This is a genomic window from Paraburkholderia sp. HP33-1 (assembly GCF_021390595.1).
In the GTDB taxonomy this organism is placed as follows: Bacteria; Pseudomonadota; Gammaproteobacteria; order Burkholderiales; family Burkholderiaceae; genus Paraburkholderia.
In genome coordinates this window covers 2,404,032-2,456,386 of record NZ_JAJEJR010000002.1, presented here as the reverse complement: position 1 = coordinate 2,456,386, position 52,355 = coordinate 2,404,032, and the positions used below count along the sequence as shown (strand labels likewise).

Genomic DNA, 52,355 nt, shown 5'->3' with positions numbered 1-52,355 from the left:
GCGTCGGGTGAGGAGGGGGATTTCGCGAGAGCATACCGACTGTGGTGATACGCGTCTATAGCGTCCATCTCACCGTTGCCGGTGAAGCGAGTTTACGGAGCGTGACTCACCTCGAGCCGCTCCCGAAAACCCTCACCTCGGCTGCATGCCGCCAAGGTTGGGCTCTCCTTGTCGGTCGCGGCGTTGGCGAACCCGGCGAGTTTCGCGGCGCGCGGGAACTGGGAGCATTTGATCCCGAATCTGCTCACCTCAAAAATTTTTGCGGATTTTTTCGAGACCTTGCGTAAACGACGGTGCTCCTGGCGGGTGATGACCTCATCGTATAGTCGGGACCAGTAGCAGAAATGCCTGCATGGCGGCGGTAAAGGGGTAATCCCGCGATGCAAAATTCGACTTCTCGCGACGTCCGAAGCTGCTGCCAGCGGGGAGAACGAGCCACAGGCAAACTCTCACCACTTCAATGCCCCCGAAAAAGCTCACCGTAACGCCGACGAACGGTATAGCACGACACGCGCTCGCCCCCACCAGGACCGCTTTTCCCCGAGTAGACCTCCTGAAAAACCTCACCTTTGAGGTTTCCGGACGCTTCAGCGCATCAGTCCAAAGAACTCCTGAAAACCCTCACCTTTTCCATCTCACGCTAAATAATTCAATGATTTCCGTAACTTACGATAATTCCTGTTCACCCACAAACGACTAATGCCCCCGTAAAACCTCACCTCAAGCCTGTTTTTCGCACGGTCGCACTTTTCATTTCCTCGTCTCAACTCTCCCGAAAATCCTCACCTTTACGGTCAGAAGCCAGGTATACCCGCATACGCAAACCGCCATCAGCCGGGCATTTCCAGCCCACAGCCCCCATCTCGATCCCGAATCTCCTCACCTTAGTGTTCGGAACGCCATTCAAAGCCTCCCGAAAAGCCTCACCTTTGACGGAATCACCAGCCAAACCAGCCTGTTGATCCGGCCCATTCGCCAACTTCCCGAATCCCCTCACCTCTCCAATCGCCACCGGTTCCAGCCGGCCAGTGTTTCGGGCAATCGACGCATCCCAATCCACTTTCGCTCCCGTAAAACCTCACCTTAGCCCGGTGAATGCTCAAAAACACAGCAAAATGGCTGCCCACGCCCCGTAAAATCTCACCTTCGTTTCACGTTTTCTCCTGTCCCGGCTCACCAAAGGGGTTAACCGGCCCAAAACAGCCCCAAGAATCCACGCTCGCAAGCCTCCCGAAAGCGCTCACCTCAGTGCAGGCCTTACCGGCAAAGGACTTTCGAGCGCGGTCGGGCGCTTCACGGCAGCGAGGTCCCGCAAAACCTCACCTTTGCCCAAACGTCACGTATACGGCGTTTCCTGAACCCGCTCACGTTCCGTCCCGGACCCACTCACCGAGCTCCCCGAACCCCATCACCCGAGTTTCCCGCAGACCCTCACCAAGTCTCCCGCAAAGCTTCACCTTGCTGGGCTGAAACCCCCGCCAGATAAGGGTTTGCCGGAGCGTTAACGTCTTTAACAAGGGTTCAAAGGTGTTTACTTTTATTACTCTCTAGCTTTTTACCCCGCGAGCCCCGTGACACACGGGTCCTAAACCCCGCAGCCATTGCGTTTCCCTCGTGAAACAGTGCGCGATCAGAGGAAAACCGAACAAAGTGCTTCTAATACAAAGGCTTATTAGCTATTCTTCGTATTGTTTCACGGAAAAAATCGGTATACGCGTGTTTACGACTGCGATTTCTCTGTCAATACCCGTCTGTATACGCCAATCCGTTCGTCACTCATAAATCGGTAGCAAATACTACGTAAATTGTTATGATCAATCCAATTCGAGCGACATCGAGGTAGACATGAATCTGGATCAGGAGCGGCAGGCCATTCGCGATGAGCTTGAAACGATGCGCGCGCAGGGCGTGCGCCGGCAGGATCTGTCGCTGCATGCCTGCAAGCGGCTCTTTTTCGATCTCGGCATCCGCCCGTCGATGGCGGCCGTGCGCGATCTCACTCAGACCGGTAGCGCAAGCGACATCCCGAAAGACATCGATCATTTCTGGGAGCGTATCCGCAACGTGTCCCGGGTCAAGGTGGGCGCAGGCGCCATTCCGAAGGCACTCGAGGATCGCGCCGGCGAATTGCTGGGCGCGCTATTCGAAGAAGCGGTCGCAGAGGCCAAAACCGCGCTTGATGGCGAACGCGAAGAAATCCGCGCGCAGATCAGCGCCGCCGAGCAGCGCGTGCGTGACGCCGACATTCGTCGTGACGCGGCCGACGACGCGATCAGGCGCAGCGAAGCGCGCGCCGAAGCCGCGTGGGAGCGGGTTCGCGCACTCGAAACCCAGCTATCGAGCGCGACCACACACGGCAACGTTCATCTGGAAGGCTTGCAGGCAACGACGCGACGGCTCGATCAGGAAAACGAGGCGCTCAGGCAGCGGCTCGAAAACGAGCAGACCACCAATGCCGCGTTGCGCGACCGGATTGACGCGTTGCACGTCGAATTGCGCCAAAGCACCGAGCACTATGCACAGCAGATCAAAGATGCGGTGGCCGAAGCGGAGCGGCGCGTCAAGCCGATGCTGGTCGAACTCGATTCGTTGCGCAGCATGGCCGCGACGTATCAGTCCGGCGTGCGAGATGCGAGCCGCAAGGAATTCGAGTTCATTCAGCAGATTGCCGCCGCCAAAGCCCGCGCGGACCGGCTCGACGCGCAACTGCGTGAGCAGTCGGACGAAGTCGATGCGCTGACGAGAGAAGTCGTCATGCTGCGCGCTCAGCAGGGCATCGATCCGGCCATCGCCGCGCTGCTTTGCTCGCTCGTCAGTGACGGGCGGCTCACGAGCGAAGAGTTGGGCACGATCGGCACCGCCGCCGACGGCCACGTGACGCTGCCTGCGCGATGCCCGAAATGCGAGGAAGGTGAACCGGAGCTATCGCAGGTCGGTCATCGTTTCGAGCTGCTGTGCCCGGAATGTGAGCACTCGTCCGGCCCAAGCGAATCCAGGCTCGCGGCGGTGAAACAGTTTCTGTCAAACGGTGCGTCCACCGCGCCGTCGTCCCGCTCCGTCGACACGGTGCGCTGACGACAAACGGGCAATACAACAGAAAAAACGTCAAAGGTGAGGAAATTCGGGACCGGAAAGGTGAGGCTTTTCAGGCTCGCCGGCTCCCGTTTTCCTGATCAAACGCCCGTCGCGTCGGGGCTCGGGCAATGGCGCCGCCGCCGGATCCGGCGTGTGAGCCGCAGGCGGATCCTGCTGATCGATCCAGGTTTGCCACGCTCGATATAGCCGGTTCGCGGACACCGCCTGCGCGAAGCCAAGCCATTGACCGACCTGTTCGGCTTCCACCCCGCTCTCGAAAAGATCCGCCGCGAACGTGTTGCGCAAGGTCTGCGGACTCGCGCGCGACTGGCGCGATGCGGCGATCCCCGCAGCATCGACCAGCGCGTCCACCGCGCGCAGCATCGTGGCCTTGTGCATCGGACGGCCGGAGGGCGACGCGGGAAACACGAGATCGCCGGCCAGCTCCGTCAGCCGCCGTTCTGCGAGCCAGGCGTCGAGAATCGCCGTCGCGAACGGCGCGAGCCGCGTGCGCCGCGTCAGCGTCGGATTCGCGGACTCGATCGTGACCCACGGCGAGCCCGATTTCACGCAACTAACCGTAAGGGCAGCCGCTTCGCCCGTCTTCAGTCCGCCCCCCAGAAATACGGCGATCAACGCGCGATCGCGCCGCTCTCTCCAGCGCTGCGCGGTCGACAACACCGGCAATGGCGCGAACAACCGCGCGATCAATGCAGTGCGTTCCGTATGCGTGAGAAATCCGGTCGGCTCATTGTCGCGAGCATTGCGCCACGCTGCTTCGCCATCCTGAGCAATGAAGCGAGCCGGATTGGTCGACGCCGATTCGATCTCGCGCACGTGATCGAGTACGCGTTCGATGAGGCGCAAATAGCGGATCCGTTGCGTCCTACGGATTTCGAGGCTGGCGACGAATTCGGCGATCGCGGGTGTGTCGACCGTTGCGAGGCTCTGTTGCCGCGTGCCGAGCCAGTCGAGAAACTGGCCCCACTGCGCTTGATAGACCAGCGCGGAGGAGCGACGGAAATGCTGCTTCGCGAGCCAGGCATCGAATGCGATTTGCGGGTCGCGACGCCAGTCTTCGCGTTGCTGATCGAACAGATCGGTAGATGGGGCGGGACGGGGAACGGGGTCGGACAGATGAGGGGGTGACATGCTCGTTCCTTCTGTTAGTTGCACCGTTCGATTCGCGTATTGTAGGCGCTAACCGGTGCCAGGCCGACCCGAAAGAATCGATGAAGATCCGATCCATTGCCACGTGTGGCTCTCATCAGCCGCCCCACGCACGCGCGCGCTTTAACGGCGCATCAATCGCCCGTGGCTGCGCCGCACGACGCGCCGCTTGCCGCGCGGCTTCCTCGTACGCATTGACGGCAAACGCGAAGACGGCCGGCAATGCAGTGGACGCACCGAAATCCACGCCGTCATCGGTTTCGGGATAAGGCAGATCGGACGGGCGCTGGAACAGCCCGAGCATGAGCGCGTCGTGCCGGCTGGCAAAACCGAGGTCGGCCAGCGCCTCGGCTTCGATGGCATGCAGCAGACGCCACGTGAGCGGCACCTGCTGGACGATGTAGCGCGCGGCGATGCTGCGCACGATGCGTTCGAGATCGCGCGCGGCGGTCTGGTAGCGCAGCGCGGCGAGAGTTTGATCGGTAGGGTCGGCTTTCAGGTTGTTCATTCTCGGCTCCAATCGACACCTGATACTGTACAAACATACAGTATCAGGCGCAACCTGGCCGAACGGCCTACCCCTCGCGAACCGCGCCGATAGCGTGCCAATAGCCCCCAGCCGGCGCGCTAGCCGTGAATCACGACCAGTAGCGCTTTTGCCTCACCCTTGCCGACGTTGCGGATCGCGTGCGGCTCGTCCGCGACATAGCGCGCGGTGTCCGCGAGCTTGAGCCGCTTCGTCGCGCCGGCCGCCTCGATTTCGATCGAGCCGTGCAGCACGGTCAGATGCTCGCGCGTGCCAGGCTCGTGCGCGTTCGACACCAGCGCCCCGCCCGGCTGCAGCGTCAACTCGTACCACTCGAATTTGCCGGCCAGCTCGATGGGCCCCCACACACGCAACTGGTATTTCGCGTCATGACCGCTTAGCGTAGGAATATCGTGCGGACCGGAAACGGCAATCGCCTCAGGCGGCTTTGGCGGCGCAAACAGCGAATCGAGGCTCACGCCGAGCGCGTTGGTCAGCCGCCACGCAACCGCGATCGTCGGATTGGCCTTGTCGCGCTCGATTTCCGACAGCATCGATTTCGACACGCCGGCCGCGCGCGACAGATCGTCCAGCGTCATCCGCCGCTCGGCGCGCAGCCGCTGAATCTGTTCGCCGACGCGCGGCGGCGCCACATTCGCCTGCAACGCCGCGGCAGCGGAGGTGGGCGTCGCATTGGCCGCGGCGCGGCGTGTACCCGAACTTGCCATTTCCTGACCCATCGTTTAGAGTTGTTCGATATACCGGATTTTAGTTCGGAAAAACGAAAAAATCCGATAAAGCTGACAGCCGACTATAACAGGCCACCCTCCCCGCGGCCATGCGAACGCGGGGGCCATCACCCACAGGAGTCCCGTTCATGCGAGACCAATACCTTGCCCATCTGCGCGGCACCGTCGAACAGATCCGCGCCGACGGCTTCTACAAGAGCGAGCGCGTGATCGCGAGTCCGCAGTCGGCCGACGTGCGTCTCGCCGACGGCAGCCATGTGCTGAACTTCTGCGCGAACAACTATCTCGGTCTTGCCGACGACGCGCGGCTGATCGAAGCGGCGAAGCAGGGCCTCGACAGCGACGGCTTCGGCATGGCGTCGGTGCGCTTCATCTGCGGCACGCAAACTGTCCACAAGCAACTTGAAGCGGCGCTCGCTACGTTCCTGCAAACCGACGACTGCATCCTCTATTCGAGCTGCTTCGACGCGAACGGCGGCCTGTTCGAAACGCTGCTCGACGAAAACGACGCGATCATCAGCGACGAGCTGAATCACGCGAGCATCATCGACGGCGTGCGGCTCTCGAAGGCGAAGCGCTTTCGCTACCGGAACAACGACCTTGCCGATCTCGAAGCGCGTCTGAAGGAAGCCGATGCGGCTGGTGCGCGCTTCAAGCTGATCGCGACCGACGGCGTGTTCTCGATGGACGGCATCATCGCGAACCTCTCCGGCATCTGCGATCTGGCCGACAGGTATGGCGCACTGGTGATGGTCGACGACTCGCACGCGGTCGGCTTCATCGGCGAACACGGCCGTGGCACGCCGGAGCATTGCGGGGTGATGGCGCGCGTCGACATCATTACCGGCACGCTCGGCAAGGCGCTCGGCGGGGCATCGGGCGGCTACGTCGCTGCGCGCAAGGAAATCGTCGAACTGCTGCGGCAGCGCTCGCGTCCATATCTGTTTTCGAACACGCTGACGCCGAGCATCGCCGCGGCGTCGCTGAAGGTACTCGAATTGCTCGCGAGCGCTGAAGGCGCGCAATTGCGCGCACGCGTGCGCGAAAACGGCGCGCACTTTCGCCGCGCGATGAGCGCTCTCGGCTTCACGCTCGTGCCGGGCGAACATCCGATCATTCCGGTGATGCTCGGCGATGCGCAACTCGCGGGAAAGATGGCCGATGCGCTGCTCAAGGAAGGCGTCTATGTGATCGGTTTCTCGTTCCCGGTCGTGCCGCGCGGCCGCGCGCGCATCCGCACGCAGATGAGCGCCGCGCACACGCCCGAACAGATCGATCGCGCCGTCGAGGCGTTCGCGCGCGTCGGCCGCGAACTCGGCGTAATCCAGGCATAGCCGCCGCGTGATTCGAATGGAGAAGCAGATGAAAGCATTGGCAAAACTCGAACGCGGACCGGGCCTCACGCTGACGGATGTGAAGAAGCCCGAAGTCGGCCATAACGACGTGATGATCCGCATCACGCGCACCGCGATTTGCGGCACCGACATTCATATCTGGAAGTGGGACGACTGGGCGCAAAAGACGATTCCGGTGCCGATGCATGTCGGCCATGAGTACGTCGGCGAAATCGTCGAGATGGGGCAGGAAGTGCGCGGCTTTGCGATCGGCGATCGCGTATCGGGCGAAGGACACATCACCTGCGGTTTCTGCCGCAACTGCCGCGCCGGCCGCCGCCATTTGTGCCGCAACACGATCGGCGTCGGCGTGAATCGCGAAGGCGCGTTCGCCGAATATCTGGTGATTCCGGCCTTCAACGCGTTCAAGATCCCGCCCGAAATTTCCGACGACCTCGCCGCGATCTTCGATCCGTTCGGCAATGCGACCCACACGGCGCTGTCGTTCAACCTCGTCGGCGAGGACGTGCTGATTACCGGCGCGGGGCCGATCGGCATCATGGCGGTCGCGATCGCAAAGCACGTCGGCGCGCGCAACGTCGTGATCACCGACGTCAACGACTATCGCCTCGAACTCGCGCGCAAGATGGGTGCTACGCGCGCGGTGAACGTGTCGCGCGAATCGTTGCACGACGTGATGCACGATCTGCACATGACCGAGGGCTTCGACGTCGGCCTCGAAATGTCGGGCGTGCCAAGCGCATTCACGAGCATGCTCGAAGCGATGAACCATGGCGGCAAGATCGCGCTGCTCGGTATTCCGCCCGCGCAAACCGCGATCGACTGGACCCAGGTGATCTTCAAAGGCCTTGAAATCAAGGGCATTTATGGGCGCGAGATGTTCGAGACCTGGTACAAGATGGTCGCGATGCTGCAAAGTGGCCTCGATCTGTCGCCGATCCTCACGCACCATTTCAAGGTCGACGACTACGAGGAAGCCTTCGCGACGATGCTCTCCGGCGAGAGCGGCAAGGTGATTCTCGACTGGACCGCTGCCTGATTCAGCAAGGCGTAGTTCGATTCGCCAACGCCCGCAGCGCGCTTATGCGCCTGCGGGCGTTTTCACGAATTCGGCCTGGATGCGCACGTGAATATCGTCGCCGACAGCCGGATACCACGTCGCCAGACCGAACTTCGCGCGGCTGAAATGGCCATCGGCGGAAAAGCCGAGCGTGTCCTTCTTCGTCAGCGGATCGAGCGCGAAGCCGTTGAACGTCACCTCGAGTGTGACCGGCTGCGTGACGCCGCGGATCGTCAGATCGCCGCGCAGTGTGCCGCGCGCGTCACCGGTGCGCTCGAAACGCGTGCTCGCGAAGCGGATCTGCGGATAGCGTGCGACATCGAGCATGCTGTCGCTCTTCACCATCTTGTCGAGCAGCGGCACGTTCGTGTCGATGCTCGCGGCGTCGATCGTGACCAACGCCGTGCTGCGCTCGAGCCCGCCGTCGTTCCAGTCGAGCTGTCCCTGCTTGCGATCGAAGCGCATCGTAAAGCGCGTGTATTTCAAGTGATCGATATCGAACGTGATGCTCGTGTGGTCCGGATCGATGTCGTAGCGCCCGGACGGCACGCGCGCTTCGTTCTGACCGACCGAATGTGTAAGCACCTGCACGGGCGTGCAGGCTATCGCGCTCAGCAGCATTGCGCCGAGCAGCGCGCGTACCCACGCGGTGAGAACGGAGGAGGGGTTCATCGAAGCGATTCCGGTTGAGCGATGGTCAAGCGATCTCCATCACGATAGCAGCAAGCATACCCAGAGCGCGCGCTCGATGAAAAACTTGACATGGGAGAATGATCGTTCTACCTTTGGCCCATGACACACGAAACGGTCCCGACCGACCCAACACAACCCGCCACTGCGCGCGAACGCCTGCTCGATGCCGCCGAGGCGCTGATCTACGCCGGTGGCATCCATGCAACCGGCGTCGATGCGATCGTGCGGCAGTCCGGCACCGCGCGCAAAAGCTTCTACACGCATTTCGAATCGAAAGATGCGCTGGTCGCGGCCGTGCTCGAACGGCGCGACGAGCGCTGGATGAACTGGTTTATCGCCAGCACGCAACGGCACGGCAAGAGCGCGCGCCAACGCCTGCTCGGCATGTTCGACGTGCTGCGCGACTGGTTTGCGTCGGCGGATTTTCATGGCTGCGCATTTCTGAACGCTGCCGGTGAAATTGCCTCCGCCGATGATCCGATCCGCGTCGTCGCGCGCAAACACAAGGCGCGGCTGCTCGATTTCGCGCGCGCCGAGTGCGACGCGTTCGTGGCGGAAGCCGCGTTCGATGCGCGTCGCGCGGCGCCGCTCGCGCGTCAATGGCTCGTGCTGCTCGACGGCGCGATCGCTGTGGCGCTCGTGAGCGGCGAAGCCGATGCGGCGCTCGACGCGCAGACGGTTGCGAAGACCTTGCTCGATGCGGCAGCGAGACCCACCACAAACAAACGGCCGCCATCCCGGCGCACCACTACCTGAGCAAGGAGCCATCATGGCCGATACGATCGAAACCCGTCCGCCGCTGCCGCCGTTCACGCGCGACAGCGCGATCCAGAAAGTTCGCGCCGCGGAAGACGCATGGAACACGCGCGAACCCGAGCGCGTATCGATGGCGTATACGCCGGATAGCGTGTGGCGCAACCGCGCCGAATTCGTGCATGGACGCGCGGAGATCGTGGGTTTTCTGCGCCGCAAGTGGGTGAAGGAGCTCGACTATCGGTTGATCAAGGAGCTGTGGGCGTTCACCGACAACCGCATCGCGGTGCGCTTCGCGTACGAATGGCACGACGATTCGAACAACTGGTTCCGCTCGTACGGCAACGAGAACTGGGAGTTCAACGAGCATGGGTTGATGGCACTGCGTCACGCGAGCATCAACGACCTGCCGATCCGTGAAGCCGACCGGCTGTATCGCTGGCCGCTCGGACGGCGGCCCGACGATCACCCTGGCCTGTCCGATCTCGGTCTGTAGACGTTCCCGCCACATTCACCGCCGACGGCGCGCGCGATGCGCGCCGCGAATTTCTTCAGCGCTTGTTCATCACATCGCCATCGGTTCTCCGTTATCGTGGCGGTTCCGGCTGCGGGGGCGCGTCGCGTGACCGGCCGGCCGAGCGAGTCCTCAACATCGACCGCGCGGCTTCAGGTACAGTGCGCGACGGGCGGCACGCGGATCGCCAGAACACGATCACACCGGCGCTCGACCGGTGACGGAGAAGAAATGCACTTTCGGCAGATGAACAAGAATATCCGACGCGCCGCGGTGGCGCTTTTCGCAAGCTTCGCAGCGGTCTCCGCGGCGCACGCGGGCAGTTGGTGTGACGGCGGTGTGTGGGTCGATGCGATGCTCGGCTCGTATCACATCAATCCCGATCCCGATAAGCACTTCGAGCAGTTCAATCCTGGGCTTGGCGTCGAATGCTGGCTGAACAACCAGTGGGCGCTGACCGCCGGCGGCTTTCGCAACTCGCTGCGGCGGCCGTCCTACTACGGCGGCGGCGTGTGGGCGCCTGAGTTCGCGCATTGGGGCATCGTGCGGATCGCCGCGATCGGCGGCATCATCTCCGGCTATAACTACGGCAACTGGGGGCTCGGCCACAATCACACGATCGGCCCGGTGGTCGCGCCAATCGTGATGCTCGACTACAAGCGGGTCGGCGCGAACTTCATCATCATCCCACCGATCCCGTCGGATGATCTGCCCTTTACGATTGGTTTTCAGGTGAAGGTGAAGTTCTGACGGAGTCTTAAGCAATGAGGGCGATGAACCTCAGGTGAGGTTTTTCGGGAGACAACGGCTCGCGCTTCGCCCGGATCGACCGATTACCGCGAGCGTGAGGCCTCGCACGCGGGGATCATCTCCTGGAATTCCTCACCATTGCGCGCCAGCGTCGTTCGCTCGACTCCTGGAAATCCTCACCATCCTGGAAGACCTCACCTCAACAGGCTCGCTTGAGCTTTTAGCCTCGTATTCGCGTGCTGAACGCGCGCACTAGTGTCCAGGCAAATTAGCTGCACTGATACCCGCCCTGCTTTTCGGTTAATTTGACGCCACTATCTGTCGCCTCGACACTGCATATCGTGCGAAGCCTTTTTTAAAGGCCGCAATCCCCCAAAGCAGATGCGAGCAGATATGGCTTCCGTTCAATCTCCGATCACGGCGGGGCGCGCCACGACAGAGTCGGATCGCGCACTCAGGAAAATCATCATCGCGTCGGTGGCCGGCAACGCGATGGAGTGGTACGACTTTTTCGTGTACGGCACCGCGGCCGCGCTCGTGCTTGGGCGACTGTTCTTTCCCGCGCACGCGGACCCGCTGATCGGCACAATCGGCGCGTTTGCCGCGTTCGCGATCGGCTTCGTCGCGCGTCCGCTTGGCGGCATCGTGTTCGGTCATATCGGTGATCGCTACGGACGCCGCGCGTCGCTCGTCTGGACGCTGCTTATCATGGGCTTCGCGACTTTCGGCATCGGGCTGTTGCCGACCTATGAGCATGTCGGTCTTGCCGCCCCCGCGGCGCTCGCCGGATTGCGGTTGCTGCAAGGTATCGCGTCGGGTGGCGAATGGGGTGGCGGCGTGCTGATGATCAGCGAGAACGCCCCGCCCGAAAAACGCGGCTATTTCGCGGCGTGGAGTCAGCTCGGCGTGGGCGGCGGCTTCGTGCTGTCGTCGGGCGCGTTCCTCGCGGCGCAAGCGCTGCCGCACGATCAGTTCATTTCGTGGGGATGGCGTCTGCCGTTTCTCGCGAGCATTCTGATCTTCGCGCTCGGCGTGTACATTCGCCACAACCTGCCGGAGAGCCGCGACTTCGAGAATGCGGAGAAAGCCGGCAAGACCGCACATATGCCGGTGCTCGAAGCGATCAAACGTCACCCGAAAGAGATCCTGATGGCGATGGGTCTGCGGGTCGCCGAAAACGGCGGCGCCTATATCTTTCTCGCGTTCTCGCTCGTCTACGGCAAGTTCGTCGGCATTTCGAATTCGGTGATGCTGACAGGCGTGATGCTCGCGATGGTCGTCGAAATGGGCGCAATGCTCGGGTGGGGCAAGCTGTCGGACCGCATCGGGCGCAAGCCGGTGTATATGATCGGCGCGGTGTCGCTCGCAGTGATGGCGTTTCCGTTCTTCTGGTTGCTCAACACGCAATCCCCGCTGCTGATCTGGCTCGCGCTGGTGCTCGGCACGGCCGTCTGCCACGGCGCGATGATCGGCACGCTGCCCGCGCTCGTCGGCGAACTGTTCAGCACCGAAGTGCGTTATTCCGGCGTGGCGCTCGGTCACGAAGTCGCGTCGATCTTCGCGGGCGGCCTGTCGCCGCTGATCGCCACCGCGCTGCTCGCGCACTACCAGGCCTACTGGCCGGTTGCTGTACTCCTGATCGTGCTCGGTCTCATCACTGTCGTGACGTTGAAGTTCACGCACGAGACGCGTCAGCAGTAACTCCCTTTCTGGCTTGTTCCCAGGGCGTTCGCGCGGCGTCGGCCGCCGCGCGAATGCCTTTTGCTTGTGGCGCGGACGTCCTGGGGCGTCGCAACTTCCTCACTGCCGTCGCGAGGTAACATCAATCAGATTGATGTAAAAGTCGCTTTTTAATCTATTTTGCTTATTTGATGCGGGGCGCTAATCTCGGCATATCGTCCCCACCAGGAACACATCGGAAGGCAATTATGCAAGCGCAAACCCTGAAGGTTCGGGTCGACGCGTTGCGCGAGGAAGCGCACGGCGTCCGCTCGTTCAGCATTTCACGGCTCGATGGGCTGCCGTTCGAGCGCTATGAGCCGGGCGCGCACATCGACGTCACGAGCCCTTCGGGCATCACGCGGCAATACTCGTTGTGCGGCGACCCGGAGTGTCTAGACTCGCAGATTTTCGCGGTGAAGAAGGAAGAGCAATCGCGCGGCGGCTCGCGTTCGCTTCATGAAGAGGTGAGCGTCGGCACCGAGCTGTCGGTCGGCGCGCCGCGCAATCTTTTTCACCTCGAAGAAAGTGCGGGCGAGCACATCCTGATCGGCGCGGGCATCGGCATCACGCCGCTGCTGTCGATGGCTTATCGGCTTGCCGCGCGGCAGGCGCGCTTCACGCTGCACTATTTCGCCCGCAGCGAAGCGCATGCGGCGTTCATGACGCTGCTCACGCGCGAGCCGTTCGCGCGCCATGTGAAGCTGCATTTCGGCGTCCAGCCCGACGAGCTGAAGCCGGCGCTCGATGCGTGTCTGCACGATGCAGGCGCGAACGCGCATGTCTACACGTGCGGTCCTGCGCCGTTCATGGATCTCGTCGTCGCCAGCGCTGAGCAGCGCTTGCCCGCGGAAGCGATTCATCTCGAACGTTTCAAAGCGGAGCCGGCGCAAACGGCCGAAGCGTCGCTCGACGGCTTCGACGTACAGCTCGCGGGCAGCGGCCGGACGGTGCGGGTCGATGCGAACACGTCGATCGTTGCTGCGCTCGCGTCGATCGGCATTGAAGTGGACACGTCGTGCGGCGAAGGCGTGTGCGGCACGTGCATGGTCGATGTGGTCAGCGGCGAGCCCGAGCATCGCGATCACTGCCTGAGCAAGGCCGAGCGTGCGAGCAATAGCGTGATCTGTTGCTGCGTGTCGCGCTCGCGCACTCCCGTACTCGTGCTCGACCTCTGATTCGCTTCGGCGCAATCACATCTTCTCGAAGCCCGCGAGGATCTCGGTCATCAGGCCGCGCATCCACGCGATGCCTTCGTCTTCGTGGAAGTGCTCGTGCCAGTGCATCGTCACGGCCGCCTTCGGCAACGGCACGGGCAATGCGTAGATCCGGAACGCGTCGCCGCGATTGAGAATATGCGCGAGCCGTTCGGGTAGCGTCGCGAACAGATCCGTCGCGGCCAGCACGCCAGGCACCGCGACGAAGTGCGGCAACGCGAACGCGATATTGCGGCCGACGCCTTGTGTGCGGAGCGCATCGTCGAGCGCATGGTGACTATGTTCGAGCGAGCGCACCTGGATGTGCGACGCCGCGAGAAACCGTTCGAGCTTCAGCGTGTTACCGCTCGGCAGGTCGCGGCGCTTGCGCGTCATGCACACATACGATTCCTCGAATAGCAGGCTATGCCGCGTGCGCGGCAGCAGCGACGGCAGATTGCCGATCGCGAAGTCGAGCCGGCTCGAACGCAGCGCCTCCTCGATCTCCTCCACCGGCAACGGCTCGACGACCAGCTTCACGCGCGGCGCCGACTTCTGCAGCGCCGCGCACAGCGCGGGCAGATACGCCATTTCACCGGCATCCGATAGCGAAAGACGAAACGTGCGCGTGCTCGTGGCCGGATCGAAACGTTCCGCGTAACGCAGCGCCTGACGCACGGTGTCGAGCGCGTGGCCGACGATCTCCGCGAGTTCAAGCGCGACGGGCGTGGGCTGCATGCCCGCGCGTGTGCGGATGAACAGCGGGTCGTCGAACATCGTGCGCAGACGGCCGAGCGAATAGCTGACCGCGGGCTGCGACAGCGCGAGGCGTTCGCCCGCTTTCGTCAGGCTGCGCTCCTCGACGATCGCCTGAAACACCCTCAGCAGATTGAGATCGACGTGGTCGATGGAAGTCATGGGGACGCTCTTGTGATATCAGCCGGATTTATCCGACAACCTGTTTTTAATCGATTTGACGCATGATCGTCGCAAAGCGAGACTGATGTCAACGAGAGGATGCGCTGATGTGTGGCACGCGGCTTCGCGCGTCGAAGTGCGTCTTCATTCCAACCCCGCAACTTTCCCCGCATAAGATGAGTACGCCGACCTATCAAACCATCGACACCAGCGCTTTAGTGAGGCGCGCCGAGGCCGATCGCATCGCGCCTTCCCTCTACTACGATCCCGAGCTGTTCGAAGTCGAACTCGAGCGCATTTTCTACAAGACGTGGATCTGGGTCGCGCATGACAGCGAATTGCCGAAGCCAGGCGATTTCATCACGACGACGATCGGCCGACAGCCGGTCATCGTCGTGCGCGACAGGAGCGGCGCGGTCAACGTGCTGCAAAACCGCTGCCGTCATCGCGGCGCGACCGTGTGCGAGGAGCACAAGGGCAATGCGAAGGGCTTCACGTGCCCGTATCACAGCTGGTCCTACGCGCTCGACGGCACGCTGCGCGCGCTGCCTTACGGCGACGGTTACGAAGGCGTCTGCGAGAAGGGCGATCTGCCGCTCAAGAAGCTGCGCGTGGGCGTCTATCAAGGCCTGATCTTCGCGAGCTTCAACGAAACGATCGAACCGCTCGAAGACTTCCTCGGCGGGGCAAAGCCGTGGATCGACCTGTTCATGAAGCAGGGCGCGGGCTATCCGATCAAGGCCAACGGCGAGCACAAGTTCAAGTTCAAGGGCAACTGGAAGATCCAGCTCGAGAATACGACGGACCTGTACCACTTCCCGGTCGTGCACAAGTCGTGGATGAAGTCCATCGACGACGAGACCGCCACCGCGATCACCAGCTTCATGACGAGCGACGACGCGTTCTGCCGCTCGCTCGGCAACGGTCATAGCCTCGCGGTGCTGATGCCCGAGATCGTCGATCTGGACAAGGACGACGGCGCGCCGCTGCCCGAGCGCTTCAGTGAACTCGCTGCGCAGCTCGCGCAAAAGCACACGCCGGCGGAAGTCCGCCGCATCGTGCGCTCGCTGATGGGCGTCGGCTTCAACCTGAACCTGTTCCCGAATCTCGCGCTGTCGATGGCCTTTTTCCGCGTGCTGCGACCGATTTCCGCCGAAGAGACGGAGATTCGTCACGTCGCACTCGCGATGGACGGCGGTCCCGACGAAGCGAATCGCGTGCGCCTGCGCATTCACGAGCACTTCCAGGGTCCGTTCGGCTTTGGCAGTCCCGACGATGCCGAAGCGTGGGAGCGCGTGCAGCGCGGCTCGCATGCGGGGCCGGACGTACCGATCCTCGTCAATCGCGGTCTGAATCGCGAAACGACCGCCGCGAACGGCGAGAAAACCGCACACGCAACCGACGAAACCGGCATGCGCGAAGCCTACAAGCAATGGCGCGCAATGATGGAGCAGGCATGATGGATGACCGAAACGCACTCTTTTCCCACCAGACCTTTGCGCGCGCGATCGAGTTCATCTGGCGCGAGGCCGAATTGCTCGATCGGCGCGACTATCGGGAGTGGCTCGACCTCTGGGACCCGGCGGGCCACTATGTCGTGCCGATCGATCCGAACGCGACCGATTACGCGGCGACGCTGAACTACGCTTACGACGATCAGGACATGCGCGAAAAGCGAGTGCAGCGCATGACGTCCGGCTATTCGGCGTCGGCGTCGGATGCGGCGCGCACGGTGCGCACGGTGTCGCGCTTCACGCTCGCGAGCGATAGCGCGGACATGGTCGAAGTGAAGTCGTCCCAGATCATCATTGCGTACAAGCGCGGTACGTCGACGATTTTCGCGGCCGATCTCACGCACAAGATCAGCATCGCCAGCGGCGAGCCGCGTCTCGTCGAGAAGGTGATCCGTCTGATCGATTCCACCGATGCGCTGAGCGCGATCGGCTTCCTGCTCTAACGGGTCATCATGCCGACACTCGAGTTGACCGATACGACCGTCGAGGCGATCGGCGGCAAGACCGCGCAGGCGCTGGGCCGCTAGCTTCGTGATGCGCTCAGGCTTGCGACAGCAGCGGCAACGCAAAGCGGCAGTCGAGGCCGCCCGTTGCCGCGCGCTGCGCCCAGATGCGCCCATCATGTCGCGCGACGATGTTTTTGCACAAGGACAGGCCGATGCCGTTGCCGGCCGCTTTCGACGAAGAAAAGCCTTCGAACAGGCGGTCGAGGACGTCGTCGGGCACGCCGGGGCCGTTGTCGATCACATGAAGCTCGGCCACGTCTTGGTTTCGCGACGTGGCCAGCGTGACCACGCGGCCGGCCTGTTTGGCTTCGGTCAGCGCTTCGACCGCGTTGAAAGCCAGATTGAGAATCACCTGGCCGATCAGCACGCGTTCGCAACGAATCGGCAACGGTTGCGGCGATTGTTCGATGTTGACGCTCACGCCTTCGTCGCGCGCGCGCAGTTGAATGAAGTACGCGACGTCCGCGAGCACGTCGCGCAGGTCCGCGTCGGTCTCGACGGGCTCGCGCTTGCCGACGAATTCGCGCACGCTCCTGATGATCAGCGCCGCATGCTCTGCTTGCCGGTCCGCGGCGCGCAATCCCCATATCGCGCTCTCGACCGCGTCCGGTTGGTTCAATCGCTGGATCGCGCCCTCGATGAAATTGCGCACTGCCGCGAGCGGCTGACTCAACTCGTGCGCGATCGCGGTCGCCATTTCACCCATCGCGTTATAGCGTCCTGCGTATTCGAGCATGCGCGCTTCGGTTCGGCGCGTTTCTTCCAGCGCGACCTCTTCGCTGACGTCGCGAAAGTGCACGAGCACACCGTTGAGTTCATCGTCGATATCGACACGCCGGCACGTGATGCGCAGCCAGCGTTCGACTCCGTCGCGCCGCTCGATCCGGTAGCGCTGCGCGTCGGTCGAATGCTGACGGGGCGCATCGCGCAACTGGCTCGCGAGGCGGTCGCGGTCTTCGCGCGTGCAATAGTCGAGCGCGGCGCCGAGAGGCGCATCGGATGCAACGCCAAGCACGCGCCGTCCGGACTCGCTCAGATAAGCGACCTTGCCGCGCCGCGTGATCAGCGCGACGCCTTCGTCGAGATCCTGCATGTACTCGCGCAGACGGGTTTCGTAGCTGCGCAGCTTCTGACGCATCGCCTCTTCTTCGCTGATGTCACGAAACTGCACCATGACGACCGGCCGGCCGCTCAGCGGTACGTACGTCGCAATCGCTTCCGACAACATGTCGACGCCCGTGCGCGACCGATAGCACCACTCGTACGCTTGCGGTCCCTGTTCGACCGAGCGGTCCATCGCATCGACGGCGATCTCGCGCCGGTAGCGGGCGTCGTTGCGCGTCATGTCGTGCGCTTTCAGCGGCAGCAGTTCTTCGAGCGTGAAGCCGAGCGCGACGCAGGCGGCGCGATTCGCCCACACGATCGCTTTCGTTTCGGCGTCATGCAGCAGTACGCACTGATTGAGCGCATCGAGCAGCACGCGGAAATCATGTTCGGTGGGCGGGGTCATGGGAAGCCGTTCACTGCGGAAATGCCGACGGCGTCAACCATACCACCGGTTTTGCGTCGCATCGCTAAAGAAATCCTTACCCGCATCGGGAGATTGCCCTAAGCCGCGTCATCTCTTCCCAATTGTTCCTGTTTTTTTGCGTTTCTAGACTGGCTTCACCGTGTGCAAAGCAGTACACGTCCATTCACTAATCAATGTCACAGGATACGGAGACGTCCATGTCGCTCGCCGCCGCTGTCAGCAAGCAGGACTGCATTGCCCCATCCACGGAACAGGCGCTGGATGACGCGATCGCCGAAATCGCGAAGAGACGCGAAGAGTTCGAGCGTCTGTCGCACGTGCCGCGCGATGTGATCGATATGCTCAAGCGCGCGGGCATCTATCGCGCGGCCACGCCGAAGCGCTTCGGCGGCGATGCGCGCGCGCCCGGCGAATTTCTCGCGCTGATCGAACGCATCGCGACAGTAGACGGCTCCGCGGCATGGGTCGCGAGCTTCGGCTCGGCCAATCTCTATCTCGCGGCGCTGCCGCTCGCGACGCAGGCCGAGATTTACGCCAGCGGTCCCGACCAGGTGTTCGCGGGCGGTCTCTTCCCGGTGCAGAACGCGACGCCCGAGGCGAACGGCTTTCGCGTCAACGGTACGTGGAAATTCGCGAGCGGCTGCAAGGGCGCGGACTGGCTCGGCGTCGGCATCGGCACGGGCAAGGCTGGCGAAGCGCCGGGCAAACCGCGCACGGCGGTCTTCAGACCCGAGAAGGTCGAGATCGTCGAGAACTGGAACGTGGTCGGCATGCAAGGCACCGGCAGTCACGATCTGCGCGTCGTTGATCAGTTCGTCGAAGAAGACTGGACGTTCGTGCGCGGCGGCACGCCGAGCGTCGATGAGCCGCTCTACCGCTATCCGACCATCGCGTATGCCGCGCAAGTGCTGGCGGTCGTCAATCTGGGCCTCGCGCGTGCGGCGCTCGATGTTGCCAACACGATGTCCGGTGGCCGCAAGACGACGACCGGCGCGCCGCAACTCGCGGACCGCGCGTATTACCGCATCGAACTCGCGAAGGCCGAGGCGCAACTGCGTTCGGCGCGCGCGTTCTTCTACGAAGCCACTGACAGTGTCTGGCAGTCGATCCTCGCGGGCGACGACGTGACACCCGATCAAGTGAGCCTGCTGCGCCTCTCGGCCACGCAGATCGCGCGCGAAGGTGCCGATGTCGTGAACCGCGCGTATCGCCTGGGCGGCACGATGGCGATCTATCGCAACCATCCGCTGCAACGTCTCGCGCGCGATGCGATGGTCGTCACGCAACACGCCTTCCTCGGCGAAGGCAATTACGACGGAGCCGGCGCCGTGTTCGTCGGCGTGCAGCCGATTCCCGGCTACCTGTGAACTCTCTTCAATCAAACGAACCAAGGAACGTTCCCATGAGCGACAACCGAAACCTGCCTTTGCGTGTGCTGTTCTGCTGCGGCGTCTCGCAGAACTTCTTCGACTTGCCGCGCGAACAGATCGGCGAAGTGTGGCAAGCGTACGGCAAGATGCTGAACGCGATCGAAGCGATGGAAAACGTGCGTGTGCTGGGCGTGATGGACGACGATCGGCTCGTCGTCGGCAATTCCGATGGCGCGCCGTGGACGTTTTACATCATGGCCGACGTCGCCGACTTCGATACCGCGGTGGCCGTGTGCAATCTGTATCGAACGACGCCGGTCGGCGACTACAACCTGTGGCGCTACGGCAAGATCGAAGCGCGCGTGGGCCGTGCGCTGACGGTGCCGCCGGCGGTCGCCAACCATGCGTGACGCGATGACCGATCCGGCTATCGACGCGTTGCTCGCGCGCGTCAAAGCGCTCGAAGCGCAGAACGCGGTCCGCAAGACTATCGCGCGCTACATGGCGCTGTGCGACGTGCCGGTGCGCGCACTCGAAGGCGAAGCGCTCGCCGCGCTGTTCGCCGAAGACGCGATCTGGGAAGGCATCGGGCCGCAGTACGCGAACAAGTTCGGACGCCTCGAAGGGGCCGCGCAGATCGTCGCGATGCTGCAGCGTTATCTGCCGCCGACGCCGCACTTCACGACCAACGCGCACTTTCTCACTTCGGAGCACGTCGAGGTGAACGGCGACACGGCGAAGGGGCGCTGGATCATGTTGCAGGCTTCGGGCTATGTCGATGCCAAAGCCGAACTGGTCGCGGCGCGCCTCGAAGTCGACTTCGTGCCCGCCGCTCACGATGCGGGCACAACATGGCTGATCCGCCATTTCCGTACCGAGCGTCTTTTCGATGCACCGTGGCAAGTCAACCCGGCCCAGGGAGTTTCGGCATGAACGTATTTCTGCAGACATTCAATCTGAGCGCAACCGACCGTGCGGACGCGCCGACGATCGCGATCAAGGACAGCATCGACATCGCCGGCTACGCGACGACGGCGGCAAGCCGCGCGCTCGCCGACGCACCGCCCGCATCTGGGCATGCCGAAGTCGTGCAGCGTTTGCTCGACGCGGGCTGGCGCATCACGGGCAAGACGAACATGCACGAGCTCGCGTTCGGCATGACCGGCATCAACGACTATTGCGGCACGCCGCTCAATCCGCAGGACGCGGCCCGCATTCCGGGCGGATCGTCGAGCGGGTCCGCGTCGGCGGTCGGACAGAAGCTCGTGGACGCCGCGCTCGGCACCGACACCGGCGGCTCGGTCCGCGGCCCCGCCGCGTGCTGCGGCGTGATCGGCCTGAAGCCGACGTTCGGCCGCGTGTCGCGACACGGCGTGGCGCCGCGTGCGACGACACTCGACTGCGTCGGACCCTTCACGCGCGAGATGGATACGCTGATTCGCGTGATGACGGCAATCGATCCTTCGTTTCGCGAGGACGATGCGCGTCGCGACGTTTCGCAGCTGCGTGTCGGAGTGCTCAGCGTTGACGCTGACGAAGACATCGCCACAGCGATCGCGAGCGCCATCAAACAGGCGGGACTCGCCACGCAAACGATCGAACTCGCATTGCTGAAAGACGCATTCACGGCTGGCATTGCGGTGATCAACGCGGAGACGTCGCGCGCGTTCGGCCGTCTGGTGGAAAGCGGCAAACTCGGCGCCGATGTCGAGGCGCGCCTGCGCGCAGCCGCGGCCACGAGCGCCGCCGATCTTGACGCGGCGGAACGCGTGCGACGCGCGTTCACCGACGAAGTGGATCGCGCGCTCGATCAAGTCGACGTGCTCGTGCTGCCGACGTTGCCCTCGCTGCCGATCACGCTCGAAGCGGCGCGCGCCGGCACGCCGGTGATCGCCATGTCGTCGCTGACCCGGCCGTTCAACCTGAGCGGCCACCCGGCGTTGAGCCTGCCCGTGCCGACCGGGTACTCGACGCTGAAGGCGGGCCTGCAGGTCATCGGTCGCAAGAACGACGACGAAACGGTGTGCGCGGTGGCGGCGCATATCGAAGCGCGCCTCGCGCAATCCGTCTGAACGTAATCAAGGAGTCAGCAACATGTCGAACAGAATCGCGCTCGTGACGGGCGCCGCGCGCGGACTTGGCGCAGTGCTCGCGCGTCGTTTTCACGAGGCAGGCTACAAGGTCGCCCTCGCCGATATCGCGATCGAGCCCGCGCAAGCGCTCGCGCATGAACTCAGCGGCGACGGTTCGAGCGCCTGCGCAATCCGGCTCGACGTCACGCGCAAAGCGGACTTTGAGGCCGCGCGCGACGCGCTGCTCGAACGTTGGGGCGGAGTGGATGCGCTCGTCAACAATGCGGGCGCTTCGAAGGTCGTGCCCGTGATGGACATCACGGCCGAGCAGTTCGATCAGGTCATCAACGTCAATCTGCGCAGCGTGCTGTTCGGCTGCCAGGTATTCGGCCAGTACTTCGCGAAGCGTGGCGTGGGCCGCATCGTCAACATCGCGTCGCTGGCGGGACAGAACGGCGGCTCGGCGACGGGCGCGCACTATGCAGCCGCGAAGGGCGGCGTGCTGACGCTGACCAAAGTCTTCGCGCGCGATCTCGCCGCGAGCGGCGTGACGGTCAACGCGATCTCGCCGGGGCCGCTCGATTTGCCGATCGTTCACGAGAGCGTGCCGGCGGACAAGCTGGCAAAAGTGATCGAAGCGATACCGGTCGGCAAGCTCGGAGCTGCGTCGTACGTCGCCGATGTCGCGGTGATGCTCGCTTCCGGCGAGGCCTATTTCGCCAATGGCGCGTGCTGGGACGTCAACGGCGGCCTGTACATGCGCTGACGCGCTCGCATGGGCCGCGGCGGCCGCGTCATTCCGGCCGCTCGTCCGATGGGCTCCATACTTCGAGCACGCCGCGCACGAGCGTCGGAATCGACGAAGCCCCGAGCTTTTCCTTGATGCTCGCGCGATGCACGTCCACGGTTTTCACGCTGATCGACAGATCCGCGGCAATCACCTTGCTCGGCTTGCCCTCGATCAGACCGTGCAGCACTTCCTTCTCGCGCGACGTGAGCGAGTTGATCCGCTCGCGCAGCTCGAGCTGGCGCATGTGTTTCGCGTGACGTTGCGACGCGAGTTTCATCGCGCGTTGAATGCGCTCAAGCATCTGCTGCGAGTTGTAGGGCTTCTCGACGAAGTCGATCGCGCCGTGCTGCAACGCGCGCACCGACATGGGGATATCGCCGTGGCCGCTGACGAAAATGATCGGCAACGTCGCGCCGCGACGGTTCAGTTCTTCCTGCACGTCGAAGCCGCTCGCCTCGGGCATGCGGACGTCGAGCACGAGACAGCCCGGCACGTTGATGTCGAAGGCGCGCAGGAAGTCCGCCGCGCTGACGAAGCCCTGCGACTGGATGCCGACCGATTCGAGCAGCCACGCAAGCGACGTGCGCATGCCGTTGTCGTCATCGACGATGTAGACGATGGGGGCGGCATGGGTGACGGACGGTCGGGCGCTTCGCGGCATGGGAATGGGCAGACGCGTGCTTGGAAATGGCGCGCGGGGAATTATCGTCAGAGGGCTTTCATGATAGCGGGCCGACAAACGGCCGCAAAGCCTCGCTAACACTACCGGTTCATCTTGCGATAACCGGCAACCGAACACAGGAGACATCAACATGTCGAGTCAACCCATACCGGCTCACGCCGGGATCGATGAAAACCGCTCGCAGTTCAGACAGGCGATGGCTCACCTCGGCGCCGCCGTGAACGTGATCACCACAGCGGGTCCGCACGGTTGCTGCGGCATCACGGCGAGCGCCGTTTGCTCGGTCACCGATACGCCGCCGACACTGCTGATCTGCGTGAACCGTTCGAGCGCGATGCACGCGGTGTTCGTCGGCAATCGTCATGTGTGTATCAACGTGCTGCCCGCGAGCCTCGAAAGTATCGCGCGTCATTTTGCGGGCATGACCAGTCTTTCGATGGAGGAGCGCTTCAAGCTGCCCGTGTGGGATCAGGGCGAAAACGACGTGCCGGTGCTCCGCGGCGCGCTCGCGAGCTTGCAGGGGAAGATCGTGGAAGCGAAGGAAGTGGGCTCGCACTCGGTCATGTTCGTGGAGACCACGCAGATTCGTGTGCGCGCCGACGGCGACAGTCTGATCTACTTCGACCGGAATTTTCACCGGGTGCCGCGGGCCTGGAAGGGGCAATGAGTGATTCGAAGCGCTCAGGATATGGCTCCCGAAAACCCTCACCATTGCCCAGACCTCCTGGAACTCCTCACCATTCGCACTACTTCAGCAACGCCATCTGCACGACCTTGACGATCACGAGCGCGATCGCGAGCAGCAGATAGCCGCGCAGAGCGCCCATCCACACGCGCTTGGCGAGCGTCAGGCGCGGCGGCGGAAGTTCGTCGAGCGGTGGCATGCGCCACGTGTTGCGCGCGTCCTTTGCATAGACCGGCGCGGGCTCGGCTGCGGACTCGCCCCGCAGCCTGCGAATCCCGATGGTTGCCACATACCCGACGACCGCGAGCAACGTGCCGGCTGCAAGAACTTCGATGATCGTTTCCGCCGCGATGTCCGGGTAGATCACCGACGCGGTCAGGATGATCGACAGCATCACGAGCACCCAGATCACCGCACCGGTAAACAGATTGAGCTTCTTCGAATTGGCCCACGGACCGAGTACCGCGCGGTCGTTGCACAGCAGCAGCAGGAACACGGTCGCGCTCGGCAGCAGCACGCCGGCAAGCGTCTGCACCGCTTCGGTGATGAGACCGAGCGGGCTGCCCGGAATCAGCACCAAAGCCGCGGCGGCCGCGACGATCGCGAAGTACACGACGTAGAAGCCCTTCGCGTCCGACACGCTACGGTGCAGCGAATGACGGATCTTGAACACGTCGCCGATCGCATAGGCGGTCGATAGCGACACGGCCGCCGCGCCGATCACGCACGCGTCGAACAGCGCGATCGCGAACAGCACCGCCGACGTACGTCCCGCGTATTTCTCCAGACCGGCGATCACGCCGCCCGCGTCCGTGAAGTTGCCGAACTCGGGCCGGCCGTCGAACAGCGCCGCGCTGAACGAGATCATCGCGACCGCGCCGATCAGCACGAACACGATGCCGATCCACAGGTCGGCCTTTTCGTAGTTCATGAAGCGCGGCGTGATGCGTTTGTCGACCACGTAGCTCTGCTGGAAGAATAGCTGCCACGGCGCAACCGTCGTGCCGACGATCCCGATCACGAGCAGCATCACGTCGGACAGCTTCGAATGCGCGGGCCAGTTCGGAATGAAGAAGTCGCGTGCCATCTGGCCGACCGGCGGATGAATCGACACGAGCACCGGCACGAGCAGCAGGCTCAACACACACAGCACCACCGCGAAGCGTTCGAAGCGGCGGAAGTCGCCGGTGCTGACGGCGGCCATCGTCAGCGCCGCGGCGATGCACACGCCCGCGATCTTCGAGACGCCGAAGAAGTCGAGCACGAACGTGATGCCGATGAATTCCGTGACGATCGTCAGCGCGTTCAGCAGGAACAGATCGACGACGCTGAAGGCGCCCCAGAATTTGCCGAAGCGTTCGAAAATCAGCCGCGCGTGGCCGACACCCGTCACCGCGCCCAGCCGCAGCACCATCTCCTGATTGACGAATAGCACCGGCACCAGCAACAGCATCGTCCACAGTAACGAAGTGCCGTAGTTCTGACCGGCCTGCGTGTAGGTGCCGAACGCGCCCGCGTCGTTGTCGCCGACCATCACGATCAGACCGGGGCCGAGGATCGCGAGCAGCGTGCGCAGGCGCGCCCACCAGCTCGTGCGCGGCGCGGTGTCATGGTGAGCGATCGTGCCGAGCGCGCCCTTGATATCGCCGACGTGTGCCGAATCGAGCACGGCGCTGCGCGCGGAGGAAATGTTCGTCGGAGTGGACATGTCGTTCTCTCCTGTTTGTATTTGTCGAAGGACGGATCGTGAAACGCTACGCAACGCGCGACGTCAGAAGCCGCCAGAACGCGGCGAATGGATGCGATTCGCGCACGTGCAACACGAGCAGGGCGTCGTAGAAGGCGCGCGATTCCTGCACGTGCGGGAACTGCGAGAGAAGGAGGCCGAATTGCATGAAGTATCTCCGTGCGTCTGTCTCGACGCGCTGGTGAAAAGCCAGCAGACACGGAGGCCGCGAAAGTCCGGGCGCGGCGTTGAAGGTCTACTCGCTTTCCTCAGTTAATAGAACGGGTAAGCGGCATAAGGGATAACTGTCACTGTCTGGCATGGCGGCTCCTTGTCGGCGTGCAGCGGGCACTGCGTACGGACGCTTGATACGTTTGCTACGCACGTTCGTTACACACGTTCGCTACGCACGTGTTTATTCACGCATTCGCGAGGCTCGCGATACGACGCTGCCGTATCAGCGCAGGGACGCGTTTGAACGCGGCGTTCCTGTCATGCGGATACGACGTTACTTAAGGTGCACGGGAAGAGACTGCGGCGCGCACCGTCTGCCTGCTGGCAAGACGGCGGCTGATGAAGAGAGCTCGGACGTCCTGCCGGTCAGGCAGCGAATGTGTTCGAAAGTCGGCTACTGCAGGTGTCCAAGGCGTAAGCCCCATTGATGAAGATTTTTTCATTCTAGGGGGCGCGTTCCGTCGAGGTCAACCTGTTTCTTAAGCAGAGCAGAAAAAGTGTGCGACGCGCCACGTTGCACACTCTGAATGAAGTGCGGGTTGAGGCCGATACGAAGGGAAGGTCGAACAGGCGACATCGATCCATCCGGCCGATGCCGCCCGCAAGGCTCACTGACCGGCGCGCCGTCGCACCGTCAGCCGGTTCTGCACGCTTCTCACGCCGCGAACCGATCTTGCGGCGTTGCCGGCTCGCGCGATTTGCGATTGCTGCGGCACCGTGCCGGTCAGCGTCACGATCGCGTGGCGGGACGTGACGTGAATGTTCGCTGAATTGAGGCTCGTCGTGCGCGTGAAAGCGCGGCGGACGTCGCGGACAATCGCGCTGTCGGACCGGTTGCTGTTCCGATTCGAAGCCGCGGGCGTCGGCTGGCTTGGCATCGACGCGTCGTTCGGCATGCCGCCCGTCTGCGCGTTCGCATAGGTCGCGCAACTCGCAACCGCCACCGCGAACAACGCTCGAATGATTCTGCTCGCGCCGTTTGTTTTCATTCTTCCTCCTTTGCCGGTTTGTCAGGAACTGCCGTTCGAACTGCTTGATGCCAGCGGGGAAGAGGCGACGCAACGCGCTGCCGCCTCGCGACGAGTGATCGACCGTCGGCTCCGATTATATTCTGCGGTGAACGGGTCGATACCAATAGGTGAGAGGATTCGGGAGGTGCCGAGGTGAGAATATGCGCACCTGTACGCGCACTTCAAATCTGACGGTGAGGGAATTCGGGAGTTGTTCCGGTCGTCGATCGTCGCGGTGCCTGGACTGAAGAGCATGTCCGACGAATGAGCGCAGCGCGCGCCAGGGGCGAAAGGTGAGGACTTTCGGGAGCCGCGTGCGGGCGGTTCTTTCGCAACTAACCGGCCACGCCAGAAACGGAACAAAGCGAGTGGCAAGACGCTCGCGGGAATGCGCATCTTTGCCTGTTCGCCCATAGGTGAGGATATTCGGGAGTCGTGGATGCTGCATGGGTCGGCTGCACGCATTATTGATGTGCAAAGGGCATGTCATGCAGTCGCGAAGTACCGCATCGATCGCGCTCGCCGTGCGCCGACTGTGTGACGTAAGTCGTTGAATGTCCAGGCGATCTGCCGCATGCGCGGCCTGCATCGGCGAAGCAAACCGGACGCGTTCGAGCAAAGGTGAGCGTTTTCGGGAGCGGTGAGCCAGCGCAGCAACGCACCCCGAAAGTACGCTCTTGCCCCCTCATTTCAGCGCAAAGGTGAGGCTTTTCGGGGGCATTGGCGACGGTACCTGACGCCGATCCGCCACTGCTCCGTGCCTGAGGTGAGGTTTTTCGGGAGCGAAGACCCCCGGCAGCAACAGGCCGATCAGGCCGATTTCGCGATTTCGCGAATGTCCGCGACCGGCGTTAGCCCGAACGCATCGCTGAGCGCGTAGTCGATCAGCTGCGCCGCGCTTTGCTCGGGCGTCGACAGTTTGCCGTTGCGCTTCAGGTCTTCGAAGCGCGCGCGCATCGGGAATTGCGCTTCGCCGCTACCGCGAATTTGCGCCTGCATGTCCGTATCGATTACGCCCGGCGCGAGACTGCAGATGCGCAGAGCGCGATTCGCGTCGAGCGCGACGGCGCGCGCGTGATGATCGAGCGCGGCCTTCGTCGCGCAGTAGATGCTCCAGCCCGGATACGCATTGCGCGCCGCGCCGCTCGAAATGTGGACGATGCGCCGGTCGGTCGCATCGACGGCCGCGGCGGCTAGCGCGCTCGCGAGCATCAGCGGCGTCGCGACGTTCAGGCTCACCGCGTCCGCGACGTTCGACGCGTCCTGTCCTTCGATGGGACCGATCGGCTGCACCATGCCCGCGTTGTTGATCAGTAGCACCGTCTGTGCGCCGCGCACGAAGTTGCGCAATGCGTCGGTGGCGATCCACTGCGCGACGCGCGCGGGCTCGGCCAGCGGCAGCTCGATCTCTTCGAGCTGCGCGGCAAAGCGCGCCTTCAGCGCGGCATGCCGCGAGCGCGACAAACCCAGCACCGCGATGTTGCGTGCGAGCAGTTGTTCGGCGAGCGCCGCACCGAGGCCGCGCGTATGGCCGGTGACGATCGCGCGAATCGGAAAAGAGGAGGTCATGTCGTTACCAGGGTCTGTTTACATATAGAACGCTCACGCGTGCCGCTGCCCGCTGCCGCATCCGCGAACGATAGGCCTGCCGCATCAATCACTTGGCGGGCCTGTGCGCAGGTTGTCCACAAGCTTGTTCCCAAATTGTGTGGACAACTGCACTTTGAAGTCGCTGCGGGTGATACGGCATCCTTGCGAAGCAAGGTAGCCACTATCACGGACTCCATAGCGACGCTCACTGCCTATGCGTGCGCCGCACGCAGAAAATTCTCACGCTTCAAGCACTTAAGGTCGCTGTGCGAAGGTTGTCCACAGGCTTGCCAACAATTTAGGTGGACAAGTTTTGTTTGCCGGTGGGCGAGTGGAGCGGGACTCCGCATGAGTTTTCCGCGTCATGCCTTCAACACAGAAGGCGAAGCCACCACTACCTCCTGCGTCTGCACCTGCAAAACCGCATCCCGCTTATCAAGCAGATGCTGCCGCAGAATCGCGCTGAGCTTCTTCCCGTCGCGAGCCTCCAGCGCCTTCAGCATTTCGTCGTGGTCGTGAATCGCGCGGTCCCACTTCGGCGTCTGATAGTTCGAGCGAAAGCGCAGCGCCTGCAGCCGACGGTTGACCGACACATACATCTGCCGCAGCGCCGAATTTCTCGCCGCTTCGTTGATCTTGTCGTGGATCGCTTGGTTGCGGCTGTAGTAGCCCGGCAGATCGTTCTGCGCGCGGCACGCGAGCATCGCGTAATGCAGCGCCTTGATCTCGGCGAGCTCGGCCACGGTGATGCGCTCGGCGGCGAGTTCGCCTGAAAACGCTTCGAGGCCGCTCATCAATTCGAACGTTTCGCGCACTTCCGCTTCCGACATCTTCGATACCGACGCGCCCCGGTTCGGCGAAATCTCGATCAGCCCTTCGGCAGCCAGCACCTTCAGCGCTTCGCGTAGCGGTGTGCGCGAAATGCCGAGCGTTTCGCACAACTCGCGCTCGTTCAGTTTCTTGCCGGGCTCCAGCACCCCCTCGACGATAAAGCGGCGGATGTGCTCCACCACCGTGTCGTGCAGGCGCTGACGCTCGACCTTCGGCATCAGCGGGGCAGCGGCCAGACCCGCATCGAAATCCGAATTTTGCATACAAAAACCTCAGCTTCACATGATGTGGAATTTTATCGGAACGCTATCGATTAGTTAATCACTGCACAAACGAGGGTAAACACGGGGCGTCAACAGCCGAATTTCGTCTTGGGAGCGTCACCGTACCTCTGATATAGTTTTTTGCATGCAAAATTCAATCGGAGAAGCCTGATGCTAAAGCTAGATTTTCATCCCGCTGGCCGTCACTTCCTGCAGATTCCGGGGCCGAGTCCGGTGCCCGATCGCATCCTCCGCGCGATGAGCTATCCGACCATCGATCATCGCGGCCCCGAGTTCGGTGAACTGGGCCTCAAGGTGCTCGACGGCATCAAGAAAATCTTCAAGACGCAGCAGCCGGTCGTGATCTATCCGGCGTCCGGCACGGGCGCGTGGGAAGCGGCGCTGTCCAATACGCTGAGCCCGGGCGATCCCGTGCTGATGTTCGAGACCGGCCACTTCGCGACGCTGTGGAAAAAGATGGCCGAGAAGCTCGGCTTGAAGCCCGAATTCCTGGGGCTGCCAGGCATCGAAGGCTGGCGGCGCGGCGTGCAGCCGCAGATGATCGAAGAGCGTCTGCGCGCCGATGCGCAGCATGCGATCAAGGCGGTCTGCGTCGTGCACAACGAAACCTCGACCGGCGTCACGTCCGACATCGCCGCCGTGCGCCGGGCGATCGACGCCGCGGGCCATCCGGCGCTGCTGCTCGTCGACACGATCTCCGGTCTCGCGTGCGCTGATTATCGCCACGACGAATGGGGTGTCGACGTGACCGTGTCGGGTTCGCAAAAGGGCTTGATGCTGCCGCCAGGCATCAGCTTCAACGCGATCTCGCCGAAGGCGATGGCCGCGAACCAGCACGCGAAGCTGCCGCGCAGCTTCTGGGACTGGCAAGAAATCGTCGAGATGAACAAGTCCGGCTACTGGCCGTACACGCCGAACACGAACCTGCTGTACGGCTTGCACGAAGCGATCGAGATGATTCTCGGCGAAGGGCTCGACAACGTGTTCGCGCGTCACGAGCGGCTCGCCGAAGCGACGCGCCGCGCGGTGCGCGCGTGGGGGCTGGAAATCCAGTGCGCCGATCCCGCCGTCTATAGCCCGGTGCTCACCGGCGTGATGATGCCCGAGGGCGTCGATGCCGACGCGGTTCGCAAGCTGATCTACGAACGCTTCGACATGTCGCTCGGCACGGGCCTCGGCAAGATGAAAGGCCGAATGTTCCGCATCGGCCATCTCGGCGATTGCAACGACCTGATGCTGCTCGCGACCCTGGCCGGCTGCGAAATGGGTCTGCGGCTCGCTGGCGTGCCGGTCAAGGAAAGCGGCATGTCGGCAGCGATGGAGTGGTTGAGCCAGGCGCCGAAAACGCCGGGGTTGAAGGCCGCGGCCTGATTGCCGGGCGGTGTTCGTAGGGGGAGACCAGAACAATCCGCAACACCAGGGAGCGCTTCCCTCATCAAGCCGCGCACAGAACGCGGCCAGATTCACATGCAATGCGTCCGTAGCGGCCGTCGCCGCCGACGGGCGACGACGCAGCGCGCCACCTCAGACGCGCCGTCGACACATGCCATGGAGAGAGTCGATGAAGCGGTTTCGTTTGACCAGTGCGAGCAGTATCGTTCTACTGATGCTCTGCATCATGTACTTCATCACGTACCTCGATCGCGTGAACGTCAGCACCGCGGCCGCGGGTTTCGGCAAGGAATTCAATCTCACGCATACGCAGGTCGGCCTCGTGTTCTCGGCCTTCGCGTATCCGTATCTGCTGTTTCAGGTGATCGGCGGCTGGGTCAGCGATCGCTTCGGCGCGCGACGCACGCTGCTGTTCTGCGGCGCGATCTGGGGTCTCGCGACGGTGTTCACGGGCCTCGCGGGCGGGCTCGCAACGCTCCTCGCCGCGCGGCTCGTGCTCGGTTTCGGTGAAGGCGCGACGTTCCCGGCGGCAACCTCGGCGATGTCGCGCTGGGTCGCGAAAGAAAAGCGCGGCTTCGCGCAGGGCATCACGCACGCGGCGTCGCGAGTCGGCAATGCGGTCGCGCCGGCGCTCATCGTGATCGTCATGACCACCTGGGGCTGGCGCGAATCGTTCTTTATCTGCGGCGCGCTGAGTCTGGTGTGGGTCGTCATTTGGGCGCTGACGTTCACCGAGCACCCGAAAGATCATCCGCGCATCACGCCGGAAGAACTCGCCGTGCTGCCCACGCCGAAGCCGAAAATAGCCGGTCTGCCGTGGGGCAAGCTGTTTCGCCGCATGACGCCGGTCACGATCGTCTACTTCTGCTACGGCTGGACGCTGTGGCTGTTCCTGAGCTGGATTCCGCTGTACTTCCTGCACAACCATCATCTGCAATTGCAGAAGTCGGCGATCTTCGCGTCGGTCGTGTTCTTTGCCGGCGTGATCGGCGATACGCTCGGCGGCATCGTCACCGATGCGATCTTCAAGCGCACCGGCAGCCTCAAACGCGCGCGCAGCTGGATGGTGTCGGTGTGCATGCTGTTCTGCCTGCTGTCGCTGATTCCGTTGATGTTCACGCATGACCTGACGCTGTCGATCGTCTGTCTCGCCTCGGGCTTCTTCTTCGCCGAGATGACGATCGGCCCGATGTGGGCGATCCCGATGGACATCGCGCCGGCATTCTCCGGCACCGCGAGCGGCATGATGAATACGGGCTCGGCGCTCGCCGCGATCATCTCGCCGGTGATGGGCGGTTTTCTGATCGACTACTTCGGCAACTGGGATCTGCCGTTCCTCGGCAGCATGTTGCTGATGGGTGTTGGCGTTGTGCTCGCGTTTCGGATGCAGCCGGAGAGCCGCTTCGAATTCGACGCTGCGGAGAAGGGGCAGGTTTCCACCAGCATGGGCGTGTAAAACATGACGACTTCACTGGGCCAGCTTCTTGCCGATGCGAGTCGCGCTCGTACCACGCTCGATGCGTTGCCGCAGGAGCAGCTTCCTTCCGATGCCGCCGCGGCCTACGCAATCCAGCACGAGATCCTGAGTGCGTGCGGCGCGCGAATCGGTGGCTGGAAGATCGGCGCGAAATCGTCGAGCGGACCGATTCAGGGCGCGCCATTGCCTGACACCGATCTGCACGCTGACGGCGCGCGTCTGTCGCGCGAAGGTTTCGCGCCGCTTGGGCTCGAACTCGAAGTCGCATTCCGTTTCGGCCGACGTTTCGAGCCGTGCGCGACACCTTATGACGAAGACGAAGTGCTCGCGGGCATCGGCTCGATCGGCGCGACCATCGAGATCGTCGCGAGCCGCTATGCCGCGTGGCCCGCCGTCGACAAGCTCGCGCAGCTCGCGGACCTGCAGAATCATGGCGCGCTGATCGTCGGCGAATTCACGCGGTATCGCGAGGATTTTCCGTTTGTCGCACCATCGCTGCGTTTCGAGTTCAATGGACGCGATGTCGTCGAAACGACGCCCGCGAATCCGGCCGGCGATCCGCGGCGCCTGCTCACGTGGCTCGTCAATCACGCGAGTTCACGTGGCGTCGCCGTGACGCCGGAGATGGTAATTACGGCGGGTTCGTACACCGGCATGTTTTTTCCGCGCGAGGTGGGCATCGTGAGCGGGCATATCGAAGGACTCGCGCCGGTCCAATTCACGTTGTACTAGGTAATTCGAGCCGCGCGGTTTCGGCGCACCACTCACAGGCCGACGAAATGACGAATCCCACTGCGGGCTTGCTCGTCAAGCCGATCCATCTGGTCCCCTCCGCCGCGCGTGCGCTGAGTCCGCTCGCGCAGCATCTGCGCAAATCGCTGCGCGGCGACGTGCTGTTCGATCTCGCCAGCCGCGGCCGCTACGCTACCGATGCGTCGATCTATCAGATCATGCCGGTCGGCGTCGTGGTGCCGCGCGATCAGGGCGATCTGCGCATCGCGCTCGAGATCGCGCGCAGCGAGAAAGTGCCGCTGCTCGCGCGCGGCGCGGGCACGAGCCAGTGCGGGCAGACGGTCGGCGAAGCGCTCGTCGTCGACACCAGCAAGTGGCTCAACAACATCGTCGCGTTCGATGCCGACGCGCGCACCGTGACGGTCGAGCCCGGCGTCGTGCTCGATCATCTGAACGCGTGGCTGAAGCCGCATGGGCTGTGGTTTCCGGTCGATGTATCGACAGCCGCGCAGTGCACGATCGGCGGCATGGCCGGCAACAACTCGTGCGGCTCTCGCTCGATCGAATACGGCAACATGGTGCACAACGTCGATGCGATCGACGCGATTCTCGCCGATGGCAGCGAAGCGCGCTTCGCGTCGCTGCGCGACCCGCCGCAAGGCGAGCGTTTGCAGCGGATCGTCGCGGGTGTTACGCGGATCGCGCAACGCGAGCGTGACGAAATCGTCGCGCGTGTGCCGAAGGTGCTGCGTCGCGTCGCGGGCTACAACATCGATCTGTTCGACTGCCAGAATCCGCGCGCTTATACCGACGACGGCAGCGCGAACCTCGCGCATCTGCTGGTCGGCTCGGAAGGCACGTTGGCGTTCAGCCGGCAGATCACGCTGAAGCTCGCGCCGCTGCCCGCGCACAAGGCGCTCGGCGTGGTCAACTTTCCGACCTTCCGGCAGTCGATGGCGCTTACGCAGCACATCGTCAAGCTGAAGCCGGTCGCGGTCGAACTGGTCGATCGCACGATGATCGATCTCGCGTTGAGCAATCCCGCGTTTCGTCCGGTGATCGAGAAGGCGCTGGTCGGCGAGCCGCAGGCAATACTGCTCGTCGAGTTCGCGGGGGAGGATCGCGACGCGCAGCTCGCCTCGCTGAAGCAACTCACCGAATTGATGGGCGAGCTGGGCTTGCCCGATGCGGTCGTCGAGATGCCGGACGCCAATGCGCAGAAAGCGCTGTGGGAAGTGCGCAAGGCCGGGCTCAACATCATGATGAGCATGAAGGGCGACGGCAAGCCGGTGTCCTTTATCGAAGATTGCGCGGTACCGCTCGAACATCTCGCCGACTACACGAGCCGCCTGACCGACGTGTTTCATCGCCACGGCACCGAAGGCACGTGGTACGCGCATGCGAGCGTCGGCACGCTGCACGTGCGGCCGATTCTCGACATGCGCCGCGACGGCGCAACGAAGATGCGCGCGATCGCCGAAGAAGCGGCCGCGCTCGTGCGCGAGTACAAGGGTGCATATTCCGGTGAGCATGGCGATGGACTGTGCCGTGGCGAATGGGTCGCGTGGCAGTACGGGCCGAGGCTCAACGAGGCGTTCAGCGAGATCAAGGCGCTGTTCGATCCGGACAACCGCTTCAATCCCGACAAGATCGTGCGTCCGCCGAAGATGGACGACGCGCGCAATTTCCGCTTCGCGCCGGGCTATCGCGAACAGCGCATCGATACGGCACTCGACTGGTCGGCGTGGAACGTCGAGCGCAATCCGCTGACCGGGAAAGAAAGCGCGCCCGGCAGCGGCGACGATCTGAGCGGCGGCCTCGCGAAAGCGGTCGAGATGTGCAACAACAACGGCCACTGTCGCAAGTTCGACGCAGGCACGATGTGCCCGAGCTATCGCGTGACGAAGGACGAGCAGCATCTGACGCGCGGGCGGGCCAACACGTTGCGGCTCGCGATTTCAGGGCAGCTCGGCGAAAGCGGGCTTGCGAGCGATGACGTGAAGGAAACGCTCGACCTGTGTGTGTCGTGCAAGGGCTGCAAGCGTGATTGCCCGACCGGCGTCGATATGGCGAAGTTCAAGATCGAGGCACGGGCGGCGCGTGCGAAAACGCATGGCGTGCGGTTGCGCGACAGGCTGGTCGGGTTCATGCCGCGCTATGCGGGCGCGGCGAGCCGCATGCCGGGACTGCTGGCGCTCGCGGACAACGTGCCAGTGCTGTCGACGTGGTTCAAGCGCTCGGTCGGGTTCGCGACTGAGCGGAGCTTGCCAAGGTTCAAGAGGGCGTTTCTGGCCGATGCCGTGTCCACGCAGTCCTCACGCAACGCGACGCAAGTCCCCGCTCTGAAAGAGGTCATGCTGTTCGTCGACACCTTCAACAACCATCTCGAGCCCGACAACGCGCGTGCCGCGCAACAGGTGCTCGAAGCGGCAGGCTACACGGTCCACTTCAACGCACGCCCAGGCGAGCGTCCCGTGTGTTGCGGCCGCACGTTTCTCGCCGCGGGCCTCGTCGACGAAGCGAAGCAGGAAGCGCGGCGCATGCTCGATCTGTTCCGGCCGTTCGTCGAGCGCGGCGTGCCGGTGGTGGGGCTTGAGCCATCGTGCCTGCTGTCGTTGCGAGACGAATTCCTGCAATACGGTTTCGGCGACGAAGCGCGGCGCCTCGCGCAGCATGCGTTTCTCTTCGAGGAATTTCTCGTGCGCGAAGAAAAGGCCGGACGTTTGCAGCTCGAATTGAAACCGCTGCCGATGCAGCAGGCGCTCGTGCATGGTCACTGCCATCAGAAGGCGTTCGACGCATTCACGCCGGTGCAGACCGTGCTGAAGTGGATTCCCGAATTGAAGGTATCGACGGTCGAATCATCGTGCTGCGGCATGGCCGGCAGCTTCGGTTACGAAGCGGAGCACTACGCGAGGTCGCAGGCGATGGCGGAGCTGTCGCTGCTGCCCGCGGTGCGCAAGCTCGACGCCGCTACGGTGATGGTTGCCGACGGTACCAGCTGCCGGCATCAGATTCACGACGGCGCGGGCGTCGACGCGATCCACGTCGCGCGCGTGCTGGCGATGGCGCTGCCATGACGCGGAGCTAACTGAAACGCAAAACTCAAACGCCGATAGCTTGCCGATACCCGCTCGGCGTCGCCCCAATCGCCTCGCGAAACCGGTGACTAAAGTGGCTCGCGTTCGCATAGCCGCATTGGTCGGCAATCTGCGCGAGTGGCAACGTCGTCGTGCGCAGCAGCGTGCGCGCGCGATCGAGCCGCTGCCGCGCGATCCACGCGGCGGGCGGCAAGCCGAACGACTCGCGAAACATCCGCGCCAGATGAAATTCCGACAGCGCCGCGACACTGGACAACTCACCGAGCGTCAACGGCTGCGCGAGACGACTATCGATATAGTCGTGCAGGCGCCGCCGCGTGGCGGCTGAGAGTCCGCCCTTCAGCGCCAGGTTCGCGCGCCGCACGCCTTGCCCGCGCAACAGCAGGCTCAGAACCTCGTGCGCGGTCTCGTTGGTGCGCAGCAGACCGTCGGGACTATGCCACTCCTCGTTGACGAGCGACTGACACAGACTCGCAATGCGCGGGTCCTCGAAATACGTGCGGTCGGCGAGCGTCAATTCGCGCGGCTCGCGGTCGAGCTCCAGCACCGCGCGTCGCGTGAAATGCTCGGGCAGGAAGTACAGGTGCATGAAATGCATGTGGCCGCGCACCCACCAGCGCGATTCGTGATCGCCGGGCAGTGCGCACAGACGCGACGGCGCGCCGTAGCGGCCCGGCATTTTCTGGCGCTCGGTGCGATAGCCGCCGTCCAGATAGCACGACAGCGTGTGATGGCCGGGCCGTTCGTAGACGGTCTCGGCTTCCTTCGTGTCGCGCGTCCATAGCGCGATCGCGAGTCCGTCGCCGAGCCACGCGAAGCGGTCCAGATGCGCGTTCGCACTGGCGAGCGTGTGACAGACCGACTGCAGGCCAAAAGGCATGCCGGCGGCGGATATCGCGGGGACGGACGAGCTGGCGTTCACGGCGGCGAGCGGAGGTTTTCCGGTGGATGGCGCAGGGCTGAGCGGCCAGTATACGGCGCGCCTCGTCTGGCCGCTCAGCCGCGCGAAAAAGTGCGCAAGTTTGGACAATTGCGGGCGGCGGCGCGGTTTCATAGTGGGCTTTCGTCAATGCTGCGTGTTATTGCAGCCCGTCATTGCAGCCTGAGGCCCTTCCATGAATCTCCTGCTCTATGCCGTCACCGTGCTGATCTGGGGCACCACCTGGATGGCGATCAAATGGCAACTCGGCGCGGTGCCGCCGCCAGTATCGATTGCGTGGCGTTTCTGGATCGCCGCGCTGCTGCTGTTCGCGCTGCTGCGCATCATGCGCCGGCCGATCTGGCCGCCGCGCGACGCCTGGCGCTACCTCGCCGCGCAAGGTCTCGCGCTGTTCTGCCTGAATTTCCTGTGCTTCTACTACGCCGAACGGATCGTGCCGAGCGGGCTCGTCGCGGTGGTGTTCTCGACCGCGCCGCTCTTGAACTCGATCAACGGGCGGCTGTTCATGGGCCGGCCGCTGCAGCCGAGCGCGATTGCGGGCGCGTTGCTCGGGCTCGTCGGCATCGTCTGTCTGTTCGTGCAGCAGATGGCCGGGCATCTCGGCGATCACACCGCGTGGCTCGGGCTTGGCGTCGCGTTTCTCGGCACGCTGTGCTTCTCGGCCGGCAACCTGCTGTCGAGCCGCATGCAATCGATGGGCCTGCATCCGTTTGCAACCAACAGTTGGGCGATGCTGATCGGCGCGGCCGTTCTGACGGTCGGCAGTCTGTTCGCCGGCTATTCGTTTGCGCTCGAACCGTCGGTGCGCTATCTCGGCGCGCTCGCGTATCTGGCCGTGTTCGGCTCGGTGATCGGCTTTACGGCCTACCTGATGCTGGTCGGCCGCATGGGCCCGGAGCGCGCCGCGTATTGCACGGTGCTGTTTCCGATCGTCGCGCTCGCGGTGTCGACATTGTTCGAAGGTTATCGCTGGTCCGCGCTCGCGGTGGTCGGTCTGTTGCTCGTCGTGGCCGGCAATCTGGTGGCGTTCGATCTCACGCAACGGATTTTCGTGCGTCGCCGGGCGGCGCGAACGTGACGCGCGTATCACTCAAGGTGAGGACTTACAGGAGCAGAAAAAGCAACTGAATCTCTAATTGGTGAGTCTTTACGGGAGCCGGTATTGACCGGCTTCGTGACGGGAAGATTTCGTTAGAAACGTAATTCTATGCAATTGGGATTATCCTTTTAGATCTGCATTGAATGCAGATTTTTTTGTCAATTAATTTTCTATTTTTATATGAGAGGATAAAACACCAAATTTGATGCACGCGCATTGTCGACGACAAAACCGTCAATAAGCGCCTGGCAAGGAATGACCGCCGTGAAGCTATTCTCCCGCCTTGGCGTGGCCGTGGTGTTAATCCATAGCCTGATCTCGCCGAATGTCTCAGCGCAATCCCAATTGAATTACTCGACGTCATGGATCGGTAATAGTTTCGGATTTGGCGACGGTAAATGGATGCAGCAGGACATTCAGGCCATTAGCGTCGGCGCCGATGGCACCGTTTATACGAATTCGCCGTGGGACGAAAGCGGTAGCGAAATCGCCGCCTATCGCGCGGGCGACAAACTCGCGGTTGCCGGTTCGACGCACGGCTGGGGCGCGGCCGGCGGCGACGCGGTCGCGGTCAATCACACCTACCTGTATGGAGCGATGTCGATCGGCAACCAGAGCAACGCACTGGTCGGCGCCGACTATCCCCCGGCCAATCAGACCTGGTATGGCATCACGCGCCGCACGCTCGCGAAGCTCGCGACCGGCGCACCGTTTTCCGGCGGCATCGGCAATAGCGCGAACGCGACGAAGAACAGCTTCCTCGCAGTCGAAACGGTGACGACCGGCATCGATGCGAGCATTCGCGGCCTCGCCGCGACCGACAGTGAGCTCTACGTGGCCGACACCTACGGCAACCGGATCGTCGTGTACGACGCGCAGTCCATGCAGCCGCTGCGCTCGTGGAGCGTCGCGTCGCCCGCGCGCATCGCGATCGACAGCAACTCGACGCTGTGGATCATCAGCGGCTTCGGGACAGGCAATCTGAGCATCCTGCACTACCGCGCCGACGGCACCGCGCTCGCCGGTCCATTGTCGCTGCCCGCCGGCACCGTGCCGACCGACCTCACGGTCTCGCCATCAGGCCAACTGCTGGTCGCCGACAACGGCGTTTCGCAACAGATTCTCGTGTTCAACAAAGGTGCGGATGGGCAGATGGTTGCCGGCGCGTCGATCGGCACGCGCAACGGCATCTTCCACCCGGTGCGCGGCGTGCCGGGCGATGTGCGCTTCAACGGCATCACCGGCATCGGCGCCGACCCGGCTGGCAATCTGTACGTCGCACAAAACGGCGAGGGGCCGCGCGCGCCCGGCTCGGCGTCGGTCGGGCAAGGCGCGGTGCTGGAGAGCTACGTGTACGGCACGCGCGTGCTCAACTGGCGGCTGTACGGCCTGACCTTCGTCGATAGTGGCGCGTTCGATCCGGCCACGTCCGCCTCCGTCTACACGGGCTCGAAGCGCTTCACGCTGAACTACAGCCAGCCTGTCGGCCACGAATGGTCGTATGCGGCGTTCACGCTCGACCGCTTCGATTATCCCGACGACCCCGCGTTTCACGAGCCGCGCGGCGTGCGCGGCGAACCGATGGTTCGCAGATTCGACGGCAAGCGTTTTCTCTATACGCTCGATTCAGGCGCGCACTATCTGAACGTCTATCGCTTCGATGCCGCGCATGGCGAGATCGCGATTCCGTCGGGCCTGCTCGCGCAGAATCCCCTGCCGGGCACATGGCCAGCCGGGCAGCCGACCTACGGCGAATGGCTGTGGCGCGACGTGAATGGCGATGGCACCGTCGACGCGAGCGAGATCAGCAGCAATCCGTCGACCGGCAGCACGGTGGGCGACGGCTTCTGGTGGGTCGACGAACCCGGCAACGTGTGGCTCGCCACGCCACTAAGCGGCGTGCGCGAGATGCCGCTGCAAGGTCTCGACTCCGCCGGCAATCCGATCTACACGTACGCGAGTTCGAAGATGTTCGCGATGCCCGCGCCATTCACGCGGCTCGCGCGGCTCGTCTACATTGCATCGACCGACACGATGTATCTGTCCGGTTTCACCAGCGCGATTCCGTGGGACGCGACGCACTGGAAGGAAGCGGGTCCGGTCCTTGCCCGCTACGACAACTGGAGCACCGGCACGCCGACCCAGGTCTACACGATCTCGCTGCCATGGAACACGTATAGCGATCCGCAGACCACCACGGTCGGCGTCGCGGTGGCGGGCAACTATATCTTCGTCGCCGAGCTGTACACCGATCGGGTCGACGTCTACGACGCGCGTAACGGCACGGCGGTCGGTTACATGACGCCGGGCGCGAGCGTCGGCGCGACGAGCGGCTGGGTCGACGTGTATCTCGGCATCAGCGCGGTGCGGCGCGATAACGGCGAGTACGTAGTGCTGGTCGAAGACGACGCGCGCGCAAAGATCCTGATGTATCGCTGGACGCCTTGATGCAGATCGCCCTCGCGCCGATCACGAATAGACGGCGGCGCACGATCGGTATATAACAACTCTACCGATGCACTCAAAGGAGCGATGTTCGATCATGACGCAAGACGTTTCTCCCAAGCCGCCCTCTGACGATCGTCCCCAGATCGAGCAGCTCGACGCGGCGCTCAGTCACGTCGATCAGCAGGTGTCGTCGGGCGGGATTGCATCGGGCGCGGCGAAAGGCATTGTGTACAGTCTGATCGAAACGCTCGGCGCGCTGGTCGGCGATCCCGATCTGCCGGCACACGCGCGTTCGGGTTACGAAGGACTGCTGGAGGCCGCGCGCGAGCTGCGCGCGAAGTTGGACCGCTGACAAGCGGACCCGCAGCGGCGCGGCCATCGCGTCGCCTTTGAAAAAAGCGCACCGTGTGACGCACAGTGCGCTTTTTTTCATGCGCCCGGCGTTGCGTCGCATGAGTCGCGTTGAATGTCACGCGCCCAACGCCACCGCTTCCCCGCTCGTCTGCGCCAGCAACTGGTGGATCTGCGCGACGACGGCCGCGCCTTCGCCGACCGCCGCGGCCACGCGCTTCGTCGACCCGGCGCGCGCATCGCCGATCGCATAGACGCCCTCGACGGTGGTGCCAAGATCGCACGCCGTGGCTGAGCCGTCCGCGGCAATGCCGGTCAGCACGAAGCCTTTCGCGTCGAGCTTCACGCCGCAGGTGTGCAACCATTCGGTGTTCGGGTCCGCGCCGGTGAAGAGAAACAGATGCCGCGTGTCGAAGTGATCGACGCCATTGGGCAGCGGCCTCTTCAACGCGACCGACACGAGCCCGTCCTCATCGCCATCGAGCCGGCCGACTTCCGAATTCGGATGCACGATCACGTTCGGCAGCGAGTGGATGCGGTCGATCAGATAGCGTGACATCGTCGCCTCGAAACCGCTGCGGCGGATCAGCACGTGAACCTTGGCCGCGTGCGTCGCCAGATAGACGATCGCCTGGCCGGCCGAATTGCCGCCACCCACCAGCACGACCTCCCGGCGCTTGCACAGCTTCGCCTCGACCGGCGACGCCCAGTAATAGACGCCGCGTCCGTCGAAGCGATCGAGCCCATCGAGCGCGGGTCGCCGGTACACCGCGCCGCTCGCTATCACGATCGCCTGCGCGCTGATGTGACCGCCGCATTTCAGTTCGAGCCGATACGGCGACTGCCCGCATTGCAGCGCCTGCACGTTGACCGGAATCGCGACGTGCGCGCCGAACTTCTGCGCCTGCACGAATGCGCGGCCGGCGAGCGCCTGGCCCGAGATGCCGGTCGGAAAGCCAAGGTAGTTTTCGATCCGCGAGCTTGCGCCCGCCTGGCCGCCTGGCGCGCGGCTATCGAGCACGATCACGGAAAGTCCTTCGGAAGCCGCGTACACCGCGGCGGCCAGTCCCGCCGGCCCCGCGCCGACGATCGCGACGTCGTACACATGCGAGTCGTCGAGATCGGGCAGCAGACCCAGGCGAGTGGCAAGTTCCGGCATGCTCGGATGACGCAGCACCGAGCCGTCCGGGCAAATCACGAGCGGCAGGTCCTCGCGCTGCGCGGCGAATTGCTCGATCAGACGCAGCGCGTCTTCGTCGCGTTCGTCGAGCACCGAATGCGGATGGCCGTTGCGCGACAGGAAGCCTTGCAGCGTCACGAGCCGGGCGTCGCTGCTATTGCCGATCAGGATTGGCCCGCCCGCGCCCTTTTCGATCAACGACACGCGCCGCAGAATCAGCGCGCGCATGATGCGCTCGCCGAGTTCCGCTTCGGCGACGATCAGCGCGCGCAGGCGGTCGGGCGGAATCAGCAGCGCTTCGACGGCGTCGAGCGCGCGGCCGTTGACGAGCGCGGGCCTGCCCGACAGCTGCCCGACCTCGGCCAGGAAATGCCCGGCGCCGCGCTCGCTGATCACGACCTCGCGGCCGATGCCGTCACGCTGATAGACCTTCACGCGTCCTTCGAGCAGCACGAACATGCCGGGGCCGGTGTGCCCGGTTTCGAACAGCAGCTCGCCGGACTTCCAGTGACCGATCTCGCCGAAGCGGCGCAACCGGTCGATCTCCGCGCTGCTGAGCACGGGAAACATCTGGTGCATGCGCGTCGACAGCGACGAATACGGCGCATCGGCGACGACTCCCTGCTGTCCTTCCACCTCTTGAGTCGAAACGTCCTGAGTCGAAAGCATTGAACCGCTCCTTCGATGTTCATTGCACGATTGAACGGGAGGTAAGACGGCGCGTGCTCGCACGCTGGGGCGAGCCATGCCGCCGCTTATTCCAGCTAGACGGCTTTGGGCGCGACGTCGTCGACCGCGACTTCCGGCGACGGCATCTCGGGCAGCGAGTCGACGGGCTTGCCCGAGTCGCGCCAGGCCTCCATGCCGCCGCGCAGCGGCAGCACGTCGGAGAAACCGGCTTCGCTGAGTTGCTTGGCCATCCATGCCGCGGAAATTTCGTTCGGGCAGGAGCAGTAGATCACCAGCTTCTGATCGTGCGGATAGGTGGCGACGATGCCCTCGAGTTGCCGTTCGTCGGCGAATTGGGCGCCTGGGATCACGAACGGATCGAGCTTGCGTTTCTCCTGCGAGCGGATGTCGAACACGACCGGCGCCCGGCCGGCCGCGAACAGCTTCTCGAGTTCGTCGACCTCCATGCGCGCGGTCGCGAGCTTCGCGATCAACTGACGGCGCCGGATCCACCGGTACGCCGCGTACAGCGCCAGCAATGCGACGACGACGAGTGCCGCCGTGCGCCCCAGCCGCCCGGCCATTGCGAACAGCATGTCGATCTGCCGCGCGAACAGTGCGCCGATGATGAGCCCGGTGCCGGACCACAGCGCGGCGCCGACGCCGTCGTAGGTGAGAAAGGTCCGGTAGCGTGTGTGCATCGCGCCCGCCATCGGGATCGACACGATCGACAGCCCCGGCACGAACTTCGCGACCGCGAGCACACGTACGCCCCAGCGGCCGAAGAAGCGCTCGGTCTTTTTCACGCAGGTGTCGCGCGACAGCGACAGCCGGCAGATCGTCTTCAGCGTATTGCCGCCATAGATGCGGCCGGCGAGATACCACGCGCTGTCGCCGATCAGCGTCGCGAAGATCGAAAGCACCAGAACCGGCAGCAGTTGTGTGCCGACCGAGCCGGGGTGCATCGCGGCCATCGCGCCGAACAGCACGAGCGACGGCATCGCCGGCACCGGCAGCCCGAGCGCGGCGGCAAGTACGTTGAGGAAGACGAGCGCCGGTCCATATTGCGCGACTAGGTCATGTAGCATCGGTTTACATCCGCGGCCCTTGCGGGCGCAGCGCGCTAAGGAATGCGAAGAGTAATGCAAAGATTATGGACGTATTTTTCAGACGTGCAAACGGCCCGGAAATCGGCTCGTTATCTCGCTGCGATCGGGCCGGCACGTGTGCGGCGTGCCCCGGGACGCAAGCGTGACAAACGCTTGTGACAACGTGCTGAAGGCCGCGTAAGCGCGCCGGGCGAATGGCGCGAAAGCGCTTGCTAAAACCCGTAGGAAACCGTGGATTGGCGGGCCGAGCGGAACAAACGGAAGCATGCCGACGCGCGCAGGCGGGTCCAATGCGAATAATCCCGCGCGCACGCGTCGAAGTGCGACGCGACAAGCGGGAGAGGCTGACGAGTCACGCGACGCTCATACCCGCCGCGCGCCTGCTTCACTGACGATGATTGTGCTGCTCGCCCGGCAACTCGGCGCCATGCGCGCGGATCGCGGCAATCAGCTCCGCGGGCGTGATTTCGTAGCGCACTTCGCGATGTATGCCCGGCTTGCGCTCATCGACCTCGATCAGCAGGATGCCTTTGCCGTCTTCGGTCGATTCGAGGCGCAGCGAGCGAAGTTCGCGCGCCGTTGCGTCGTCGTATTCGGTGAGCAGGGCCATTGACCCGGAGGACCCGGTGATGCGCATCGAAGTTGTCCTTGTCGCGTTGGTGATGGAACCATTGTACGGGGCGGACGGCGTGCCGTCTGCCGCGCCGTCGGGCTGTGTTGCGTCTGCCTCCGTCTCGCCCGGGTTTTAGTCGAGTATGCAGCCGCTAACGCATTTGCGCTTGCGCAGCGTGCAATCAGTTTAACGCGACTCCTCGTCGCGACGGCCGCATTTTTCATGCCCCGCGGCGGGGCGGGGCGGGTTCGGTTTTTGTCATGCCGGTGACGCTGGGGCGGGCTAGGGAGCGGTGAGCGAGGCCCGTGCGCCGGGCGGCTCCATGCATCGCCGCTCCGTTCCCGGATTCCCTCACCATTCGCACCCGATTCGAGCGTGCCAAAAAATAGCCCGTCCGGATAGGGACGGGCCGCTAAACGCCGTTGTTACTCGGGTCAGCCTGCCCTTGCAACAGTTGGGCGCTGACGACTCCATCCTCGTGCTTCCGAGGCCGGCTGTCGAGGTGGGACTAATGCGGATCTATCAGATCAAAGTACAGTTTGCCGGTTCGATGTTCTTACCAACCCGGTCGCGTAGTGCACCGCGATCACGAAAAATACCGCAAGCGCCTTGCGTCGCACCCGTCGGGCCGTGCCGCGCCAACTGACGCAGCACGAGGGCCGCGTGGCACAATCGCAGGATCGAAAAACAAGACGTGACCGGGGTCTCCATGAAACGCAGCCTTTCCTTCTTCGCGCGCCGTTCGAGCCTCATGCTGGCCGTCGGCGCGATCGTTGCGCTCGGCGGTTGCGGCAGCAGCGCGCCGTTGTTCCTGTCGGACGGCCGCGCGACCACGCTCGTGCAATGTCCGGTGGGTTCCGACTTGTGCTCGCAGCAGGCGGCCGCGAGTTGCAACGGCGCGTTCGACGTCGTGCGCCAGTCGAGCCAGGGTGGCACGTTGAGCCTGCTCTACGCCTGCCGCGCGCCCGCGAAGTAAGCACCTCATGCCGCGCCGGTGCAATGCCGGCGCGCGCGGCTGACCGATCCGTCGGCGGCGTTTGATTTTCTTTGCGCCAGTTCCGGCCAATTTCCCATCCGCTCAATTAGCACATGGCTGTCATAAATCTATGCGCGTAATATGCGTCCGATAAGCGGTTAGCATCCGGAGTGAGTTAAGTAAGCCAGCAAGCGGCATTTTTACAACGCTGAGTCGCCGCAAACCGATTATTCTTTGCGCGCAGACGGCGAATTATCTTTACCCTTTGGGGTATCGAGCGAAGTCGGTGCGGCAGCTAACGGAACGCGAAGTCCGACAGAAGTATTCTTTTCGAACCGTTGGCGATTTAACCTCGGCGAGCAGAATTTTCCGGTTTCTTCCGAGGCGGGAAACGTTCAGGAAGGTTTTTCTACTGCTGGCGGGCATTACGTCCGGCGGCACAGGCGTTCGCGGCTCCATGCTTTCGATTTACTTGCTTCAACATTAGTCCAATATAATCCGGGGTAAGCAATGAATCATCAGCAACTCGAAAAAGACATTGAGCATCTGGAGCAGATAATTTCCCATATTTCGGCAGAAGACCGTATTCCGCTGTCTTACTGGCGTAACCGGCTCGAGCACGTTTCCGGCGCGGTTCTCGTACCCGCCCAGGCAACGCGCGTTAAACGCCTCGACGCCGCGCTTTGCGAATTGGAAAAACGGAAAAAAGCCTGAAAGTAGTCACTCTGTCCGCCGATCAGAAACAGCAATAAATGGCGCATGCATGTTTTCTTCCACCGGCTCAGGACGAACATGCAGATTGCAGGACTTGCCGCGACCCTGCTCGCGACGTTGACCACGGTGATGGCCGTCGACTTGGAACGCCGCGTCTACGATGTGCTCGCCGATTGAGCGCATCCGCCCCGCATGCAACTGGCCGCGCGATTCACTATCCTGAGAATTATTCGTCTGATAGTGTCGGCCAACGACTACTCACAGTTCATCGCGGTTCGTCCAACCGATGGGGGTACACCGGCATGGCGTCTTACAAACAGTTGACTGCGCAACTCGAAAAACTCCACAAGGAAGTCGCAGCGGCACGGGAGAAAGAAGTCGCGCAAGCTATCGCCGAAATCAAGCAGAAGATCGCCGAATACGATCTGACCGCCGAAGAGCTCGGATTGATGAGCGCTTCGCCAAAGTCGCGCCGCAAGTCGTCATCGACGTCGGTCGCCAAGTACCGCAATCCGAAGACCGGCGAAACCTGGAGCGGCCGTGGGCGTTCGCCGGGTTGGCTCGTTGGGAAGAATCGCGAGCGGTTTCTGATCGAAAGTTGAGCCTCGTTGTGCGTGCGTGATTATGCGTCCGGCTTCTCTGAAGTGATGCGCCGTTTGATTCGCTCCGCACCGTTGCACATGTCCCGAAAACGCTCACCTTTGCGTGACGCGTGAGCCTGTTGGGCGTGATTCACCCAGGCACTCGAACCTCGCGGGATGCTTCGGTGAGCCAGGCTTTGTCGCGCGACGCACCGCCACGCGAAGGAATTGCCATCGCGGCGCGCGGCGTTGCATCACTTGCTCCAAACCCACGCCAGCCTTTGCTGGCGGGCGTTTCCAGGCGTCGAGCCGGATCGTGTCGATAGCGGTGCGAAGGTTTACCGCAGTTTTCCCGAGCATCTCGGTTGCAGTGCGCATCCCTTTGCAGGTGCGCGCATGCGCTTCGCGATCCTCACCTTTGGCCGCGAATCGGGATTCACCGCCGCAAGTCCCGAAAACACTCACCTTTGGCCGCGAGCATGTGCCGCGCCCCCCTTTCCCCCGGCCGCCTCGCCAGACGTGTATCATTCGCACCTTGCGCCGTTTTGCGCCAGCGATTCTCGCCTAGTCGAACGCTGGGTCGTGACTTGTTCGCCACCCGTTTTCGCACGCGCCGCGAGCGCCGGCCGATCCGGGCCCGCGCCCGACTTCCGCAGCTCGACGCCGCCGCGCCACGCGCGGCATACCGGCCGCCCAGGGCTGCCGGGAACCGCCCGAACCCCTTTCCGTGACCGCCAGACCCGATGTCAGTCTCCGAACTCAAACGCCGCCGCACGTTCGCGGTCATTTCCCACCCGGATGCGGGTAAAACCACGCTCACCGAAAAGCTGCTGCTGTTCTCGGGCGCGATCCAGATCGCCGGTACCGTGAAGGGCCGCAAGAGCAACCGCTACGCGACGTCCGACTGGATGGAGATCGAAAAGCAGCGCGGCATTTCGGTCGCGAGCTCGGTGATGCAGTTCGAGTACGGCGATTGCGTGATCAACCTGCTCGACACGCCGGGCCACGAGGACTTCTCCGAAGACACCTACCGCGTGCTGACCGCGGTCGACGCCGCGGTGATGGTGATCGACGGCGCGAACGGCGTCGAAGCGCAGACGCTGAAGCTGCTCGAAGTCTGCCGTAGCCGCAAGACGCCGATCGTCACGTTCATCAACAAGCTCGACCGCGAAGTGCGCGAGCCGCTCGAACTGCTCGACGAAATCGAGCAGCACCTCGGCGTGTCGGCCGTGCCGTTCACGTGGCCGATCGGCATGGGTAAGGATTTTCAGGGCGTCTACGATGTCCAGCGCGATCAGGTGCGCGTGTTCCGCGCCGGCCAGGATACGGCCGGCGGTGCGGTCGAAACGCTGCAGGCACTGGGTAATGAGGAAGGCGAGGGCCGTTTCGGCCACGCGTGGGTGCGTGCGAAGGAAGAGATCGACCTGATCAGCGGCGCGACGCCCGAGTTCGACCGCGAGCAGTTCCTCGCCGGCCAGCAGTCGCCGGTGCTGTTCGGCTCGGCGATCAATAACTTCGGAGTGAAGGAAATTCTCGACGCGTTGGTCGACCTCGCGCCGCCGCCGTCGATGCGCATGACCGTGCAGCGTCCGGTGCAGCCGGAAGAATCGAAATTCACCGGCGTCGTGTTCAAGGTGCAGGCGAACATGGACTTGGCGCACCGTGACCGTGTCGCGTTCATCCGCGTATGCTCGGGACGTTTCGAGCGCGGCATGGCGGTGAAGGTGACGCGTTCGAACAAGACGTTCCGCGCGAACAACGTGGTGACGTTCCTGTCGCAGCGTCGCGAGACGGTGAGCGAGGCGTATCCGGGCGACATCATCGGGATTCCGAATCACGGCACGCTGAGTCTCGGCGATACGCTGACCGAAGGCGAGCAGCTGCAGTTCGTCGGCCTGCCGTTCTTCGCGCCGGAAATTTTCCAGACCGTCGAAGTGGTCGATCCGATGCGTGCGAAGCAGCTCGGCGAAGCGCTGAAGCAGCTCGGCGAAGAAGGCGCGATTCAGGTGTTCCGTCCCGAAGCGGGTGGTCTGATGATTCTCGGCGCGGTCGGGCAGCTCCAGTTCGAAGTGGTGTCGCACCGTCTGTCGACCGAATACAAGGTCGACGTTCGCATGGCGCCGGCGCGCTACCGGCTGTCGCGCTGGGTGACCTGCGACGATGCGTCCGAACTGCGCCGCTTTACCGATTCGTATTCGGCGCGGATCGCGTTCGATGCAGCCGATGCGCCGACCTACCTGGCCTCGCACGTCTCTGAGATCGAAGTCGCGCAGAAGGCGTGGCCGAAGATCGTGTTCAACGAGTTGCGCGAGCACTCGGGGGCGCCGTTCAGGAAGGCGATGTAAAGTCGCAAGTCCGCTGATTTTGTGGGTAAGAAGCCGTGTCGTTCGACGCGGCTTTTTTTTTCTTCCGTCGCAACAGCCCCGCACCGGCGCGTGACTTCGCCTATGCTGACGAAACCACCCGCCCCGCCGCGAAGCGGGCTCCAATTCCTGGCCAACCGCATGGAGCGCCCGTGACCGTTCGCAACCTTGACGCCTTATTTCGCCCGAAATCCGTCGCCGTGATCGGCGCGTCCGAGCGGCCGGGCAGCACCGGCGCGATGGTCTGGGCGCGCGTGCGCGAGGGCGGCTTCCAGGGTCCGCTGTGGCCGGTCAATCCGAAGCACGCGACGCTTGGCGGCGACGCGGCGATCCACGACGTCAGCGATTTGCCGCAGGCGCCCACCGTCGCGGTGATCTGCACGCCGCCCGCGACGTGGCCCGCGCTGATCCACAAGCTCGGCGGCATGGGCACGCGCGCCGTGATCATCGTCGGCGAAGTGCGCAGCGACGAAGACCGGCTCGCGCTGCGCCATGCGCTGTCGGCGGCGCGCCCGCATCTGCTGCGCATCGTCGGACCAGGCAGCCTCGGCGTGGTGTCGCCGGCGCTCGGCGCGCATCTGGGCGCGCCGTCGTGCACGGTCAAGGCGGGCGGCGTGGCGTGGGTGTCGCAGTCCAATGCGCTGACCAATGCGGTGCTTGGCTGGGCGCAGGCGCGTGGGCTCGGCTTTTCGCACGCGGTGGCGCTCGGCGCAGAGGCCGACGTGGACGCCGGCGACGTGCTCGATTACCTCGCGAGCGACCCCGGCACCCGCGCGATCCTGCTAGAACTCGACAGCGTGCGGGCCGCGCGCAAGTTCATGTCGGCCGCACGCGCGGCGGCGCGCAACAAGCCGGTGCTCGCGCTGCGCTCCGGCCGCGACGATCCCGCCGATGGCCTCTATACGGCGGCGTTCCGGCGCGCGGGCCTCGTGCGCGTCGACGCGCTCGACGATCTGCTCGACGAAATCGAAACGCTCGGCGTGGGCCGCGTCGCGGCGGGCGGCACCGCGACGCTGATCACGAGCGACCGCGGTCTCGCGACGCTCGCGCGCGACGCGTTCGCCGCCGCAGGCGGCCTGCTCGCGCCGTGGCCGGCAGAGGCGTCGGACGTGCTTCACGAGGCGCTACCGCACGCGGTCGGCGGCAATCCGCTGCTGCTCGGCGACGATGCGCGTCCCGAGCATTTCGGCGCCGCGCTGAAACTGCTTGCCGAGCATCGCGCGACGGGCACCGCGTTCGTGGTGCACGCGTCGACGCATGGCGCGCCGGTCGACGACGTTGCGCAGGCGCTGATCGCGCATCAGCAATTCGCGTATCGCGGGCTGCTTGCGTGCTTCTTCGGCGGCGTCGATGCGGCGACGCGGGATGCGCTGCACGCGCAGGGCATCCCGGTGCACACGACGCCGCAGCGGCTCGCGCGCGCGTTCGCGCGTCTGGTCGAGTACCGGCTGGGCCGCGAGCTGCTGATGCAAATGCCGGAGGGTTTGGCCGCGCAGATTCCCGAGGCGATCGATGCCGCTCAGGCGCAGGCTCGCGAGGCGTTGGCGGCCGGCGAAAGCAAGCTGGCCGGGGCGGCGGCGGCAGAGTTTCTGGCGCGCTTCGGGTTGCGGGTGGAAGGTGTCGAAGGGGCAGGGGGCGAGGCGCAGGACGCGGCCAAACCCATCGTCGACGTCGCCGTCGAATTGCACGACGACGATAACTTCGGCCCCGTGTTCCGCTTCGTCGCACCGGCGGTCGAGGGCGTGTCCAGTGCGTTGAACGTCTACGGCCTGCCGCCGCTCAATCCGACGCTCGCGCGCGACATCGTCACGCGTTCGCATTACGCGAGGCTGGCCGCGCCGGAACCGGCGCTCGCGGCGCTGACGGCGCTGTCGCAAGTGGTTTGCGATGTACGCGAGATCGTTGGCCTCTCGTTGAAGCTCAGGGTCTACCGGGATCGCGTGACGGTGGTCGATCCCGTGTTGCGCGTCGGTGCGCAGCGCAGCCGTCTCGCGATCGTGCCGTATCCACGCCGCTTCGAGGAAACCGTCGACTGGCAAGGCCTGCGCGTGACCGTGCGGCCGATTCGCCCGGAAGACGAAAACGCGCATCGCGCTTTCGTGCAGGCGATGACGCCGGAAGATTTGCGCCTGCGTTTTTTCGGCGCGGTCGGCACGTTCGAGCACTCGCAACTCGCGCGCATGACCCAGATCGACTACGACCGGGAAATGGCGCTGATCGCGACGGTCGACAACGCAGACGGCGTCGCGCAGACGCTCGGCGTGGTGCGCGCGGTGGCCGATCCCGACAACGAGACGGCCGAATTCGCGGTGGCCGTGCGCTCGGACCAGAAGGGGCGGCGCCTCGGCCAGTTGCTGATGCAGCGGATCATCGCGTACGCACGGGCGCGCGGCACGCACTGGCTGGTCGGCGAAGCGCTGCGCGAGAACACCGCGATGATCGCGCTCGCAAAAGCCAGCGGCTTCACGATCACGCGGACCGATGACCCCGGTGTGGTGGGCTTGCGGATGGCGCTCGACGAAACAGCGGGCGCGGACCCGGATTCCTCCGCCCGGAACCCGCCCGCGCATTGAGCGGCTTACCTCGCGACCCGCTCAACGCACGATTTCACCAATTCATACCGCCAGCTTCTGCACCGCCTCATCCACCTGCGCGCGCGTGACCGACAGCTCATCGAGCCACGCTTGCGCATACACGGCGCCGGTTTCGCGCTCGAGGCGCGCGATCGTGGCCGCGCAGCGATTTGCGTCCTTCAGCGTCGAGATGAACGATTTCACCGACTCGCCAGCCTTGAACGCGTCGAACAGCGGTACGCGGATTTCGTCGGGCAGCGGCCGCGTGGTCCATTGATATGGCTTGCCGTTGAACGTCAGCGACGGCGGCAGCACGCGCTCCTTGCGCGCGGCCGGAATCAGACCGTAGGTGCGCGCCGCTTCGCCGATCTGCTCGGGCGAAAACAGCTCGTCGGGTGTGATGTCGAATTGCTGGATGAAGGTCTCGATGCTTTGCATCGCGGCGGCGCGGTCGTCACGGCGCTTCTGCGCGTGAGCGACGATGTCGCGCAGTTCGTCGGCTTCTTCGGGGGTGATCGTGAAGCTCGACTGCTTCTGCTGGAGTTCGGAAAAACGCTGGAATTCGGAATCGGTCAGAAGTTTGGCCATTGCTCAATCGATGCGCCCATGAGCCTGTCATGCGGCGTAATTTTGGAAGGGCCGCCATTCTAAACCATGCGCGCGAGCGCGCCGCCGGGTGGCCCGCCGATTACGCGGCCTGCTCGCGGAACATCGACAGCGCCTGCACCGTGTCG

The 52,355-nt window shown here is 63.7% G+C and carries 46 protein-coding genes (1 of these 46 only partly in view); 28 read left to right on the top strand and 18 right to left on the bottom strand.

The genetic code is table 11. The annotated features are described in order from the left end of the window. Positions 1-1,845: 1,845 nt before the first annotated feature. Positions 1,846-3,075 carry a DNA-binding protein gene (locus L0U81_RS27040; protein WP_233807764.1) on the top strand — a complete coding sequence of 410 codons (1,230 nt, stop codon included), beginning with the start codon at positions 1,846-1,848 and terminating at the stop codon, positions 3,073-3,075. 30 nt (positions 3,076-3,105) lie between these two features. Here L0U81_RS27040 and L0U81_RS27035 read toward each other — a convergent pair whose 3' ends face one another. The 3 genes from L0U81_RS27035 to L0U81_RS27025 form a co-directional block, all read right to left on the bottom strand. Further along, complete coding sequence (locus tag L0U81_RS27035; protein ID WP_233807763.1) at positions 3,106-4,227, bottom strand: tyrosine-type recombinase/integrase; 1,122 nt, start codon at positions 4,225-4,227, stop codon at positions 3,106-3,108. 115 nt (positions 4,228-4,342) lie between these two features. After that, positions 4,343-4,753 carry a DUF2471 family protein gene (locus L0U81_RS27030; RefSeq protein ID WP_233807762.1) on the bottom strand — a complete coding sequence of 137 codons (411 nt, stop codon included), beginning with the start codon at positions 4,751-4,753 and terminating at the stop codon, positions 4,343-4,345. A 119-nt stretch (positions 4,754-4,872) separates the two neighbouring features. Beyond that, entirely contained in the window at positions 4,873-5,511 is a 639-nt protein-coding gene (locus L0U81_RS27025) for a helix-turn-helix domain-containing protein (protein WP_233807761.1), read from the bottom strand. Between the two features lie 137 nt (positions 5,512-5,648). On the opposite strand from L0U81_RS27025, the gene L0U81_RS27020 reads away from it, so the two are divergent. Then, the gene (locus L0U81_RS27020; RefSeq protein ID WP_233807759.1) at positions 5,649-6,854 is read left to right on the top strand and encodes a glycine C-acetyltransferase; all 1,206 of its coding nucleotides are present in this window, start codon (positions 5,649-5,651) and stop codon (positions 6,852-6,854) included. A 28-nt stretch (positions 6,855-6,882) separates the two neighbouring features. Next, positions 6,883-7,914 carry an L-threonine 3-dehydrogenase gene (gene tdh, locus L0U81_RS27015; protein WP_233807758.1) on the top strand — a complete coding sequence of 344 codons (1,032 nt, stop codon included), beginning with the start codon at positions 6,883-6,885 and terminating at the stop codon, positions 7,912-7,914. A 42-nt stretch (positions 7,915-7,956) separates the two neighbouring features. Here the strand turns inward: tdh and L0U81_RS27010 are convergent, their stop codons facing one another. Beyond that, positions 7,957-8,607, bottom strand: coding sequence for a YceI family protein (locus tag L0U81_RS27010; protein ID WP_233807757.1), 651 nt, complete (start codon positions 8,605-8,607; stop codon positions 7,957-7,959). 120 nt (positions 8,608-8,727) lie between these two features. On the opposite strand from L0U81_RS27010, the gene L0U81_RS27005 reads away from it, so the two are divergent. From L0U81_RS27005 to L0U81_RS26985, 5 genes are all read left to right on the top strand, one after another. Further along, the gene (locus L0U81_RS27005) at positions 8,728-9,384 is read left to right on the top strand and encodes a TetR/AcrR family transcriptional regulator (RefSeq protein ID WP_233807756.1); all 657 of its coding nucleotides are present in this window, start codon (positions 8,728-8,730) and stop codon (positions 9,382-9,384) included. A 13-nt stretch (positions 9,385-9,397) separates the two neighbouring features. After that, on the top strand, positions 9,398-9,877 hold the full coding sequence (locus L0U81_RS27000) for a nuclear transport factor 2 family protein (RefSeq protein WP_233807755.1): 480 nt from the start codon (positions 9,398-9,400) through the stop codon (positions 9,875-9,877). A gap of 249 nt (positions 9,878-10,126) precedes the next feature. After that, positions 10,127-10,645, top strand: a complete 519-nt coding sequence (locus tag L0U81_RS26995) for a hypothetical protein (protein WP_233807754.1) — start codon at positions 10,127-10,129, stop codon at positions 10,643-10,645. A gap of 393 nt (positions 10,646-11,038) precedes the next feature. Continuing rightward, the gene (locus L0U81_RS26990; protein ID WP_233807752.1) at positions 11,039-12,346 is read left to right on the top strand and encodes an MFS transporter; all 1,308 of its coding nucleotides are present in this window, start codon (positions 11,039-11,041) and stop codon (positions 12,344-12,346) included. A gap of 227 nt (positions 12,347-12,573) precedes the next feature. Then, positions 12,574-13,542 carry a PDR/VanB family oxidoreductase gene (locus L0U81_RS26985; protein ID WP_233807751.1) on the top strand — a complete coding sequence of 323 codons (969 nt, stop codon included), beginning with the start codon at positions 12,574-12,576 and terminating at the stop codon, positions 13,540-13,542. Between the two features lie 15 nt (positions 13,543-13,557). Here L0U81_RS26985 and L0U81_RS26980 read toward each other — a convergent pair whose 3' ends face one another. Further along, positions 13,558-14,478: a LysR family transcriptional regulator gene (locus L0U81_RS26980; RefSeq protein ID WP_233807750.1), complete on the bottom strand. Its 921-nt coding sequence runs from the start codon at positions 14,476-14,478 to the stop codon at positions 13,558-13,560. 176 nt (positions 14,479-14,654) lie between these two features. Between L0U81_RS26980 and L0U81_RS26975 the strand changes: the two genes are divergently transcribed. Next, complete coding sequence (locus tag L0U81_RS26975; protein WP_233807749.1) at positions 14,655-15,938, top strand: aromatic ring-hydroxylating oxygenase subunit alpha; 1,284 nt, start codon at positions 14,655-14,657, stop codon at positions 15,936-15,938. Continuing rightward, entirely contained in the window at positions 15,935-16,435 is a 501-nt protein-coding gene (locus L0U81_RS26970) for an aromatic-ring-hydroxylating dioxygenase subunit beta (protein ID WP_233807748.1), read from the top strand. Before L0U81_RS26975 ends, L0U81_RS26970 begins: the two co-directional genes overlap by 4 nt. Before the next feature lie 97 nt (positions 16,436-16,532). Here the strand turns inward: L0U81_RS26970 and L0U81_RS26965 are convergent, their stop codons facing one another. Further along, the gene (locus L0U81_RS26965; protein ID WP_233807747.1) at positions 16,533-18,008 is read right to left on the bottom strand and encodes a PAS domain-containing sensor histidine kinase; all 1,476 of its coding nucleotides are present in this window, start codon (positions 18,006-18,008) and stop codon (positions 16,533-16,535) included. Between the two features lie 218 nt (positions 18,009-18,226). Between L0U81_RS26965 and L0U81_RS26960 the strand changes: the two genes are divergently transcribed. The 5 genes from L0U81_RS26960 to L0U81_RS26940 are packed head-to-tail and all read left to right on the top strand — an operon-like array spanning position 18,227 to position 22,237. Then, a complete protein-coding gene (locus tag L0U81_RS26960) occupies positions 18,227-19,396 on the top strand; it encodes an acyl-CoA dehydrogenase family protein (RefSeq protein ID WP_233807746.1) in 1,170 nt (389 codons plus the stop codon). Positions 19,397-19,431: 35 nt separating this feature from the next. Beyond that, the gene (locus L0U81_RS26955; protein ID WP_233807744.1) at positions 19,432-19,809 is read left to right on the top strand and encodes a hypothetical protein; all 378 of its coding nucleotides are present in this window, start codon (positions 19,432-19,434) and stop codon (positions 19,807-19,809) included. 4 nt (positions 19,810-19,813) lie between these two features. Beyond that, positions 19,814-20,332 (top strand): nuclear transport factor 2 family protein, encoded by a 519-nt coding sequence (locus L0U81_RS26950; RefSeq protein WP_233807743.1) that lies wholly within the window; start codon positions 19,814-19,816, stop codon positions 20,330-20,332. After that, positions 20,329-21,471, top strand: a complete 1,143-nt coding sequence (locus tag L0U81_RS26945) for an amidase (RefSeq protein ID WP_233807742.1) — start codon at positions 20,329-20,331, stop codon at positions 21,469-21,471. The genes L0U81_RS26950 and L0U81_RS26945 overlap by 4 nt, the downstream gene beginning before the upstream one ends. A gap of 22 nt (positions 21,472-21,493) precedes the next feature. After that, entirely contained in the window at positions 21,494-22,237 is a 744-nt protein-coding gene (locus L0U81_RS26940) for an SDR family NAD(P)-dependent oxidoreductase (protein WP_233807741.1), read from the top strand. A gap of 28 nt (positions 22,238-22,265) precedes the next feature. Here L0U81_RS26940 and L0U81_RS26935 read toward each other — a convergent pair whose 3' ends face one another. After that, on the bottom strand, positions 22,266-22,922 hold the full coding sequence (locus L0U81_RS26935) for a response regulator transcription factor (RefSeq protein ID WP_233807737.1): 657 nt from the start codon (positions 22,920-22,922) through the stop codon (positions 22,266-22,268). A 151-nt stretch (positions 22,923-23,073) separates the two neighbouring features. Between L0U81_RS26935 and hpaC the strand changes: the two genes are divergently transcribed. Next, positions 23,074-23,610: a 4-hydroxyphenylacetate 3-monooxygenase, reductase component gene (gene hpaC, locus L0U81_RS26930; RefSeq protein WP_233807735.1), complete on the top strand. Its 537-nt coding sequence runs from the start codon at positions 23,074-23,076 to the stop codon at positions 23,608-23,610. A 79-nt stretch (positions 23,611-23,689) separates the two neighbouring features. On the opposite strand, the gene L0U81_RS26925 is transcribed toward hpaC, so the two are convergent. The 5 genes from L0U81_RS26925 to L0U81_RS26905 all read right to left on the bottom strand — a co-directional run bounded on the left by L0U81_RS26925 (position 23,690) and on the right by L0U81_RS26905 (position 29,282). Beyond that, on the bottom strand, positions 23,690-25,336 hold the full coding sequence (locus tag L0U81_RS26925) for an NRAMP family divalent metal transporter (RefSeq protein WP_233807732.1): 1,647 nt from the start codon (positions 25,334-25,336) through the stop codon (positions 23,690-23,692). 46 nt (positions 25,337-25,382) lie between these two features. Next, on the bottom strand, positions 25,383-25,523 hold the full coding sequence (locus L0U81_RS26920) for a hypothetical protein (RefSeq protein WP_233807730.1): 141 nt from the start codon (positions 25,521-25,523) through the stop codon (positions 25,383-25,385). A gap of 673 nt (positions 25,524-26,196) precedes the next feature. Beyond that, positions 26,197-26,577: a BON domain-containing protein gene (locus L0U81_RS26915; RefSeq protein ID WP_233807728.1), complete on the bottom strand. Its 381-nt coding sequence runs from the start codon at positions 26,575-26,577 to the stop codon at positions 26,197-26,199. 831 nt (positions 26,578-27,408) lie between these two features. Next, the gene (locus L0U81_RS26910; RefSeq protein ID WP_233807726.1) at positions 27,409-28,167 is read right to left on the bottom strand and encodes an SDR family oxidoreductase; all 759 of its coding nucleotides are present in this window, start codon (positions 28,165-28,167) and stop codon (positions 27,409-27,411) included. Positions 28,168-28,550: 383 nt separating this feature from the next. After that, on the bottom strand, positions 28,551-29,282 hold the full coding sequence (locus tag L0U81_RS26905; protein WP_233807724.1) for a GntR family transcriptional regulator: 732 nt from the start codon (positions 29,280-29,282) through the stop codon (positions 28,551-28,553). A 171-nt stretch (positions 29,283-29,453) separates the two neighbouring features. On the opposite strand from L0U81_RS26905, the gene L0U81_RS26900 reads away from it, so the two are divergent. The 4 genes from L0U81_RS26900 (at position 29,454) to L0U81_RS26885 (ending at position 35,984) form a co-directional block, all read left to right on the top strand. After that, positions 29,454-30,674: a pyridoxal-phosphate-dependent aminotransferase family protein gene (locus L0U81_RS26900; protein ID WP_233807723.1), complete on the top strand. Its 1,221-nt coding sequence runs from the start codon at positions 29,454-29,456 to the stop codon at positions 30,672-30,674. A gap of 190 nt (positions 30,675-30,864) precedes the next feature. Further along, a complete protein-coding gene (locus L0U81_RS26895) occupies positions 30,865-32,151 on the top strand; it encodes an MFS transporter (protein ID WP_233807721.1) in 1,287 nt (428 codons plus the stop codon). 3 nt (positions 32,152-32,154) lie between these two features. Next, complete coding sequence (locus tag L0U81_RS26890; protein ID WP_233807719.1) at positions 32,155-32,904, top strand: 2-keto-4-pentenoate hydratase; 750 nt, start codon at positions 32,155-32,157, stop codon at positions 32,902-32,904. 47 nt (positions 32,905-32,951) lie between these two features. Further along, a complete protein-coding gene (locus L0U81_RS26885) occupies positions 32,952-35,984 on the top strand; it encodes an FAD-binding and (Fe-S)-binding domain-containing protein (protein WP_233807718.1) in 3,033 nt (1,010 codons plus the stop codon). A gap of 25 nt (positions 35,985-36,009) precedes the next feature. Here L0U81_RS26885 and L0U81_RS26880 read toward each other — a convergent pair whose 3' ends face one another. Then, positions 36,010-36,885: a helix-turn-helix domain-containing protein gene (locus L0U81_RS26880; protein ID WP_233807717.1), complete on the bottom strand. Its 876-nt coding sequence runs from the start codon at positions 36,883-36,885 to the stop codon at positions 36,010-36,012. A 235-nt stretch (positions 36,886-37,120) separates the two neighbouring features. On the opposite strand from L0U81_RS26880, the gene L0U81_RS26875 reads away from it, so the two are divergent. The 3 genes from L0U81_RS26875 to L0U81_RS26865 all read left to right on the top strand — a co-directional run bounded on the left by L0U81_RS26875 (position 37,121) and on the right by L0U81_RS26865 (position 40,844). Continuing rightward, on the top strand, positions 37,121-38,023 hold the full coding sequence (locus tag L0U81_RS26875) for a DMT family transporter (RefSeq protein ID WP_233807716.1): 903 nt from the start codon (positions 37,121-37,123) through the stop codon (positions 38,021-38,023). Positions 38,024-38,299: 276 nt separating this feature from the next. Further along, complete coding sequence (locus L0U81_RS26870) at positions 38,300-40,492, top strand: hypothetical protein (RefSeq protein WP_233807715.1); 2,193 nt, start codon at positions 38,300-38,302, stop codon at positions 40,490-40,492. A 94-nt stretch (positions 40,493-40,586) separates the two neighbouring features. Beyond that, positions 40,587-40,844: a hypothetical protein gene (locus L0U81_RS26865; protein WP_233807714.1), complete on the top strand. Its 258-nt coding sequence runs from the start codon at positions 40,587-40,589 to the stop codon at positions 40,842-40,844. Between the two features lie 117 nt (positions 40,845-40,961). On the opposite strand, the gene L0U81_RS26860 is transcribed toward L0U81_RS26865, so the two are convergent. The 3 genes from L0U81_RS26860 to L0U81_RS26850 all read right to left on the bottom strand — a co-directional run bounded on the left by L0U81_RS26860 (position 40,962) and on the right by L0U81_RS26850 (position 44,438). After that, complete coding sequence (locus tag L0U81_RS26860) at positions 40,962-42,692, bottom strand: FAD-dependent oxidoreductase (protein ID WP_233807712.1); 1,731 nt, start codon at positions 42,690-42,692, stop codon at positions 40,962-40,964. A gap of 95 nt (positions 42,693-42,787) precedes the next feature. Next, positions 42,788-43,780 (bottom strand): DedA family protein/thiosulfate sulfurtransferase GlpE, encoded by a 993-nt coding sequence (locus L0U81_RS26855; RefSeq protein ID WP_233807710.1) that lies wholly within the window; start codon positions 43,778-43,780, stop codon positions 42,788-42,790. Between the two features lie 406 nt (positions 43,781-44,186). Beyond that, the gene (locus L0U81_RS26850; RefSeq protein WP_008921056.1) at positions 44,187-44,438 is read right to left on the bottom strand and encodes a hypothetical protein; all 252 of its coding nucleotides are present in this window, start codon (positions 44,436-44,438) and stop codon (positions 44,187-44,189) included. A 685-nt stretch (positions 44,439-45,123) separates the two neighbouring features. Here L0U81_RS26850 and L0U81_RS26845 point away from each other — a divergent pair. The 5 genes from L0U81_RS26845 to L0U81_RS26825 all read left to right on the top strand — a co-directional run bounded on the left by L0U81_RS26845 (position 45,124) and on the right by L0U81_RS26825 (position 51,621). Continuing rightward, on the top strand, positions 45,124-45,390 hold the full coding sequence (locus tag L0U81_RS26845; RefSeq protein WP_233807709.1) for a hypothetical protein: 267 nt from the start codon (positions 45,124-45,126) through the stop codon (positions 45,388-45,390). Positions 45,391-45,900: 510 nt separating this feature from the next. Beyond that, the gene (locus L0U81_RS26840) at positions 45,901-46,104 is read left to right on the top strand and encodes a hypothetical protein (RefSeq protein ID WP_233807708.1); all 204 of its coding nucleotides are present in this window, start codon (positions 45,901-45,903) and stop codon (positions 46,102-46,104) included. Positions 46,105-46,406: 302 nt separating this feature from the next. Continuing rightward, positions 46,407-46,706, top strand: a complete 300-nt coding sequence (locus L0U81_RS26835; protein WP_233807707.1) for an H-NS histone family protein — start codon at positions 46,407-46,409, stop codon at positions 46,704-46,706. 722 nt (positions 46,707-47,428) lie between these two features. After that, entirely contained in the window at positions 47,429-49,030 is a 1,602-nt protein-coding gene (locus L0U81_RS26830) for a peptide chain release factor 3 (RefSeq protein ID WP_233807706.1), read from the top strand. 170 nt (positions 49,031-49,200) lie between these two features. Beyond that, a complete protein-coding gene (locus tag L0U81_RS26825) occupies positions 49,201-51,621 on the top strand; it encodes a bifunctional acetate--CoA ligase family protein/GNAT family N-acetyltransferase (RefSeq protein ID WP_233807705.1) in 2,421 nt (806 codons plus the stop codon). Between the two features lie 42 nt (positions 51,622-51,663). Here L0U81_RS26825 and L0U81_RS26820 read toward each other — a convergent pair whose 3' ends face one another. Beyond that, complete coding sequence (locus L0U81_RS26820) at positions 51,664-52,209, bottom strand: hypothetical protein (RefSeq protein WP_233807704.1); 546 nt, start codon at positions 52,207-52,209, stop codon at positions 51,664-51,666. A 100-nt stretch (positions 52,210-52,309) separates the two neighbouring features. Then, positions 52,310-52,355 carry the 3' end of an IclR family transcriptional regulator gene (locus L0U81_RS26815; RefSeq protein WP_233807703.1) on the bottom strand. 740 nt of this gene lie beyond the right edge of the window, so 46 of the gene's 786 nt are visible here — the last part of the coding sequence; its start codon lies beyond the right edge, outside the window — the gene reads right to left on this strand; the stop codon is at positions 52,310-52,312.

What these genes read in the sequence shown, in the direction of transcription:
- L0U81_RS27040 (WP_233807764.1), top strand. Translation starts at nt 1,846, where the DNA reads ATGAATCTGGATCAGGAGCGGCAGGCCATTCGCGATGAGCTTGAAACG.
- L0U81_RS27035 (WP_233807763.1), bottom strand. Translation starts at nt 4,227, where the DNA reads ATGTCACCCCCTCATCTGTCCGACCCCGTTCCCCGTCCCGCCCCATCT.
- L0U81_RS27030 (WP_233807762.1), bottom strand. Translation starts at nt 4,753, where the DNA reads ATGAACAACCTGAAAGCCGACCCTACCGATCAAACTCTCGCCGCGCTG.
- L0U81_RS27025 (WP_233807761.1), bottom strand. Translation starts at nt 5,511, where the DNA reads ATGGGTCAGGAAATGGCAAGTTCGGGTACACGCCGCGCCGCGGCCAAT.
- L0U81_RS27020 (WP_233807759.1), top strand. Translation starts at nt 5,649, where the DNA reads ATGCGAGACCAATACCTTGCCCATCTGCGCGGCACCGTCGAACAGATC.
- tdh (WP_233807758.1), top strand. Translation starts at nt 6,883, where the DNA reads ATGAAAGCATTGGCAAAACTCGAACGCGGACCGGGCCTCACGCTGACG.
- L0U81_RS27010 (WP_233807757.1), bottom strand. Translation starts at nt 8,607, where the DNA reads ATGAACCCCTCCTCCGTTCTCACCGCGTGGGTACGCGCGCTGCTCGGC.
- L0U81_RS27005 (WP_233807756.1), top strand. Translation starts at nt 8,728, where the DNA reads ATGACACACGAAACGGTCCCGACCGACCCAACACAACCCGCCACTGCG.
- L0U81_RS27000 (WP_233807755.1), top strand. Translation starts at nt 9,398, where the DNA reads ATGGCCGATACGATCGAAACCCGTCCGCCGCTGCCGCCGTTCACGCGC.
- L0U81_RS26995 (WP_233807754.1), top strand. Translation starts at nt 10,127, where the DNA reads ATGCACTTTCGGCAGATGAACAAGAATATCCGACGCGCCGCGGTGGCG.
- L0U81_RS26990 (WP_233807752.1), top strand. Translation starts at nt 11,039, where the DNA reads ATGGCTTCCGTTCAATCTCCGATCACGGCGGGGCGCGCCACGACAGAG.
- L0U81_RS26985 (WP_233807751.1), top strand. Translation starts at nt 12,574, where the DNA reads ATGCAAGCGCAAACCCTGAAGGTTCGGGTCGACGCGTTGCGCGAGGAA.
- L0U81_RS26980 (WP_233807750.1), bottom strand. Translation starts at nt 14,478, where the DNA reads ATGACTTCCATCGACCACGTCGATCTCAATCTGCTGAGGGTGTTTCAG.
- L0U81_RS26975 (WP_233807749.1), top strand. Translation starts at nt 14,655, where the DNA reads ATGAGTACGCCGACCTATCAAACCATCGACACCAGCGCTTTAGTGAGG.
- L0U81_RS26970 (WP_233807748.1), top strand. Translation starts at nt 15,935, where the DNA reads ATGATGGATGACCGAAACGCACTCTTTTCCCACCAGACCTTTGCGCGC.
- L0U81_RS26965 (WP_233807747.1), bottom strand. Translation starts at nt 18,008, where the DNA reads ATGACCCCGCCCACCGAACATGATTTCCGCGTGCTGCTCGATGCGCTC.
- L0U81_RS26960 (WP_233807746.1), top strand. Translation starts at nt 18,227, where the DNA reads ATGTCGCTCGCCGCCGCTGTCAGCAAGCAGGACTGCATTGCCCCATCC.
- L0U81_RS26955 (WP_233807744.1), top strand. Translation starts at nt 19,432, where the DNA reads ATGAGCGACAACCGAAACCTGCCTTTGCGTGTGCTGTTCTGCTGCGGC.
- L0U81_RS26950 (WP_233807743.1), top strand. Translation starts at nt 19,814, where the DNA reads ATGACCGATCCGGCTATCGACGCGTTGCTCGCGCGCGTCAAAGCGCTC.
- L0U81_RS26945 (WP_233807742.1), top strand. Translation starts at nt 20,329, where the DNA reads ATGAACGTATTTCTGCAGACATTCAATCTGAGCGCAACCGACCGTGCG.
- L0U81_RS26940 (WP_233807741.1), top strand. Translation starts at nt 21,494, where the DNA reads ATGTCGAACAGAATCGCGCTCGTGACGGGCGCCGCGCGCGGACTTGGC.
- L0U81_RS26935 (WP_233807737.1), bottom strand. Translation starts at nt 22,922, where the DNA reads ATGCCGCGAAGCGCCCGACCGTCCGTCACCCATGCCGCCCCCATCGTC.
- hpaC (WP_233807735.1), top strand. Translation starts at nt 23,074, where the DNA reads ATGTCGAGTCAACCCATACCGGCTCACGCCGGGATCGATGAAAACCGC.
- L0U81_RS26925 (WP_233807732.1), bottom strand. Translation starts at nt 25,336, where the DNA reads ATGTCCACTCCGACGAACATTTCCTCCGCGCGCAGCGCCGTGCTCGAT.
- L0U81_RS26920 (WP_233807730.1), bottom strand. Translation starts at nt 25,523, where the DNA reads ATGCAATTCGGCCTCCTTCTCTCGCAGTTCCCGCACGTGCAGGAATCG.
- L0U81_RS26915 (WP_233807728.1), bottom strand. Translation starts at nt 26,577, where the DNA reads ATGAAAACAAACGGCGCGAGCAGAATCATTCGAGCGTTGTTCGCGGTG.
- L0U81_RS26910 (WP_233807726.1), bottom strand. Translation starts at nt 28,167, where the DNA reads ATGACCTCCTCTTTTCCGATTCGCGCGATCGTCACCGGCCATACGCGC.
- L0U81_RS26905 (WP_233807724.1), bottom strand. Translation starts at nt 29,282, where the DNA reads ATGCAAAATTCGGATTTCGATGCGGGTCTGGCCGCTGCCCCGCTGATG.
- L0U81_RS26900 (WP_233807723.1), top strand. Translation starts at nt 29,454, where the DNA reads ATGCTAAAGCTAGATTTTCATCCCGCTGGCCGTCACTTCCTGCAGATT.
- L0U81_RS26895 (WP_233807721.1), top strand. Translation starts at nt 30,865, where the DNA reads ATGAAGCGGTTTCGTTTGACCAGTGCGAGCAGTATCGTTCTACTGATG.
- L0U81_RS26890 (WP_233807719.1), top strand. Translation starts at nt 32,155, where the DNA reads ATGACGACTTCACTGGGCCAGCTTCTTGCCGATGCGAGTCGCGCTCGT.
- L0U81_RS26885 (WP_233807718.1), top strand. Translation starts at nt 32,952, where the DNA reads ATGACGAATCCCACTGCGGGCTTGCTCGTCAAGCCGATCCATCTGGTC.
- L0U81_RS26880 (WP_233807717.1), bottom strand. Translation starts at nt 36,885, where the DNA reads ATGCCTTTTGGCCTGCAGTCGGTCTGTCACACGCTCGCCAGTGCGAAC.
- L0U81_RS26875 (WP_233807716.1), top strand. Translation starts at nt 37,121, where the DNA reads ATGAATCTCCTGCTCTATGCCGTCACCGTGCTGATCTGGGGCACCACC.
- L0U81_RS26870 (WP_233807715.1), top strand. Translation starts at nt 38,300, where the DNA reads ATGACCGCCGTGAAGCTATTCTCCCGCCTTGGCGTGGCCGTGGTGTTA.
- L0U81_RS26865 (WP_233807714.1), top strand. Translation starts at nt 40,587, where the DNA reads ATGACGCAAGACGTTTCTCCCAAGCCGCCCTCTGACGATCGTCCCCAG.
- L0U81_RS26860 (WP_233807712.1), bottom strand. Translation starts at nt 42,692, where the DNA reads ATGCTTTCGACTCAGGACGTTTCGACTCAAGAGGTGGAAGGACAGCAG.
- L0U81_RS26855 (WP_233807710.1), bottom strand. Translation starts at nt 43,780, where the DNA reads ATGCTACATGACCTAGTCGCGCAATATGGACCGGCGCTCGTCTTCCTC.
- L0U81_RS26850 (WP_008921056.1), bottom strand. Translation starts at nt 44,438, where the DNA reads ATGCGCATCACCGGGTCCTCCGGGTCAATGGCCCTGCTCACCGAATAC.
- L0U81_RS26845 (WP_233807709.1), top strand. Translation starts at nt 45,124, where the DNA reads ATGAAACGCAGCCTTTCCTTCTTCGCGCGCCGTTCGAGCCTCATGCTG.
- L0U81_RS26840 (WP_233807708.1), top strand. Translation starts at nt 45,901, where the DNA reads ATGAATCATCAGCAACTCGAAAAAGACATTGAGCATCTGGAGCAGATA.
- L0U81_RS26835 (WP_233807707.1), top strand. Translation starts at nt 46,407, where the DNA reads ATGGCGTCTTACAAACAGTTGACTGCGCAACTCGAAAAACTCCACAAG.
- L0U81_RS26830 (WP_233807706.1), top strand. Translation starts at nt 47,429, where the DNA reads ATGTCAGTCTCCGAACTCAAACGCCGCCGCACGTTCGCGGTCATTTCC.
- L0U81_RS26820 (WP_233807704.1), bottom strand. Translation starts at nt 52,209, where the DNA reads ATGGCCAAACTTCTGACCGATTCCGAATTCCAGCGTTTTTCCGAACTC.